Below are 57,671 nucleotides of genomic sequence, written 5' to 3'. Positions count from 1 at the left end.
CAAATTTTTAAATACGTTTTGAAGTTTCTCAGATAAACTTTCAAATGCCATAACATCCTCCTGAATCCGCCGCAGACACCGGCGATCTGTTACAAATCTTCCAGAATCCCGTTGGATACCTGCTCTATCTTTCTGATCTCTGTTTTCATCTGCTGCTGATCCACTGCATCTAAAATGCTCTTGGCCAGAAGATGAATCTCACTTACTTTTTCTTTCGTCCTCAAAAACTTTTCCACAAGGTGCAGCTTTCTCTCATATCCGGCGAGAATCTTATTGCAGCGCCTGATCATATCATAGGCAGCCTGTCTCGTAATTCCGTGTTCTCCTGCAATCTCGCTGGGAGACAAATCGTTCAGTACATGGTCTTCGTATATTTCCTTTTGATGTTCTGTCAGAAGCTCTCCATAAAAATCGTATAAGAGTGTCTGTTCTACAATCCGTTCCATGCTGCCTCTCCTGTAAAGTGTTTTTCCTTTACCGAGATATAGTGTATCGGATATCTTTCTGTTTGTCAAGTATTTTTCCTTGCACATTTTACTGTTCTGTGGAAATATCACTTGAAAAAGTTTCACTTTCCTGTAAAATAGAAAAAAGACGATCCCAAACGAATTTTAAATAAGAAAGGTTTATTTCCATGATACAAGCAATCAATGTGACACTGCGCCTTGGAAAACGCGCATTATTTGAAGATGTAAACATTAAATTTACAGAGGGCAACTGTTATGGCCTGATCGGAGCCAACGGAGCGGGCAAATCAACTTTTTTAAAAATCCTGTCCGGTGAACTGGAGCCGTCTCAGGGTGAAGTAGCCATCACAGACGGCCAGAGGCTGTCCGTATTAAAACAGGATCACTACCAGTATGATGAATACACGGTGCTGGATGCTGTGATGCTGGGGAATACCCGGCTTTATGAGATTATGAAAGAAAAAGATGCGATCTATGCCAAAGAGGATTTTACAGAGGAAGACGGCATCAAGGCCAGCGAACTGGAAGCTGAATTTGCCGATATGAACGGCTGGGAAGCCGAATCCGATGCTGCAACGCTCCTGAACGGACTCGGTATTGACAATGATCTCCACTATGCAAAGATGTCTGAGTTAAACGGTTCTCAGAAGGTTAAAGTACTCTTGGCCCAGGCTTTGTTCGGCAATCCGGACATCCTGCTGCTGGATGAGCCCACCAACCATTTGGATCTGGAAGCCATCCGCTGGCTGGAAGATTTCCTCATCGACTTTGACAACACCGTTATCGTTGTATCCCATGACCGCTACTTTTTAAATAAGGTATGTACCCATATCGCTGATATCGACTATGCAAAGATCCAGCTCTACACTGGAAACTATGATTTTTGGTATGAGTCCAGCCAGCTGATCTCCAAACAGATGAAAGATGCCAACAAGAAAAAAGAAGAAAAGATCAAAGAACTGCAGGATTTCATTGCAAGATTCAGTGCTAACGCTTCCAAATCCAAGCAGGCCACATCCAGAAAGAAAGCACTGGATAAGATCCAGCTGGACGAGATCAAGCCATCCAGCAGAAAATACCCTTATATCAATTTCAAACCAATCCGCGATATCGGAAACGATGCCCTCTCTGTAGAAGGACTTTCCAAGACAATCGATGGTGTGAAAGTCCTTGATAATGTCTCTTTCACTATGAATCCAGAGGATAAGATCGCTTTTGTAGGCCCGAATACACTGGCTACCACAACCTTCTTCCGTATTATTGCCGGGGAACTGGAGCCAGATAAGGGGACATATAAATGGGGTGTCACGACTTCCCAGTCCTATTTTCCTAAGGACAACACAAAGGATTTCAGTGAAGATATGTCCATCGCAGAGTGGCTCAGCCAGTACTCTGAGGACAAGGATGTCACCTTTGTCCGCGGTTTCCTCGGGCGTATGCTTTTCTCGGGTGAAGAAGCCTTAAAGAAAGTTTCTGTTTTATCCGGAGGAGAAAAGGTCCGCTGTATGCTGTCTAAACTCATGATCAGCGGAGCCAACATCCTCATTTTAGATGAGCCGACCAACCACCTGGATATGGAATCCATTACTGCCCTGAATGAAGGGCTCCACAAGTTTACCGGAGGGCTGTTGTTCAGTTCACAGGATCATCAGTTTGTACAGACCACGGCCAACCGTATCATTGAGTTCACGGACAGCGGCATGATCGACTTCCTCGGAACCTATGATGAATATCTGGAAAATGATGAGTCTGCAAGAAAACGCCAGGTCGCAAACTACGACGAAGAAAACTAAATAAATTCAGAAAGAGCAGGCATCCTTTATTGGTGCCTGCTCTTTTTCAGCGTTTCTGCTTCATCTCGGCCATGTCTCCGAAGATAGGTGTCGCTTTTCCGAATCCGCCGGATATATCCATGATCTGCCCGGTAGTGTAGGCAGACTCATCACCGGCAAAATACACAACTGCCGCAGCGATCTCCTCCGGTTTTCCCATTCTCCGGATCGGCGTGTGTTTTAAGAAGAATTCTCTGAACTCATCGCTCAGATGATCCTGCACTGCATCAGTCGCCGTCATGCCGGGCAGAACAGCATTGCAACGAATATTGTGCCTTGCCTCCTGGACCGCAATCAATTTGGTGAGATAATTGATCGCCGCTTTGCTGGTTCCATAGGCAACCTGAGAGATATCCGGTACCAATCCGCCTACGGAAGAAATATTGATGATACTGCCTCTCCCCTGTGCTTCCATGTGTTTTATGGCTGCCTGGGAAGCCGCAAACACACTGGTCAGATTCGTATTGACGATCTGAAGGAAGTCTATGCAGTCCGTATGGCCGATATCCATGTCTTTCTTCGGATCTGAAGTGCCGAAATTGTTTACAAGCACATCGATACGCCCTTCCTTATTGACCACTTCCTCAATCATACTGTCGTAAGTCTCCGGTTCATAGGCATCATTATACACATACCTTACTCGAAAGCCCTTCTGATTCAGCTCATCCGCTCTCTGCCCCGCTCGTTCCAGGTTTCTGGCCCCCATATATACAATGGCACCTTCTTCGGCACACGCTTTCGTTATCGCCAGACCAATCCCCCTCGTTGAAGCTGTAATCAAGATTACTTTATCTTTTAATCTCATACCTCTGATCTCCTTTCTTATTTATTAATTATTTCCTTCTTCCACAAAAAAATGCCGCAGGATAACTTTTCATAAAAGCTAGCCTGCGGTATAAATTCTTCTGCTTATGCGTACTGTACTTTCAGAGCAACATTCTCGTAGCTGATCTTAATAATATTTAATATGCTCATCACTACTGTGGTGCACACATCCACAATGTACTTGATATCATCTGCCACGCTGTGTTCACCGCGCATATATTCTGCATGGATGTTCTGAATGAATTCAGACAAACCTTTTGTAGAACTCAACGGAACAATCTTGTCTTTGCGCTCCATGGCTTCTTCTGTGGAGAGATACTCTTTGAGTCCGTGTTTTAAATCCCTCTCATAAATACAATGGTCTTTTACATTGCCCTCGTAAGTGCTGTTGTGGGGAAACGTAAAGTAATCAGCAATATAATGAATAATCACTCCCAACTTTGCACAGCGGCGCATGTTCATCCCCTTCAGGGTATCGTAGTCTGCTACAAAGTCATCAAGTTGATTCTCTATTTTATCATATGTTATGTCAAAAGTATGCGGTGTTGTCAAAAAGGATGGTCTGCAGTCCGGCCAGATACTCCCGACATAAAACGGTAACTTATAGTCAAAAACTTCTTCCAGTCTCAGTGAGTCCATAATTTGTCCAGCCAATGAAATGTGTGATTTTTTTCTCATTCGATCTCCTTAAAGAACTTGACATGTAACTCTGGTTCTAATCTTATTATATCCCGTTTTCTAGAAAAATCAACTGAATTACTCTTTATATTCCTTAAGAATTTCTAAAATGTCATGAATTGAAAATCCCTTTCTGGCAAAGAAAGCCAGATTCTTCTGGAAATTTTCCTCTGTTACCGGTCCTTTCTGCCGAATTCTTTTTTTTATCTGTGTTCTCAGAATATCTGACTCTGAGACAGCAGACTCTTCCCAAATTTGTTCAAACAGCTCCGGGCTTATCCCCTTCTTCAACAATTCCTGTCTGAGTTTCAGGCGGCTCTTTGAAAAACCCCGGTACCCGATATAATTCCTCACATAGGCTTCATCGTCTATATAGTGGTATCCTTCCACATAGGATACCGCTCCTTCTATACAGGATTCAGGCAGTTCCAGACGCCTGAGCCTCATCCTGATCTCTTCCTTTGTCCGGTCAGAGACTTTTAAAAGATTCATCGCCTTTAATTTGGCCCGGCTGAGGAGCATGCTGTCCAGTTCGTTCTTCTGTACTTCGGATAAGTCCATGTCTTCTTTCAGGCCAAGCCGCCTGGCCTCCCCCGCATATAAAAGACAATACCGCTCATCCTCCAGATAAAGTCTGATCTGCTTCTTTCCCACCGGCTCCAGCATCGTCACTCTCATATCCGACGCTTACTGCTGATTTGTATCCGGCTTTTCTTCTGCCGGTGCGGCGTCCTCTGTTCCTGCTTCCAGTCCGTATTCCCTGCGGACTGCGGACTCCACTTCCTGAGCTACTTCCGGATGTTCTTTTAAGTATGTCTTGGCATTCTCTCTTCCCTGTCCGATCTTTTCGCCCTGATATGCATACCATGCACCGCTCTTTTTGATCACATCCACGCCGGCTGCCAGATCCAGAATATCGCCTTCTTTGGAGATGCCTTCACCGAACATGATATCGAACTCTGCCTGTTTAAACGGCGGAGCAACCTTATTCTTTACTACTTTGATACGGGTACGGTTTCCTACCATGTCCCCGGCCTGCTTCAGTGTCTCGATACGCCGTACGTCCAGACGGATGGAAGAATAGAACTTCAGAGCACGGCCTCCGGTCGTTGTCTCGGGATTTCCGAACATGACTCCGACTTTTTCTCTCAGCTGGTTGATAAAGATCACGGTACAGTTGGACTTACTGATGATAGCCGTCAGTTTTCTCAGAGCCTGTGACATGAGTCTTGCCTGGAGGCCCACATGGGAATCTCCCATGTCTCCGTCGATCTCTGCCTTTGGCACCAATGCTGCGACAGAATCGACGATAATGATATCCACAGCGCCGGAACGCACCATAGTCTCGGCGATCTCAAGTCCCTGCTCTCCGGTATCCGGCTGAGAAATATAGAGGTTGTCCACATCCACTCCGATATTCTGCGCATAGACCGGGTCGAGAGCATGCTCTGCATCTATAAACCCTGCAATGCCGCCCCGCTTCTGCACTTCTGCCACCATATGTAATGCGACCGTTGTCTTACCGCTTGACTCCGGACCGTAAATCTCGATCACCCTTCCCCTCGGTATACCTCCGACTCCGAGAGCGATATCCAGGCTCAGAGATCCTGTCGGTGTAGTCTCAATGCTCATGTCTGCCTGGTATTCTCCAAGTTTCATCACGGCTCCTTTGCCGTAATCTTTCTCTATCTTCGTAAGAGCTGCATCCAATGCCTTTAACTTCTCTGTCTGTTGCATCTGTATTCTCCTTTTATCTTATTATGAACTGTTTTTGATTATATCATAGCACAAAGAGAAAAACAAGTGTTCGGCGAATATTTGTTCGTACTTGTTTTTCTCTTTTATTTTAACATATTTTTACATGTTTTACAATCACTCTGACAGCGCTTTCCGTATCATCGTCAGTGCCCTGCACACAGAAACTTCTCTGATCTTGGCGCGGTTTCCTCTCAGATCATACTTCTTCACAACAGTATTTCCCTTTCTGCTGACTCCGATATAGACCAGCCCCGGTTTCTTTGTTCCGGTCTCTCCTCCCGGACCGGCAAGTCCGGTAATCCCCACACCGATGTCGGCTCCTGAAGCTCTTAAGACGCCTTCCGCCATTTCCCGGGCAGTTTCTTCCGATACCGCCCCGTGGGCTTTCAGAGTGTCCTCTTTTACACCAAGATACTTCTTTTTAGCTTCATTGGAGTAAGTAATAAAACTTTCTTCCAGCACATTTGACGCCCCGGGAACATTGATCAGCCTTCCGGCCAGCAGGCCGCCGGTACAGGACTCGGCACAGGCGATCTTATCGCCCCTGCTCTCAAGCATCTTTACGACCACTTCCTCCAGTGTTTCGTCTTCCTCAATGGTATAAATCTTATCCCCAAATCTTGATTTCAGTTCTTCCACCATAGGCATGACAAGTTCCTTTGCCTCATCTTCAGAGTCAGCCTTGGCCGTCACCCTCAAATGCACTTCTCCTAATTTTGCATACGGTGCCACCGTCGGATTGCTCTGTTCATCGATCAGGTCCATGATCTGGGTTTCCACATAGCTTTCTCCCAGGCAGTCGATCTTGACAACCTTGGAATATAAGATACCAGGCTGAAGTCGGGAAAGAATCGGTTCTGCCTGCTCATGAAACATCGGGATCAGCTCACCTGGAGGTCCCGGCAGCAGGATAATCTTCTTGTCTTCCGGTGCGTTGATCACCATACCGGGCGCTGTGCCGTTTTTGTTGTATAAAACAGTACAGTCTTCCGGCACCATGGCCTGTTTTAAATTGTTTTCCGTCATCGGGCGTTTGATGCTCGTAAAGTAGGAAGTGAGCCGCTCCTTCGCCTCTGCATCTTCCACAAGTTCCTGTCCGCATGCTTTTGCCGCAATCTCTTTTGTCAGGTCATCCTTCGTAGGCCCGAGCCCCCCTGACAAGATCAAGATATCCGACCGTTTCATTCCTGTCCGAATCACTTCTTCCACACGCTTTGGATTGTCACCCACAGTGGTCTCAAAAAAAACGCTTATCCCAAGGGCGGCTAAGCGTTCTGACAGGTAGGCAGCATTGGTGTTGACAATGTTGCCTAATAATATTTCTGTTCCCACACAAATAATTTCTGCTGTCATAATTGTCTCCTTCTATTTCAAGACATTCTTGTTTTTTAATAAATAATCCAACAATGATATGATGGTCAACACAAGCGAAATGTATACTAAAATATTTTCAATAAGCACCGCTGTGCCGGTTCCCAGGTCGATGATCAGCATGATGATCATAAACATCTGAAAATTGGTTTTGAATTTGCCCCAATAGCTGGCTGCAATTACCACACCGTTGTCTGATGCAATCAGACGGAAACCGCTGATAATAAATTCTCTGGCAATAATAATGATTGCGATCCATGATGCCAGGCGGTTCATTCCCACGAGAGCAATCATGGCAGAGCAGACCAAAAGCTTATCTGCCAAAGGGTCCATAAATTTCCCAAAATTAGTCACAAGATTATACTTCCTCGCGATATGTCCGTCCAGAAAGTCCGTGAGGCTTGCAATGATAAAAATGGCCACGGCAATCCACTTGCTGATCTCACCAAACGGTTCCGCCAGCAGTACAAAAATAAAAATCGGTATCATCAATACTCTCAATATCGTTAGTTTATTGGGTAAATTCATAGTCCATCTCTCCTATCAAATCGTACTCATTTCCTTTGGTAATTTTCACATAAACATAGTCTCCGGTCAGCAGTTCTTCCGGTGAAGTCACAAAGACACATCCGTCCACTTTTGGTGCATCCATATAGCTGCGGCCCACATACACATCGTCCTCAAACAGATATCCTTCGATCAGTACCCTGATAGTTTTTCCAACCATCCCCTGAGTATGTTCGCAGGAAATCTGCTGCTGAAGGGCCATCAGTTCATCCCTTCTGGCTTCCTTCACCTCTTCTTCTATCTGCCCTTCAAATTCTGCTGCCTTTGTATCCTCCTCCGGAGAATAAGTAAAGACTCCCAGGCGCTCAAAGCGCTGCTGCCTCACAAACCCCTTCAGTTCTTCGTGCTGTTCTTCTGTCTCGCCTGGAAAACCGGTGATAAGCGTTGTACGAATCGCAATGTCCGGTATTTCATTCCTAAGCTTCGCGATGATCGTTTCGATGTCCTTCTTAGATGTCCTGCGGCCCATCCGCTTTAAAATCCCGTCACTGCAGTGCTGAATCGGCATATCAATATAGTTTGCAATCTTTTCTTCTTCCTTTATCGTCCGGATCAGCTCATCGGTGATCTCCTCGGGATAACAGTACAGCAGGCGTATCCATTTTATTCCCTCGATCTTACAAAGTTCTCTCAGCAGAACGGGAAGCTCCTTTTTACCGGTAAGATCGTTTCCGTACAGCGTCGTCTCCTGAGCTACCAGGACCAGCTCTGTCACACCGGATGCTGCCAGCTCCCGAGCGCTCTTTAACAGTTCCTTCATCGGAACACTCCGAAACCTCCCCCGGATCTTCGGAATGATACAGTAGCTGCACCTCTTGTCACATCCCTCGGCAATCTTTAAATAAGCCATATGGCTTCCGGTCGTGACCAGACGCCGGTGTCCGGAATTATCCGGAAGATAATTGATGCTCTCATAATGTACATAGTCATTGCCCGCAAGAGCCTCATCCACTGCCTCGACAATAGAATCGTAACTGGTAGTCCCGAGCACCGCATCAATTTCCGGAATCTCCTCCAGTATCTCGTCTTTATAGCGCTCAGACAGACATCCTGCGACCACGAGAGCTTTCAGATTCTGCTCTTTATAAGCTGCCATCTCAAGGATCGTATTAATGCTCTCTTCCTTGGCGTCATGAATGAAACAGCATGTGTTGATGACGATCACATCCGCCTCTTCCTCGTCGTTCGTCAAAGTGTGTCCTCTCTCTGTGAGCAGTCCCAGCATCACCTCACTGTCTACAAGATTTTTATCACATCCAAGAGAAATAAAAAGTATTTTCATCTGTTATTCTCCAAACAATTTTTTTGACTGTACACAGTTTTTCATCAGCATAGCGATCGTCATCGGTCCAACGCCGCCCGGCACCGGAGTGATCGCAGATGTCTTTTCCTTCACTGCGTCAAAATCCACGTCTCCGCACAGCTTGTTATTTTCATTTCTGTGAATACCCACATCGATAATGACAGCCCCTTCTTTGACATAAGATGCATCAATGAATTTAGGCCTTCCGACAGCTACTACCAGGATATCCGCGCGGCTGCATACTTCCCGCAGATTCCTCGTCCTGGAATGGCAGACGGTCACGGTACCGTTTTCTCTGAGCAGCAGCATGGACATAGGTTTGCCTACAATATTGCTTCTTCCCACGACGACACATTCTTTTCCGCCGATCTCCACACCGGACCGCTTCAGGAGTTCTATAATGCCGGCCGGAGTGCACGGAAGAAATCCGTCATTTCCAATCACCATATTTCCCACGCTGACCGGATGAAACCCATCTACGTCCTTTTTCGGATCAATGGCATGGATCACTGCGTCCTCATCCATATGCGGCGGCAGAGGAAGCTGGACTAAAATCCCGTTGATCTTTGGATCTTTGTTGCACTTTTCCACCAGGTCAAGCAGTTCCTGCTGGGTGGAATCTTCCGGTATCTCATAAGATACAGAAGTAATCCCAATATATTCGCATGCTTTTTTCTTATTCCTCACATAGACAGAGGATGCAGGATCTTCACCTACCTGGATCACTGCCAGAGCAATCTCTTTTCCCTCTGCTTTCATGGCTGCTACTTCCTGCTTTAACTCGTCTTTGATCTCCGCTGAGATCTTTTTTCCATCTATTATCTGTGTCATGTCTGTTTCCTCTCGTCACTCCTAGAATAAACCGGTGATCTCACCGTCTTCGTTTACGTCAATGCCTTCTGCCGCCGGCTTTTTCGGAAGCCCCGGCATGGTCATGATATCTCCGGTCAGCGCTACAACAAATCCGGCTCCTGCATTTACATAGATTTCGCGGATCGTAATATCAAAATTTTCCGGACGGCCAAGCTTTTTCGGGTCATCAGATAAAGAATACTGGTTTTTCGCCATGCAGACCGGAAGATTTCCGTAGCCAAGTTCCGTAAGCTGCTTTTTCTGTCTGGCTGCCGCCGGTGCATAGATTACATTGTCCGCACCATAAATCTTTGTGGCGATCGTCTCAATCTTCTCTTCAATGGAAGTATCCTCGTAAGAATACAGCGGGCGGTACTCGCTTTTTTTCGTCTCTAACGTCCTGAGAACTGCCTTTCCAAGCTCAATGCCGCCGTCTCCGCCTTTTTCCCATACCTCTGACAGGGCAAAATCACAGTCTCTCTCCTCGCAGAAATGTTTGATAAAGTCCAGCTCAGCCTCCGTGTCTGTGACAAACCGGTTCAGTGTGACAACCACAGGCACCCCATACTGCTTCAGGTTGGAAATATGCTTTTCCAGATTTACAATACCTCTGCTCAGGGCGTCGATATCTTCCCTCCCCAGATCTTCTTTGGAAACGCCGCCGTTATATTTAAGAGCCCTGACCGTTGCTACCAGGACAACCGCATCCGGAGAGAGTCCTGCCATCGGACATTTGATATCCAAAAACTTCTCGGCTCCAAGGTCCGCTCCGAATCCTGCTTCCGTGACAGTGATGTCGGAAAGCTTTAAAGCCATCTTCGTAGCCTGGACACTGTTGCAGCCATGAGCGATGTTTGCAAAAGGACCGCCGTGTACAAAGGCCGGCGTATGTTCCAGCGTCTGGATCAGGTTCGGCTTTAAGGCATCCTTTAAGAGGGCCGCCATGGCTCCCACAGCATTTAATTCCGCTGCTGTCACAGGTTCTTTATCCATATTATAGGCAACAATGATCTTGCCTAAACGTTTCTTCAGATCTTCCATGTCATTTGCAAGGCAGAGAATTGCCATAATCTCGGAGGCCACCGTGATCACAAAGTGATCTTCACGGACAACTCCGTCCACTTTTCTTCCCAATCCCACGACAATATTTCTCAGTGCCCTGTCATTCATATCCAGGCATCGTTTCCAGACGATGTCTCTCGTATCGATCCTCAGTGCATTTCCCTGCTGAATATGATTGTCAATCATGGCTGCCAAAAGATTATTTGCGGAAGTGATGGCATGAAAGTCACCGGTAAAGTGAAGATTTAAGTCTTCCATCGGCACCACCTGGGCATATCCGCCTCCGGCAGCACCTCCTTTGATCCCGAAGCACGGTCCGAGAGAAGGTTCTCTTAACGCAGCCACCGTTTTCTTCCCGAGCTTTGTGAGTCCCTGTGCGAGACCAATGCTGGTCGTAGTTTTTCCTTCTCCTGCCGGAGTCGGATTGATCGCCGTCACAAGTACAAGCTTCCCGTCCTCACGATCCTTGATTTCGTTCATGAATCCGGAAGACAGCTTCGCTTTATATTTGCCGTACAGCTCAAGATCGTCTTCACTGATCCCAAGAGACGCCGCTACTTCCCTGATTGGCTGTAACTCTGCTTCCTGTGCAATCTGAATGTCTGTTTTCATTGGTTGGATTCCTTTCTTCTATAAATATTCCTCTTTGTATTGTTCAAATTCTTCCTGGCTCATGAGAACCTTACGGGGCTTTGTACCTTCCTCTTCTCCGACGATCCCGGCTTCACAGAGCTGGTCCATCAGCCTTGCCGCCCTGTTGAATCCGATCTTAAAAATCCTCTGAAGGCTTGCAATGGATGCTTTGTCCTTATCTATGATAAATTTGGCCGCATCTTCAAAATATTCGTCTCTGTCTGCCGAAACCGATGCCTTCACACTGGCCGTCTCGATTTTTTCTTTGATCTCACTGCCGTAGTCATCTTCTATGTTCTGGCTCTTTAAGAAGTCTACGACACGTCCCACTTCCTCATCGCTGATAAATGCTCCCTGGACCCGGACCGGCTTCTGGTATCCTGCCGGATAAAAGAGCATATCTCCTTTTCCTAAGAGCTTCTCTGCTCCGTTCATGTCAATGATCGTGCGGGAATCCACCCCGGAGGACACAGAAAATGCGATCCTTGAAGGGACATTAGCCTTGATCAGTCCTGTGATGACATTGACAGACGGTCTCTGGGTGGCAATGATCAGATGGATGCCTGCCGCTCTGGCAAGCTGAGAAAGCCTTACGATCGCATCCTCTACCTCACCCGGCGCAACCATCATAAGGTCCGCAAGCTCATCCACAATAATGACGATCTGAGGCAGCGGCTGGAAGTCTTCACCTTCCATTCCCTTTTCCTTCATCTCTTTTACTTTTTCATTATATCCGGTCAGATTTCTTACATTGACGTCCGCAAACTTCTTATAGCGGTCTCCCATCTCCATAACTGCCCAGTTAAGCGCGCTGGATGCCTGCTTGGGATCTGTGACCACCGGGATGAGAAGATGCGGGATTCCCTGATATGTACTCAGTTCCACGACTTTGGGATCGATCATGATCAGCTTCACATCGTTGGGACTTGCTTTATATAAAATACTCATGATCAGCGTATTGATACACACTGATTTCCCGGAACCTGTGGCACCTGCAATCAAAAGGTGCGGCATCTTTGCAATGTCTGAGATAATCACCTTGCCAGCCAGATTCTTTCCTACCGCAAACGCGATATTGGAAGAGAAGCGTTTAAAGTCATTATTTTCAATCAGATCCCGGAACATGACCACCTGATTGGTCTTATTCGGCACTTCGATGCCCACTGCTGCCTTTCCCGGAATCGGAGCTTCGATCCGTATGTCCGGGGCCGCCAGATTCAGTTTAATATCATCGGAAAGCCCGACGATCTTGCTGACCTTTACTCCCTGCTCCGGCTGAAGTTCAAACCTGGTAACAGACGGCCCGCAGCTGATGTCCGTAATCGTCACATTGACGCCGAAGTTTCTCAGCGTCTGCTCCAGCTTCAGGGCTGTCTTTTTAAGTTCTGCCTGACTGTTTCCTCCGGCCTTCTTTCCCTTTTTCAGCAGAGTCACCGGCGGAAACACATAATCTCCCTCCTCCAGCGCAGAAGGATGTATGGAAATCTCCGGAATAGGTTCAGGCTCTGATTTCTCTCTGTTCACAAAAGATCTTTTGCCCGGCTTCAGCTCCGGCTCCTCCGGCAGTACTTCCTCATCGGGCTGTCCGATCATCTCGTCCAGATCAAACGGCTTGTCCGGTTCTTTTGCCGGCTCTTCCGGCATCAGAGTAAGGTCATCCAGTACCTTTGACTGTTTCTCTCTCATTTTCAGCTTTAAGTCTGGGAGCTTTGGAGTCTTGATTCCTGATGCCTGCCTGTCCTCTTTTTCTTTTGGCTTTCTCTTATCAGCTGTTTTGGTCTTCTTTCCTGAAGTCCGTTCGGGTGCAAAAAATGCTGCCACACGCTTTACAAAGGAGAGCAGTGATCTCTCGGTAATCAGTATCATAGAAATTGCTGTCAAAAAAAATACGACAACATAACTTCCTGCCAGTCCCAGCTCCTTATACAGAAAAGAAGCGATGACACCTCCGACCACTCCGCCTCCCGCATGATGTTCCGATCCGTACCGGTACAGCACTGCTGCATCAGACATACGGATGTCTGTCGCCATCTGCCATATCGCCGCAGTCATACACAGGAGCAGAACAATAAAAAAAGACTTCTTTACCGAGATGCTGCTGTACTGATTGGAGATCAGCAGAAGGATCATGATCAATATAACAATAGGAGCAGCATAGTGAACACCGCCCAGCACTCCGAACAGCGCAGAACTTACCGTGTTTCCCACTTTTCCGCAGAGTCTGAAATTACTCAAAAATAAAAAAAGACAAACTGCAAAACTTAACAGAACCGCAATTTCCTGATAGAAGCCTGCAAAGTCTTTTTGCTTTTTCTTCTTTCGTGCTGTGTTTCTTCTCTTTCTTTTTTTTGCTGCCATTCTTCTGGAATCTCTTTTCTTCTTATATTTAATGCTCAACAACCCTTTATCAAAAGAGTTATATGCCTATTTTACAATTAACCTAAATAAATGTAAAGAGCCTGGGCAGAACTCTTTGGTTCCGTTCAGACTCTTTTGTATCTCTGAAATATAATGAATATCAGTATTTTGCTGTCTCAGGCGGAATGAACTGCTCTGCTTCATTCACGAACTTTTTAACCTGTACACCCGCTTTGACTACCGGGATATTGGTTCCGGCTCCGGCAACGCACCCTCCCGGGCATCCCATTCCTTCGATCAGGTAGCCGTTCTTCTTGCCGGCTTTTGCCTGAAGGAGCATCTTCTTGCACTCTGCGAGTCCTTCCACGTGGTCAATCTTCACATCTACTCCCGGATGGTATTCTTTCACACATGCTTCGATAGCCGCGGCAACACCGCTTGCAACTGCATATCCGCGTCCTGCACCGAACGCATCGTTCATCTCGACTTCTTTGTCGTAAGTACTGAAATCAATATCCTTGGCGGTAAACATGCCGTCCAATTCTTCAAATGTAATGACGAAGTCCACTTCACTTCTGACAGATTTCCTGGAAGCTTCCAGTTTTTTAGCCACACAAGGGCCGACGAACACGATCTTTGCATTCTTGTTGGTCTGTCTTGCAGCTCTGGCTGTTGCCACCATCGGGGTGAGTGAATTTGATATCTGGTCGATCAGTTCAGGGAAGTACTTTTTCCCGAGCATAGACCAAGACGGACAGCAGGAGGTCAAAAGGAACGGCACCTCTCCTGTGACAACTCCATGTGCATAGTGATCCGCTTCTTCCAGAGCACCTGCATCCGCTCCCACTGCCACTTCCCATACATCGGCAAATCCGATGTCCAGCAGTGCGGCCTTCACCTTGGCAGGTGTTGCCTTCGGTCCAAACTGACCAACAAAAGCAGGGGCCAGGATGGCGATGACTTCGTTGCCCTCATTCATGGCTTTGATCAGCTGATAGATCTGTGACTTGTCTGCGATGGCTCCAAACGGACAGTTGACCATGCACATACCGCAGGATACACACTTGTCCGGATTGATGGTAGCGCGTCCGGCATAGTCGGTTTCGATCGCTCCCACGCCACAGGCAACTTCACACGGTCTTTTTCTCTCATGGATCGCACTGTATGGGCAAACCTTCTGGCACTGTCCGCACTTAATGCACTTTTCCTGATCGATGTAGGAATATCCGTCCACAAAGCTGATGGCATTTTTCGGACATACTTCCATACATGGATGTGCCATACATCCCTGACACTCTCCTCCTACGATGAATGCTCTGTCCTTGCAGGCGTTGCACGCTGCCGGGATCACCTGCAAAAGCGGCGGCTCGTAGTATTTTTCCGCAATGTTGCTCTGTTTGATTCCTTTTGTTATTCTTGCAGGCTTATCAGCAGGTCTTAAAGACATCCCCATGGCAAGACGGATTCTCTCTCCTACCACTGCCCTTTCACGATAAATACTGTCGCGGTATGTCGGCAGCTCACCTTTCACTAATTCGTACGGCAGATCCTCAATTTCTTCAAGGTCTCTTTGTTCATAGGCAAATTTAGCAATCTCTGTAAATACCTTTTTTCTGATCTCTCGGACCGGGGTCTCAATTCCTCTCATAGCTCCTCCTTTAATGTTCGTTAAAATAAAAACAATCTATTATCATTCTACACTACTTTTATCCGAAATTAAAGGATTTTTTTGCTTTTTTTGTACTTTATTCTGTACACCGAAACCCCCGGTTTTCTCTCAGTTTTCCGAGGTATTTTGTACGAGTTCCTGAAGCTTTGCAAAGGCTTCGCTCATGCCTCCGATTTCATTGATGAGACCCAGCTCCACCGCCTGTTCTCCCTCCAATATGGTCCCTGCGTCCTTCACCTGCTCTCCGATGTGGAGCATCAGCTCTTCTACCTTGTCTTTTGTGATATCAGAGTGGTCGCTGATAAACCTTGTAATGCGGTCCTGGATCTTCTCAATATTGCGGTAGCTCTGAAGCACACCGATAAAAGTACCGCCGGACCGCACTGGGTGGATCATCATTGTTGCACTTTTAACAATAAAAGAATAGTCGGAAGAGACTGCAAGGGGCACACCGATGGAATGGCTTCCTCCCAATACAAGAGTTACTGTGGGTTTGCTCAGAGAAGCGATCATCTCTGCGAGCGCCAGACCGCATTCCACATCGCCTCCGACCGTATTGATCAGGATCAGGATTCCTTTGATATCATCAGAATACTCTGCTCTTGCCAGCGCCGGGATCATATGCTCATATTTGGTTGTCTTGGAATTCTGGGCTGACAGCTGGTGCCCCTCGATCTCTCCAATGACCGTCATCACGTGGATACCGCCCAAATCCAATTCTCCGATATCTTTTATTTCATTTCTTTGATCTTCATTCATATCGACATCCTCACTTTGATTTAATAAAAAAAGGAAGAAGCGCAGTGCTTCTCCCTTTTATTGTCTGTCATAATGAGAAAGATTATTCTTCTTCGATTTCAAAAGATACAAGCAGATCTTCCTGATTAACCTGTTCGCCTTCTTTGACGTAGATCTTATCTACCTTGCCGTTGACCTTGGATACGACAGTTGTTTCCATCTTCATCGCTTCCACGGTAAGCAGCGGCATGTTCACAGTTACCGGATCTCCCTCTTTTACGAGGACTTTTCCGACGGTTCCCGGGATTGTTGAGCCTAAATGTGCCGAATTGCTCTTATCCGCCTTGATCCTGTGGTCTGCCTTGACTTCCAGGTTGCGGTCTAAGATCTTCACCTCACGCATGGAACCGTTGACCTCGAATTCCAGCAGACGGTATCCGTTCTCATCCGGTTCTGACATATCCACAAATTTGATGATCAGGTCTTTTCCTTCTCCGATGGTCAGTGTGGTCTCCTCACCCTTTCTCAGCCCGTAGAAATACACATGGCTTTCCAGCCTTGTGACATCATTGTATGCCTCAAAATGTCTGCAGTAATCCTCATATACTTTCGGATACATAGCATAACTGATGGCTTTGCGGTGGAGCGTCTTTTCGTCTTCCATTGTATCAACATAGAAGAACTCCTTGAGCCCTTTCTTGATCTGGTCGAAGTCTTCCGGAGGAATCAGGCTTCCCGGACGGACGGTGATCGGTTCTTTGCCTTTCAGCACAATATCCTGAAGTTCCTTCGGGAATCCGCCTTCCGGCTGTCCGATCATGCCTTCAAAATATTCGACCACTGAATCAGGATAAGATAAGCCTTTGCCCTCTGTCAGGATATTTTCTTTGGTCAGGCCGTTTTTAAACATAAAGATGGCAAAGTCTCCCACGACTTTAGAAGAAGGCGTAACCTTCACGATATTTCCAAGCAGATCATTGGCGTCTTTGTACAGACTCTTGATCTCTTCAAAATCCTCCGCGGCTCCCATCTCTTTTACCTGAGCCAGCAGGTTTGAGTACTGTCCTCCCGGAATCTCATACTTGTAGATCTCTGTATTCGGAGCGTCCATGCCGCTTTCAAACTGTTTATAAACCGGTCTCAGTCTCTCATAGTACTGGCTTAATTCTGTGAGTTCATCCGGAATTAATCCTGTATCCCTCTCGCTTCCCCTGAGAGCCTCTGCGAGAGAGTTCATAGACGGGTTGCTTGTCATGGAGCTCATAGAACCGATGGCACAGTCAACAATATCCACTCCCGCTTCCGCAGCTTTCAGCAGAGTACTGACTCCGTTTCCGGTAGAATCATGGGTGTGCAGGTTGACCGGTATGTTCAGTTCTTCTTTCAGCGTTCTGATCAGCTTTTCGGCCGCATACGGCTTCACAAGTCCGGCCATATCCTTGATGGTAAAGATGTGGCATCCCAGGCTTTCCAGTTCTTTCGCCTTTTTCACATAGTAGTCCAGCGTATATTTTGTCTCATCCGGATTCAGAATATCCCCGGTATAACAGATAGCTCCTTCCACGATCTTTCCGGTCTTTAATGCCGTCTCGATCGGAAGCTTCATATTCTCGACCCAGTTTAAGCTGTCAAAAATACGGAATACATCGACTCCGCGAGATGCTGCCTCTTCGATAAAAGTCGTCACTACATTGTCCGGATAATTCTTGTATCCGACCGCATTGGATGCCCGAAGAAGCATCTGGATCAGGGTATTCGGCATTCTTTCTCTTAAGAGTGCCAGCCTTACCCACGGAGATTCCTTTAAGAAGCGGTAAGAAGTATCGTATGTGGCTCCTCCCCACGCTTCCATGGAAAATGCGTTTGCCATGTACTGGTTGGACGCCTTGGCAGCACCTGCAAGATCCTTTGTTCTCATACGGGTTGCCATCAGAGACTGCTGGGCATCTCTCATCGTTGTATCAGTCACATAAAGTTTTTTATCGTTTAAGATCTTCTGAGTATAACCTTCGGCTCCGAGTTTTAAGAATTCATCGCGGGCGCCGTAAATCTCTTTCTTCTTGTCATATTTGGGAAGCACGCGGTCTTCGAAGAACGGTTTTTCTTCTGCCTTCTGTTCATTGACCATTTTATTTCCGAGGAACTCCAGGATCTTTGTGGCACGGTCCTGGGATGCGGCGAAAAGAAACAGCTCAGGAGTATCTTCTATAAATGTCGTATAGCACTCTCCTGATTTAAAGGTCTCATGGTTAAGGACATTAATCAGGAACGGGATATTTGTCTTGATGCCCCGGATTCTCGTCTCTTTCAGCACACGGGTAGACTTCATCACAGCCCCTAAGAACGTACGGTCATGAGAACATGCCTTTACAAGGAGGCTGTCATAATATGGAGTGATCTCTGCCCCTGCATAAGCATTTCCTCCGTCCAGACGGATTCCATTTCCTGCTCCGGAACGGTATACCGTGATCTTTCCTGTATCCGGCAGGAAGTTGTTTGACGGATCTTCGGTGGTAATACGTGTCTGAATAGCATAGCCCGTAGTTTCCACACTTTCCTGAGAAGGAATCTGGATCTCATCAGAGTCAAGGGTATACCCCTGAGCAACGAGGATCTGTGTCTGTACAATATCGATCCCTGTCACCATTTCTGTCACCGTGTGTTCTACCTGGATCCTCGGATTCATCTCGATGAAGTAAGGATTGTTGTCGGCGTCCACAAGGAACTCTAACGTTCCGGCGTTGCGGTACCCGACCGTCTTTGCCAGCCTTAAAGAACTGTCAAATATAACCTGCCTTGTCTCTTCCGGAATACTGAAGGCTGGTGCATACTCTACCACCTTCTGGTGACGCCGCTGCACAGAACAGTCACGGTCATACAGGTGGACTACATTACCGTAGTTATCTCCGATGATCTGTACTTCAATATGCTTCGGACTTTTAAGATACTTTTCAATAAAAATCTGGTCGTCTCCGAATGCCTTTTTGGATTCATCCCTTGCTTCCGCATATTCCTTCGGCATATCTTCTGCCGTGTGAACGATGCGCATGCCGCGTCCGCCGCCTCCGTTGGATGCTTTCAGCATCACAGGGTATCCGACCTTCTCTGCGATCTCAATGACTTCTTTTTCACTATGTACCGCATGGTCCACACCCGGAATGATCGGCACATCCGCTTGGATTGCCATCTGCTTGGAAGAGATTTTATCTCCCATCGCCCTCATAATGTCAGATGTCGGTCCAATAAAGGTAATACCGTGTCTCTCACAGGCATCTACAAATTCCGGATTTTCAGACAGGAATCCGTATCCCGGATGGATCGCATCAACATTTTTCTCTTTGGCAATCCGGATGATGGTCTTGATATCCAGATACGCATCGATCGGTCCTTTATCCGGATTCAGCTGATATGACTCATCCGCCTTGGAGCGGAACAATGCATAGCGGTCTTCTTTTGAAAATACGCCAACAGTGGTAATACCTAACTCATTGAGAGCACGGAATATACGGATCGCAATCTCACCGCGGTTGGCTACTAATACTTTTTTAAATTTCTTTATTTGCATTGGTAAACTACTCCTTATATAAAATTTGTCTTTCCTGGCAGGACAATGATCCGCCACAGCAAGACGTATTAGAAAACATTATAGCTTAAAATCAGCCATATTACAATAGCGGATTGACGGGAACCCCTGGCAGGTCAAAAAAAGACGGTTTCCTGCATCGGAAACCGCCCCGTCAATCTCTTATTCTGCATCATCTGCATTGTCAGTGATCAATGCTTTCATGCTCAAGCTGATCTTCTTTTCATCCTTTTTGAAGTCAACGACTTTGGCTGTGATTTCCTGTCCAACGGATAAAACATCAGATGGCTTGTCAATATGTTCCTTGGCAATCTGAGATACGTGAAGCAGAGCATCAATGCCTGATTCTAACTCAACAAATGCTCCGAAATCAGTCATACGCGCAACTTTTCCGTCCACAACGTTGCCAACTTTATATTTCTCTTCTGCCTTTAACCATGGATTCTCTTCAGGGAATTTCAGGCTTAACGCGATCTTCTCACCCTGGATATCCTTGATCAGTACCGTAACCTTATCTCCGATAGAAAATACCTTTTTAGGATTCTCTACACGTCCCCAGGACATCTCAGAGATATGAAGCAGTCCGTCTGCACCGCCTAAATCTATGAACGCACCGAAGTCTGTCACGTTCTTGACAACTCCGTCGATCTTCATTCCAGGCTCGATCTTTTCAAATAATTCTTTCTGTTTTTCTTTCTTTGCAGCCACTAACAACTGCTTGCGGTCTCCGATGACTCTTCTCTTTCTCGGGTTAAACTCACTGATGACAAACTCGATTTCCTGTCCGTCATATTTCTTTAAGTCTCTCTCGTAAGAATCAGATACAAGGCTTGCAGGGATGAAGACTCTCGCCTCATCGATAATCACACTTAAACCACCATCTAAAACCTGAGCCACAGGCGCTTTGAGCACTTCCTTGTTTTCGTAAGCTTCTTCCAGACGCTTGTTGCCTTTTTCTGCTGCCAGTCTCTTATATGTCAACAACACTTGTCCTTCTCCGTCGTTCACTTTAAGGACTTTTGTCTCCATCGTATCCCCTACTTTGGCGATCGTTGTTAAATCTAAGTTAGCCGCATCATTAGAGTACTCACTGCGTGTCAGAATACCGTCAGCTTTGTAACCGATGTTTAAGATGATCTCATCTGGTTTTACGTCAATGACTGTTCCTTCCACTACCTCTCCGTTACGAATCGTAACTAAACTTTCCTCTAATAATTGTTCAAAACTCTTTTCCGTCATGCTAGCATGAACCTCCTTGATAATTTTCTCTGGGGTGGATGCCCCCGCTGTAATACCTACCTTACCAGTCGATTCAAAAAGTTTCAAATCCAGGTCTTTAAGTGTCTGCACAAAAAAGGTGTTCCCACACTCTTTCTTGCTGATCTCATATAATTTCTGGCTGTTAGAACTTTGTCTGTCGCCAATGACAATCATTGCATCTACATCGTGTGCTATAGATTTTGCTTCCAGTTGACGCTCTTCTGTGGCATTACAAATTGTATTACATACTTCTATATGATAACTCTTTTCCTTGATAATTTCAACTATATCTTGAAATTTATTGTAATTAAATGTCGTCTGTGAAACAACGCAGGTCGGTTTGCAGCCGAGATCGATCTCCGAAAGCCCTTCTGCATCGGAGATCACATGGACATCTTTGCTGCACCAGCCCCTGATTCCTTCTACCTCGGGATGTTCCGCACTGCCGATGATCAGGATCTGTTTTCCCTCGGCACTGGCCTTCTCCACGATCCTGTGGATCTTTAAGACAAAGGGACAGGTGGCGTCTACCAGATGCAGCCCCTTCTGCCGGATCAGCTCATAAATGTCCTTTGCCACGCCGTGGGACCGGATGATCACAGTGCCCTCTGAAATCTTCTCCAGTTCTTCTCTGGAATGGAGAACTTTTATGCCTCTTTGTTCCAGATCGGAGACTACCTCCGAGTTGTGGATGATCGGTCCGTATGTATAGACCTGTTCTTTCCCTGCTTCCTCATAGACTTTATCCACCGCGCGTCTGACACCGAAACAAAATCCTGCAGTTTTCGCCAAGTTTACTTCCATCTCTTATTTCACCTTTTCAAATTCCCGGATCACCGTATCGACCACTTCTTCGATCGTCATCCCGGAAGAATCCACAAGAACCGCATCCTCCGCCTGTTTAAGCGGTGCGATATCTCTGGTCATATCCTGGTGATCCCTTTTCTTAATGTCTTCTTCAATGACAGCAAGATCTGCCTCCTGCCCTTTTTCGATCAGTTCATCATAGCGGCGCTTTGCCCTGACCTCCACGGAAGCCGTCAAATATATTTTTAAATCCGCATCCGGAAGCACATTGGTCCCGATATCCCTTCCGTCCATGAGGATATCCGCAGTCTTTGCAAGGTCTCTCTGGAGATCTAAAAGCGCAGCCCTCACAGACGGATATGCGGATGTCTTTGACGCCATATTCCCTACTTCTTCCGCCCGGATCTGGCCGGTAACATTCTCTCCGTTTAAAATAACCTGCTGCATCCCGTTCTCATAGGCAATGCTGACTTTGATATTTTTGCATGCAGCGTCGATGACCGCTTCATCCGTATCATCGATCTTGCTGCGGATGAAAAACAAAGCCATAGCCCGGTACATGGCCCCCGTATCCACATAGATAAACTCTAATTTTTTTGCGATGGTTTTTGCGATCGTGCTTTTTCCGGCTCCCGCCGGCCCGTCAATAGCAATGCTGTACATATGATATTTCCTCCTAATTCATTCCTGCCAGGTATCCTGTGGACCATGCGATCTGGAGATTGTATCCTCCGGTCAGCGCGTCCAAATCCAAAACTTCTCCTGCAAAATATAATCCCCGCACCTTCCTGGATTCCATGGTGCTCGGGTTAATCTCTTTTACGTCCACTCCGCCGTGGGTGATGATGGCTTCTTTAAAGCCTCTCGTGCCTGTGACAATAAGCGGCACGGCCTTCAGCAGCGCAGTAAGCTTCCTCCGCTCATTCTTTGTGATCTCATGGACCTTTTTTTCCTCCGGAATTCCCGATAGTTCTAGGATAACCGGGATCATTTTTTTTGGCAACAGCTTTCCGAGAGAATTTTTGAATTCTTTATTGATATTTTCCTGAAAATCTTTCAGAATTCTCTGATCCAGCTGTTCTTCCGACAATGCCGGCTTCAGATCGATACAAAATTTTAACTGTTTTCCTCTGTATCTCACTGCATAGCTGCTGGCGCTTATGATGATCGGTCCGCTGATGCCAAAATGAGTAAACAGCATCTCCCCGAACTCCTTATAAATACGTTTTCCGTCTGCATAAAGCGATGCTTCCACATTTTTAAGGGAAAGCCCCTGAAGCCTTGAACAGACTGTCCCGTCTATATTAAACGGAACCAGCGCCGGATCTAAATGCATCACCTTGTGTCCGGCTTTCTTTGCAAATCCATATCCGTCTCCTGTGGAACCCGTGGAAGGGTAGGACATGCCTCCGGTGGCAATGACCACCTTATCCGCTTTCAGGGTTCCTGAGCCTTTCAGTTCAACGCCGCTGGTTCTTCCGCCCTCTGTCAGGATACGGCGTACCTCCGTATTCAGTTCTACAGTGACCTTCTGTCTGCGAAGCTCTCTCTCCATAGCGCGGATCACATCTGAGGACTTGTCGGACACGGGGAATACGCGGTTTCCCCGCTCCACCTTTACCGGACATCCCCAATGCTCCATCCATTCCATCATCTGCTCATTGGTGAAGGAATAAAACGCACTGTATAAAAACTCCCGGTTTGTGACCACATGGCCCATCAGATCTTCGATATCACCGGCATTGGTCAGGTTACATCTTCCTTTTCCTGTGATAAAAAGCTTTTTCCCCAGCTTTTCATTTTTTTCTAATAAGACAACCTGATTGCCTTCTTTCGCGGAACAGATGGCAGCCATCATTCCTGCCGCCCCTCCTCCAACTACGATTACTTGACTCATAAAACTCCTTTATATCTTTAAGATTGTTTACATTCCAACAAAAGCCGTTTCTTTCGGCAGCCAAAATACATAAGCCCGAACACATCCGCTAAAGCCCATCCGATGGGAACCGCCCACCAGATCCCAATCAGGCCTATGGCAGGCACAGCTGACAAAGCGTAGGCTAACAGAACTCTGCTCCCCAGGGAGATGACCGTCAGCCAGATGGAAACCGCAGAACGGCCCAGGCCCCGGTAAAGTCCGTAGAGCAGAAATAAAATCCCGATGCCCGCATAAAAACAGCCGACGATATGAAGATACTTTACCCCGATGGCAATGATCTCCGTCTCCTGCGGTTTGATGAAGATCAGCATAAGCTGCCTGGCAAACGCCACCACAATCATAGATGCAGCGACACAAAAACAGACAGAGATCCCCACTGCCAAGCGGAGACCATTTTTGATACGGTCAGGTTTTCCCGCTCCATAATTCTGCGCAATGTACGTGGTAAACGCATTGCCGAAATCCTGTGCCGGCATATAGGCAAAGGCATCAATCTTTACTACTGCTGCAAAGGCTGCAGAGGTTAAGAATCCAAAGCTGTTGACCAATCCCTGCACCATCAAAATTCCAAGATTCATGATAGACTGTTGTATGGCTGTCAAAGTGGAGTTATTGATGATCATTCCCAAAAGCTCCCGGCTGTAGTACATATGACAGCGCTTGGGGCACAATTCCCCTTCTTTTACAAAAAAATAGACCGTAATCAGGGCTGCGGATACCCCCTGGGCAATGACGGTAGCCCATGCCGCCCCTGCAATCCCCATTCCGAATTTTAAGATAAATACCATGTCCAATATGATATTCAGGACTGCGGAAACAGCAAGAAACATCAGAGGCGCCACTGTATTTCCGATACCGCGCAGTACACTGCTAAAAAAGTTATAGATGCAGACAAAAAATATCCCGAAAAAGATAATAAACAAATATTCCCGGGTAAAAGGAGCCGCTTCCGGAGGAATATGAAGCCAAAGAATAATCTCATCCAGAAGCAGAAACGCAAGCCCCGTGATTACAGCGGCCACTGCAAAAATAAAGACAAAGGCATTGACCACCGCTGTCTTCATCCGGTCTTCCTCCCTGCGCCCGTACAACTGGGCAAATACCACCCCGCTGCCCATGCAGAGTCCCAAAAGGATCGACGTCAGCAGCACCATCAGCGCATAAGCCGATCCCACCGCTGACAGAGCCGCAGCCCCGATCGTCCTTCCGACAATGAGCGTATCGGCAACATTATACAGCTGCTGAAGCAGATTGCCCAGGATCATAGGAAGGCTGAATAAAATGATGGAACGGCCGATCCTGCCATTCGTCAAATCTACTCGCATTGATACCTCCATTATACACTGAATGCTGCCACATTTTCCTGAGATTTGTTTATAGATAATCTCTAAACAAGGCACAATTATAAATCTTATTTATACGTCCTGGCAGCCTTGTTTTATTATATAGTATCGGAATATTTTAAGCAATTGCATATCTTTAAATTCCTAACCTGAATTCCGTTCTCTTGAGGCATTGCCGGACTTTATCATTAATGCTATACTGTTTGAAAGAATTATAAGAAAGCAGGAGCATTTATGAAAACATCAGATTTTACGTTTGAACTGCCGGAGGAACTGATCGCACAGGATCCCCTGGCTGACCGTTCAAGCTCAAGATTATTAGTATTGGACAAAGAAACCGGGGAGATCATACATGAGGTCTTTAAAAACGTGGTCAGTTACCTGAAAAAAGGGGACTGTCTCGTATTAAATGACACCAAGGTCCTACCGGCCCGTCTGATCGGAGAAAAAGAGGGAACCGGAGCTAAAATCGAGGTCTTGCTGCTAAAACGAAGACAGGACAATGTCTGGGAAACTCTTGTAAAGCCGGGGCGAAAAGCGAAACCCGGAACCAGGATCTCGTTCGGCGGCGGAAGGCTTGTAGGCGAAGTCACTGACATTGTAGATGAAGGAAACCGGCTGGTTCGTTTTGAGTTTGAGGGAATCTTTGAAGAGGTGCTGGACGAGCTCGGACAGATGCCTCTCCCTCCATACATCACACATCAGCTTGAGGATAAAAACCGGTACCAGACGGTCTACGCCAAGCACGAGGGATCCGCGGCAGCACCTACAGCCGGCCTGCATTTTACTAAAGAACTTCTGAAAGAGATCGAAGAAAAAGGGGTAAGGCTTGCCTACGTCACCCTGCATGTGGGACTGGGCACATTCCGTCCGGTAAAGGTAGAAGACGTGACGGATCATCACATGCACTCAGAATTCTATTCTGTGGATGAAACAGCGGCCCAGGCGATCAACCAAACCCGGAAGGAAGGCGGACGGATCATCTCCGTTGGAACTACCAGCACCAGGACGCTAGAGTCCGTGGCGGATGTGGACGGGCATATCGAGCCCAAGAGTGGATGGACCGATATCTTTATCTATCCGGGGTATGAGTTTAAAGTGATTGATGCCCTGATCACCAACTTCCATCTTCCGGAATCTACACTTCTGATGCTTGTTTCTGCATTGGCAGGCAAAGAACATATTCTTGCCGCCTACGAAGAAGCCGTTAGAGAACGGTACCGCTTTTTCAGCTTTGGAGATGCCATGTTTATTCAATAGGAATTATATAAAATAGTAAAACAGGATATATCTTAGTTTTTGATACATCCTGTTTTTTATTCCTAGTCAATTCCATTCCTCAGCGGTTAGGAAATCCCGGATATTTTTATGGTTGATCCCATTCCGGCTCATGTTGAACTCGTCCATGGAAACCACATATTTAGGAAAATTGTCCCGGATACTGTCGTAAGCACCAAATTCTCTCTGGATCGTATCCTCAGAAGCCAAAAGATAGCATACCTGAACATAGAGTTTCTGTCCGCGCTTTTCACAGACAAAATCAATCTCTTTGTCTCCCGCCTTGCCAACTGTGGCTTTGTAACCGCGGCGCAGCAGCTCCATATAGACAATGTTCTCCAAAATCAGATTAATATCCCGCATATTTCCGCCAAAAACAGCCTCTCTGATACCATGGTCCGCGATATAGTATTTTTCGTTGGTGGACAGAATCTGTTTCCCCTGCAGGTCCTGCCGCTTCACTTGGTAAAAAAGATATGCGTCCACACAATATCTAATATAATTCAGAATAGTTTCTGCAGCGACAGTACGTTGCTCGTTTTTAAAAAACTTTACCAGCGAGGAGGCAGAGAAGGTGTTTCCCACATTTGCCATTATATAGGCGATGATGCGTTCCAGCAAGTCCACATCCCTCACCTTGTTCCGTTTCACTATGTCCTTGAGCTGGACAGAGTTAAATAAGTCCATCAGGTATTGGCGGGACGGCTCATCCTCGTAGCGAAGATTACTGAGATATGGCATCCCGCCGGATAGTAAATAATTCTGAAATCCCTGGGCAACAGAGTTCTCAGGCTTGACGGTACGATACAGTTCCATAAATTCAGAGAAAGAAAATGGATAAATGACAAATTCCACATACCGTCCTCCAAGATAAGTGGCAAGCTCGCCAGATAAAAGCTTTGCGTTAGAACCGGTGATATAAATGTCGCAGTCCAGCGCAACGCGGAATGAGTTAATGCACTTTTCCCAGTCCTTGACTTCTTGAATCTCATCAAAGAATAAATAGACTTTTCCGTCGATATCCTCCGTTCTTCTGATAATTTCATCGTGCAGGGTTTTTGCAGTCAGTAGATGAGTATACCGCAAATCTTCAAAGTTAATGGAGATGAATTGTTCCGGCTTTACGCCTGAAACCAGCAGCTCATGCTGAATTAATTCCAGCATAACCGACTTTCCACTGCGCCGCATACCAGTCATTACCTTAATGAGTTCACCACCAATAAAAGGCCTGATGCGACTCATATATAGTTCTCGTTTAATCATTATGGTTTTGCCCCCCTTCTTACTTTATTATGAATAGTATATTCTATTTATAACTAAAAAACAACTGGATTTAATTATTTATATTAGTTATAACTGAATCTTTATACTGCCATATGAAGTCGACAATTTAAAAGCCATTGCAAATACCACGAGACAAGAGTAAAATAAAGACAAAACCAGACGGAAGAGGAGGCTCCCATTATGAAAAAAGATGTATTAGATTTTGTTGTTGCAAAAACCCACGAACTGATTGATTCTCCTACCTGCAGCCCCGAAACCAGGGAGGCTGCCAATGCCTGGCTGAATGCTGTGGATACCGAAAATGAAGCCGAAGAGACAAAGAAATACATTGCCGAATTGGAAGAAGACATTATGCCCATTGACACTTTGATCGGTTTTGCAGAGTCCGAAGCAGGAGCTCAGGTTTTTGGGACAGACAAAGCGAAAGATGTTGCGGCACACGCCAAAGAGATCAAGTCAAACGGAGCTAAATACTGCGACTGCCCTGCCTGCGCAGCTGTAGCCGCCATCCTGGAAAAGAAAGACCAGCTCTAGGAAAACAAACCAAAATACATAACTCCAACAAAACCCGGATATGCAGCATAACCTCTGCATATCCGGGGTTTTCTTTTCATCTGTAGTTTTGTGTATATCTTAGTTTAGTCCCGGAATAAGTACCCCTCAAAATTATACTTCATCACTCTGTAGGAATACTTATCCGCATCGTAGCCAAAGGAATAGATCAGCTTTCCGTCCTTGTCATATTCCCCAAAGGTTTTGCTTGTTCCGCTTCCGAAAGAAATGTTGTTCTTCATGTGTTCCACGCTGCTGACGATTGGGGAGTAAGGGATCGCAAAGGACTGCACCAGCTTATACGTTCTTTTGTTTTCGTCCACAAGATACTTGTAGTACATAGACTTTTCCCCTTCCTTCATTGTTCCGGTCCCCGGAAACATACTCCAGTCAAAGCTTTTGATCGTTGCGGAATAACCATAGTTGTTATTGAACATATACAGGTAATACTGTCCTTTTGGAAGAGATTTATCATGCTCCACTGAAATGGTATGCTGCCCTGCCTGTCCCACAAAGCTACCTTCTTTTTTCAGCATGTATTTCTGGTAGTCCGTTCCATTGTAGACCGTACCTCCATGGATCAGATAATCTACTTCCGGTTTCTCAAACACATTTTTCATCTTAATGAGTGTGCTCTGCTCTCTGCTGCTGAATATCATGCTGTCGTCGTCGATCATATTCATGGAGTTTAAGTGGATCCAGTCCAGGCCTGTTCCGCCGTAAGTATTTTTCTTCGGACGGTAGGCCAGATTCCTCATGGTCTTAAAGTAATCCTCAAAGTCGATCAGCTCTTTTACCTCTCCTGTCCTTACATCTACGGACACTACAACATCCTCGATCGTATCCTGTTCCTTGTCGTTTACCAGACAGATGAATTTATTCTGCTTTTTCGCGTACAGAAAGTCATGATGAAATTCATATCTTTCACCCAGATCATAGGTTTTTGTGACCTTGCCCAGCCGATTCACCATGGCGATCTTGTTAAAATCATAGGAATATGCCATGTCATCTCCGACAAAGAGCAGACGGTCTGTACGATATTTATTCAAAGGCATCCGGCCCCGGTTCACTCCATTGTTGTCATAGAGATAAATATTGGCGTCTTGCGCCTTGTCATGCCCGAGCAGCGCAAACAGGCCGTCCTCCATCTTTTGTGCAGAACTTCCCCTGGTCTTTTTCAGAATTCTGGGTATCACATCATCTTCCGGGATATCCACATAAAAATATTGCTTTTCAATGGCTCTTTTGTCCTCATTAAAAAATTCCATGGTCACCTTATTTCTTGTGCCCGCTGAAAGTCCCACGATCTGGTACTCATGGGTTGTGCTGTATTTCTTTTTAGCTTTCAAAGTATGCTTGTACACGGCAGCCCCTGCATCGGGAGCCTCCACGGTGCACACGGCATAAGATGCGCGGTCCGTCTTTCCATAATAATATAGAGCTGTAGTGTTGGTCCCATAAGCATTCTGGACCACCAAAGGTTTTTGGATGGTATAATTTTTCTTCTTTTGTTGATCAATCTGTTCCTGTGATTCTTGTTGATAAGCTTCTGTAAACACATCCTTTTCCTTGTGTTCCAATACCTTCGGCGTAACCTTGATCTCTCTTAATTTTACACCCTTTAAAAATTGTTCTTCCTTATAATCTGCGTAGATACGGTATCCGAAGAACCCCGCTGCCATAAGAATCAGAATCGCCAGAATGCATATGATGATGTTTTTCTTTTTATTTTTTTTTGTCTCTGATTCCTGCATTTCTTCAATCATTCCTTTCAAATAGCTCATTTCTTTCTTATCCTCCTGTGACATTTTCAACGGTATTATATCATATCTTCACAATATATGTAACTATTTTGTAATATTTTTAACATAAATGAAAAGAAGAGTAGAAAAACTGCAGTAATCGCACTTCCTCTACTCCTCTTATTATTGCCCCTAGTGACTTACTTATGCCCTAAGCTCAATTCCCAATGTTTTTAATTCATCCAGAATCTTATCGACAATCTTGTTGACCTCCGCTTCCTCCAGTGTTCTGTCCTGGGCACGGAAGGTCAGCGAATATGCCACAGATTTATATCCCTTGTCAATCTGGTCGCCCTCATAGACGTCAAACAGTTCAAAGCCTTCCAGAAGCTTTCCGCCTTTCTCCCTGAAAATCTTCTCAATCTGTCCTACAAAGATTTCTTTTCTCACAACCATGCTGAGATCCCTCTTCATAGCCGGGAACTTGGCCACGCCTGTATATTTGCGGTCAAAGGTCGCCTTCTCACAAATCACCGGCATATCGATGACTGCCACATAGACTTCCCCCTTCATATCATAATTTTCAACAGCCTGAGGATGCATCTGTCCGATATATGCTGCTCTTTCCCCGCCGATCAGCACATCGGCCTGGCGTCCCGGATGCATAAATGGATGGTCTTTGACCGGAACATATTCAGCCTGTCCGCCAAGTCCCAGATCTCCAAACAAATCCTCCAGTGCCCCTTTCAGTGTAAAGAAGTCACAGTCTCCGTACATTCCTAGTGTAAGCTGCATCCGTTCCTCCGGAAGCTCAGTGAGCGGCAGTTCCTTCGGAAGATAGATATTCCCAAACTCATACAGGCGCACATTTTGATTTCTGTGGCTGTAATTGTTAGCCAAAGATGTCATCATACCGTTTAATGAAACTGTACGCATGATGCTGAAATCCTCTCCCAGCGGATTGGAAATCTTAATGGCTTTCCTCTCCCCAGCGTCTTCCGGCAGCAGAAGCAGATCAAAAACTTTTGGACTTTCAAAAGAATAGCACATACCGCCGCTGAATCCGTTTTTCTCTACAGAGTCGCGTGCAATATCCTCCACACGGATTTTAAACGGCTTTTTACCCGCGGTGGCCTCTCCTCTCGGAAGAGTGACCGGAATGTTATCATATCCGTAGAATCTTGCCACTTCCTCTGCCAGATCCGCCATGCAGTTTAAATCCTGGCGGAAAGACGGAATCAGCAGTTTGTTGGTATCCACATCATATTTCACGTCAATCCGTCTGAAGTACTCGATCATATCTTCCATGGAGATCTTTGTGCCAAGAAGGGCATTGATTTTGTCCGTCTCCAATGGAAGAGACACCGGCTGTTTTGGGTTTGGATATACGTCCACGGCTCCACCGATCACTTCTCCTGCTCCCAGTTCTTCGATCAGCTGGCATGCACGGTCCATAGCAGCCATGGCATTTTCCGGATCAAGCCCTTTTTCAAACTTGCTGGAAGCGTCCGTCCTAAGCCCGATTCTCTTGGAGGAAAGACGGATATTGGTGCCATTAAAGCAAGCAGCTTCAAATAATAATGTCTTGATATCATCCGTTACCATGGAATTCTCGCCTCCCATGATTCCGGCAAGTCCGACTTCCTTTTCCCCGTCGCAGATCATGAGTACATCGCTGTCCAGATTTCTCTCCTCACCGTCCAGGGTAGTAAACTTGTCACCGTCCTTGGCCCTGCGCACAATGATCTCATTTCCCGCTATGGTATCTAAGTCGTAGGCATGCATAGGCTGTCCATACTCTTCCATCACATAGTTCGTGATGTCCACCAGATTGTTGATCGGACGGATACCCATGGCCGCAAGCCTTCTCTGCATCCATTCCGGAGACGGTGCAAGCTTGATATTCTTTACGACTCTGGCTGTATATCTTGGACAAAGATCTGTATCGTTTACGGTCACTTTGATATAGTCATTGACGTCCTCATCGTTGCCTGTCTCTTTTACTACCGGCGGATGGAACTCTTTGTGAAATGTAGCTGCCACCTCTCTTGCCATGCCGATCATACTGAAGCAGTCCACACGGTTTGAGGTGATCTCAAATTCCACTACCTGGTCACGAAGACCCATGGCCTCCACAGCATCATCTCCCGGTTTTACATCCTTCTTAAATATATAAATGCCGTCTTCCGGTGCCTCCGGATACATATCTTTGGTTGTTCCCAGTTCTTCCACTGAACACATCATACCGAAAGATGCCACACCTCTTAATTTTCCTTTTTTGATCTTGATGCCATTTTCAGGGTTCGGGCTTCCATCGTGGCCTCCGGCCACTCTTCCTCCTACTAAAACCACTGGGACCAGATCACCCTCTGATACATTGCTGGCACCTGTGACGATCTGGATGGTCTCTGTTCCCACATCCACCTGGCAGACGATCAGCTTGTCTGCATCCGGATGCTTTTCAATGGAAAGAATTTTTCCTACCACGATCTTTTCCAGGTTTTTATCTAATTCCTCATAACATTCCACATTTGATCCGGAAAGTGTCATCTTGTCCACATACTCCTGAATCGTACAGTCAAGATCCGGCACATATGCCTTGATCCATGAAATTGGTGTATTCATTCTCTATTCTCCTTCAATCATTATAAGTTATTTACCACTATTTCCGTCACGCTTTTGAAATGCGCTCCTCCAATAGTGGTAAATAACTATCGAAAAGCAGCACATTTTTTTGACAGAGGCCCTTCTCCAGAAGACATTACGTTCATTTTCTATATGATTGGAGTGAAGCATTCTAAGAGCCGAACGGAAATTGCCGCTTTAGAACTGGCTTAAAAACCTCTTGTCATTTTCATAAAGCAGTCGCATATCATCAATCTCGTATTTCAGGAGCGCCACACGTTCCAGACCGATTCCAAAGGCAAAACCTGAGTAAATCTCTGGGTCGATCCCGCATGCCCTGAGCACATTTGGATGCACCATACCACAGCCTAAGATCTCGATCCAGCCGCTTCCCTTGCACATACGGCAGCCCTTTCCTCCACACTTAAAGCAGGTGATATCCACCTCCGCGCTTGGCTCTGTGAATGGGAAATGATGAGGGCGGAATTTGACTTTTGTCTCCGGTCCGAAAAATTCAGTGGCAAACTGTTCAAGTGTCCCTTTCAGATCCGCAAAGGTGATTCCTTTGTCCACGACCAGTCCTTCTACCTGATGGAAGGACGGAGAGTGGGTAGCATCCACTTCGTCTGAGCGGAATACCCTTCCAGGCGCAATCATACGGATTGGCATTTTACCAGTCTCCATCACACGGGCCTGTACCGGTGATGTCTGTGTTCTCAATAAGATATCTTTTGAGATAAAGAAGGTATCCTGTTCATCCTTCGCCGGATGATTCTCCGGGATATTAAGCATCTCAAAGTTATACTTATCGTATTCCACCTCGGGGCCTTCCACAACCTCATAGCCCATTCCGATAAATACCCTCTCCAGGTCTTCCAGGGCAATCTGGTTCGGATGGCGGTGGCCCTTTTCATGCACCTTTCCCGGAAGCGTTACGTCAATGACTTCCTTTTTGAGCTTTTCTTCCATGATCTTTTTCTTAAGAACAGACATTTCCTGCTCCAGTGCCTGTTCGATGACGGCACGTGTATCGTTGACCATTTGTCCTACGATAGGACGTTCTTCTTTGGCAACATCCTTCATGCCCTTTAATACCTGGGTCAATTCTCCCTTTTTGCCCAGAACCGCTACCCTGATATCATTCAGAGCGTCCATGGCATCTGCTGTGTTGATCTTCTCCAAGGCTTCTTTTTTAATCGCCTCAAGTTTCTCCTTCATAATCACTTCTCCTTGTTTTATGGAAATAAAAAAATCCCATCCCTTATATATAAGGGACGGGAATCATCTCGCGGTACCACCCTAATTCCAGGTACAAAAACAACCTGGCTCTTAGTATCCTGCGTAACGTGCAGATAACGTTATCCCCTACTGTTCTTTCAGGGATACGACTCCGGTGTGAAATTCGGGAAAGACTTCCTTACTGTGCACCTTCTCTGTCTTTATCATTCCTTATTTTATCACACAAAAGCGGAATGTCAAGACGGAAAACCGATTCTTTATCTCTCCCATCAGCCCTGCAGCGCACTGTGGAAAACAGCCTCATACAAAATCTGATAATCCTTCATGGTAAATGCAGATACATGAAAATCAGGCGAGGACAGCTCCTGTATCTTCTGCTGGATGACCTCTAAGACAGCATAATCAATATCCATGTGATCCATGACATTTTTAGAAAAATCAAAATCATGTTTCTTCTGAAATAAGATACAATTTGCATGAAAGAGGAATTCTAAGATCAGGCTGTTATTTAACTTAATATCAAGCTTCTTTGCAATTGCTCTCAGAGCACGGAAAAACAGTTCATTCGTTGTAAACGTATTGATTCCGGGGGTAAGCTTGGACGCAAACAAGAGATGTTTATCCGCGGATCTTAAAGTATAACTCTTTAACTGGTTGTCTTTTAATATCTTTATCTCATCATTCTGGCTTATTAACAGATTTGGGATGATGGAAATAATGCTGGCATTTTTCTTCACAGACAGCCTTAAAATCTCTTTCACCAGAATAAAGGAATGAAACTGGACATTATAAGACAATACCTTCGTCTTAGGAAAAAAGTAATTGGTAATGGTTTGTTTCATATCTGCGTCTGATAAGATCAGGACCCCCTGCCCCCGATTAATACTGACCGCAAATTCATATAAGTTCTCAAGGTTCGTTCGTGTCTCATTTCTTTTTCCGGATAAAACAGCAGGAAAGGTATGTATGATTCTCCGGTCAAAAAATAAATTGAAGATATTTGCGTAATTGCTTGCCAGCAAATGATATTTGGAGGTAATAATCACAGGTATATGGATATCACTCATGATGAAGTGGGCATATGTCAGTATAGATTGAATCATTTTTTCTTGGGTTTTTGACAGTTTGCAGTGGTTTGTCTGTGCTAATTGAAGCAGATTGTTGAACAGTGATTTCATCTGCGGTGTTTGAATATCCATAGAAGAGGTTTCCTTCACAATATCCAGACTTTTATCTTTCCGGAATACAGATAGGATCATATGTTCCACTTTTTCTTTTAAAAATGGGTCCTGGCAGAATACACTTTTATTGAATGCCTTTGTGATGCCCGAAATAAGCCTATCGCCGGAATAACTGTTCTCAGATACAACGCCAGTCACCCTGGAACAGATCAGCAGCTGCTTTGTAAAATAATCTGAAACTATATTTTTTGTTTCAGCCAAAGGCTCATGGGAGTTAAGAAACAATTTATTAAAATCAATTTCTCCGTTTGGTCTGATCTGTATCTTGTCAGGGATCTCTGCCTTTAGTTCAGGAATGGATTTTATAAAATCATCCCTTTCATTATCAAGCAGGACCGATGCATCTAACATAAGTTCATTGTTTTTGCCTGCAGTACTTGATGTATAGAGAATCCTTGAAATTGTATATAAAATCTCATTTTCTAATTGATGCAGGTTGCTGCACTTATGTAAAACCAGCTGAATGAACTGGGAAGATACCAACATTGTTTTATCTAAACGGTTGCTCTCTTTTTGGATCATACTCAATAGAATCGAAATCAACTCTGTTTGCGGCCGGTCTTTTGCGGAAGGAAAGTTCAGGATGACAGGACTGATGGAATGAAGCAGGTCCGACTGTAATTCTGATGCCCCAATAAAGGCGATCATCGGCGCGTCTTTTTTATTTTTATATTGAATTTCAAGAGAATGTACAAAACCGCTTAAGATTTCAAAGTCTACGTTTTTTTGAACAAACTCGATTGCCAGGATAAAAATATTATGATCCTTTTCCATCATCTCTATGCTCTGCCTTAGATTGACGTAGATATCGCTGAATTCAATATAATAAACCGATGATTCCCGGGCAGCCAATCCCAACGTTTTTGCACGGTTTAACATTTCTTCTAAGAAAAACTTCTTCCCCGTCCCAGCTTCCCCCTGCATAAAAAAGATCTTAAAGAAATATTTAGGGAGATAAAACACAGGCAGGATTCTGGTTACAGCTTCATATAAGGACCCATTTTGCTGACTTCCGACCATAGAAAACGACTGGACGATGGTCTGTTCTTTTGCAGGTACGTCATATCGGATGAAGTCTGAAATGGTTTCATTTTTATTCAATGTATCAGGGATGGATACAAAAGGAAAAGAGTTCCGGATGATCTCTCTTGAAATAAAAGTGGTGGGGCGTCCTGCCTTCTTGATTAATTTTCCTTCTTTGTGCAGATCATTTAGGATACGTGACACATTTGTCCTGTCAATATATAACTCCATCGACAGGATAAGCGCATTACATTTTTCAAAGGTAAAATTATGATGATTGATGCATTGCAAGGTTTCTTCTTTTAAATAGGATAAAATCTTCTCTTTGTTCGTAGACATGGCCATATCTCCTGCGTATATTTGGTGCTGATTACGGTGTTTCTATAACACACACAAATTGAATCAGCCGTAGTTAATATACACTTATCATACACGAAACTTAAAATTTATGCAAAATCCACAGTAAAAAACTCAAATAGAGTGTAAATCAAGTGTGTATATAAAAAATTTGCGTATATAAAGATTGTGGGTTAGGATATGCCCAAGTGATGTAAGCGCATACAGAACGAATTACCATTTAACGGATAAAGGAGGATGTAGATGACAGACATTATAGTGGCGACACACGGGGGACTTGCAGAAGGTATGATCGATGCATTGGAACTTATGATAGGGAAGCAGGAAAATATATGGTTTCTTGGATTGCGGCATGAGGATAGTATTGATACTTTTATCAAAAGGGTCGATTCTTTCGCCGCGGGCACAGATCACGATATCTTATTCATGACAGACTTATTAGGGGCCAGCCCATACAATGCCGCAGCCCAGGCGATTCATCATAACAGGGACAAACATGTTATCTGTGTGTCGGGAATTAATTTATCTATGCTGGTGGAAGCAGCTTTGAAAAGAAACGATATGAAACTGGATGAGCTGGCAGATTATCTTGTTGAGACCGGAAAACAGGGAATTGCTAAATTATCATTAAATATGGAGAGAGGAGGGACATTATGAGCAAAATAGTATTATCACGGATTGATGACCGTTTGATTCACGGTCAAGTCATGACAGCATGGGTCCAGCATGTGGGAGGGAATGAAATTGTGATCGTCGACGACAAAGTCGCAAAGGATCCATTTTTAAGCGCAGTCATTACAGGTGCAGTACCAAAGCACCTAAACGCTCAGGCAATGACTATTGACGACGCCGCAGAGTATTTAGAAAAGATAAAAGATGAGGATAAAAACATTATTATTTTAGCAAAGGGACCCAAGGTTTTTCTGGATTTGCTTGAAAAAGGTGTCCAAGTAAAAGAAATCAATTTAGGCGGAATGGGTTCTACTCAAGAACGAAAAAAATTATATAAAAATATTTCAGCAAGTGATGAAGAAAGAGATATGTTGAAGCAATTGTCAGCACAGCATGTACATGTCTATATTCAGGTCGTGCCAAATATGGAAACTGTAGAGATAAATAAAATACTTTAATCGGAGGGAGAATCATGCATATTTCAATTTTACAGGCAGTTTTGATTGGCCTGGTCTACTATTTGGGAGCAAATGGGACACCATGGCTTACTGTTAACATGAGCTGGGCGTTGAGAAGGCCTTTAATATCCGGGATCCTGGTTGGTCTTATCTTAGGCGATCCTGTCAAAGGCTGTATGGTCGGTGCGGCGATCAATGTAACCTATCTTGCACAGATTACGGCAGGCGGCGCCCAGACCATGGATGAGGGCCTGGCGGGAACTGTCGGAACAGCACTGGCAATCATTTCAAATGCGTCTACAGGAGTCGCAGTGACACTTGCAGTACCGATTTCCTTACTGGGCAACTTATTATGGATGATTTATATGACAGGGGATATTTTCATTGTCCATAGAACCGATAAAATCGCGGAGACAGGAGATGTAAAGAAAATCATTTTCTATAACATCGTTCCTTCCCAGATTTTTAAGTGCATCATTTATACCATTCCGGTGGCAATTGCCGTATACAGTGGGTCAGGTGTTATTACAAGCATGCTGCAGGCATTAAAGGGAACACCGGTGATTGATGTATTGACTACGATCGGGACAATTCTTCCTGCCCTTGGTATTGCAATGAATTTTAAAGCTATCTTATCGAACGCTGGGGCAAAAGCATACTTATATCTGCTGTTAGGTTTTATTTTATCTATTTATATCAACCTGCCACTGGTGGTCATCGGTATTTTAGCAGTGATTATAGCACTTTTACAGAACAGCGAAAGTTCAGCTTTAAGTTAGGGAGGAATCAACATGGAAACCATAGAAAAAAAGAGATTAAGTAAAAAAGATATCATCAAGTCCTATCTGATCTGGACATTCTTCAGCCATTCAACCTACAACTATGAACGAATGCAGGCCTCCGGGGTGCTGCATACCCTGGCGCCGAGCCTGGAAAAATTATACGGAAAAGAGACACAGGAATTAAAAGACGCATGCAAACGGCACATGGAGTTCTTTAATACAGAACCTAATGTAGGAGGCTGTATCTTAGGGATTACTCTTGCCTTAGAAGAGCAAAAAGCAAACGGTGAAGATGTAGACGAAGAAATGATTTCAAGCATCAAAACAGGTTTGATGGGACCTCTGGCAGGCATCGGCGACACAATCTGGCAGGGAACGTTATCCCCCATAGCATTGGGTATTATCCTTGGAATGGCAAAGGCCGGAAACTTCTTAGGACCGATCATCTACCTGATAATCATTGGCGTTGTGTTATTCGGCCTTGGTTACTTATCCTATACCAAAGGTTACTATATGGGACGCGAAGGAATCGGAAAGATCATCGGAAGCGGTTTATTAAACAAAGTAACCGAAAAAGCAACCATCGTCGGGGCAACGGTACTGGGAGGACTGGTGGCATCCTATGTAACTGTATCCTGCGGATTAAAGTTAAATTTAAGCACAGGTACACTGGACGTACAGACTGCGGTATTTGACAGTATCTTAAAAGGTATCCTGCCGTTGGGAATCACTCTATTAACTGTATTTATGTTGAGAAAAAAAGTTAATGTCAACATCATATTGCTCGTGCTGATCCTAATTGGCACAGTGGGAACACTGATCGGATTCTTTTAGAGGATAAACCATGAAGATTATACTAAATGCTGACGATTTTGGATTGACTCATGAAGCAAATCTGGGAATCGCAAAAGCCTTCGATGAAGGTTTCTGCTCCCAGGCTTCTGTGGTGACCAACACGAATTATTTTGATGAGGCAGTGTCCCTGGCAGAAAAAAATGACTTTAAGCACAAGGTCGGCTTACATATCAATCTGTTCGATGGGACCCCGTTAACCGCCGGGATCAAGAAACTGAAACAATATGCCAGATCAGATCTGTTTGATTTTCACCCCGATTTTCTGCACCGGGTTACACCAATGTACGCAGATGTCATCGCAGAGGAAATAGAAGCACAGATCCAAAAGTATTTAAGCGGAGGTTTTTCTCTAATGAATATAGACTCCCACCACTGTGCATTTTATGATATTCCGGTTCTTTACGGATTGATACCCTTGTTAAAAAAATACAAATTTGAATCTGTCCGTTACATTGGAAACAGTTTTTTTAACGGGAGTAAATGGCGGCATTTCTACGGCACCCAGTGGAAGAAAAAAATGGATCAGCTGCACCTTCGTCATACAGACTATTCCAGCAGTGTGGCCACCTTTGATAAAAACCGCAAAAGCCGGAATCCTCAGCTTATGAAGGCAAAGAAGGCAGAGGTATACGTTCATCCTGTCTTAGTTGAGGGATATTTTATTGATAACTACACAGGCGGTACGCATCTTAAGGATAGTTTCAAAAAGACCAAATTAGACAAAATGAAATTTATTACATCCAGAGACTTATAAAGAAAGAAGAGATAAGAATGAAAAAGGAAGAAATTATTTTAGGAATCAAAAAAACCGGCTTAATGGCAATCGTCCGGGTAGAAACCGTGGAACGTGGTTATGAGATTGCCCAGGGATGCCTGGATGGCGGAGTCAACGTGCTTGAAATCAGCTATACCAACAACAACGCCGGAGAAGTGATCTCTGCTTTAAAAAAGAAATATAAGGAGGATCTGCTGGTCGGCGCGGGCACCGTCCTGGACGGAACAACGGCCCGCCTTGCAATTATGAGCGGGGCACAATTTATCATTGCCCCTTGTTATGACGAAGGTGTCGCGCAAATTTGCAACTTATACCAGATTCCATATGCGCCGGGATGTACTTCTTATACTGAAATGTTGACGGCACTAAAGGCAGGCGCATCCTTTATAAAGGCATTTCCAATCTCCAATTACTACGGCCCCAGCTTAGCTAAAGTGGTAAAAGTGCCATGCCCCCAGGTGCCGGTCATGGCGTCGGGCGGAGCTGACTTCGACAACCTTGCAGAGTGGTTTGAAAACGGAGCTGACTGCGTTGGCCTGGGCGGATTACTTACCAAAGGTTCCACAGAGGAAATTGCGGCAAACGCAAAAAAGCTACGTGATATTGTAACAGACGTAAGAAAAGGATGAGCCTATGAAAACGATTCTAGTAACACCGAGAGGGTATGCAAAATACGGCAGTAAAGCAGGAAAACGTTTAGAAGCACTTGGCTATGAAATGGACGTCAATCATACAGGCAGACCACTTCCAAAAGACGTGTTTGCAGAAAAAGCAAAGCGGGCGTCCGGGATCATCGCGGGTGTTGACGAACTGAATGAAGAACTCCTCCGGGAATGCAGGCACCTGAAAGCCATTGTGAAATTCGGGGTTGGGACCGATAATATTGATCTTTCTGTCTGTGAAGAACTAGGGATTAAAGTCGGCCGCTGTATTGGAACGAATTCCAATGCAGTCGCAGAACTCACCATCGGAATGATGTTTGCGGCTGCAAGGCATATTGTGAGTAATGCTATAAATGTCAAAAGTCACGGTTGGAACAAACCAACAGGACTGGAACTCTTTCATAAGAAAATTGGTATTATCGGGTTTGGTAATATCGGAAAACATGTTGCAAGAATAGCAAATGGGATCGGAATGGAAGTTCTGATCTATGATATGTTTGACGCTGCCCAAGATGTACTGGCTGAATACAACGCAAAACAAACATCTGTGGAACAAATCCTGAAGGAATGTGATTTTATCTCCATCCACGTGCCGCTTACACAAGAGACAAAGGACATGATCTCAATCAAAGAATTTAAAATGATGAAGGACACGGCTGTTTTAGTAAATGCAGCCCGGGGCGGAATTGTAAACGAATATGCACTTTACGAAGCATTAAAAAGCAAGGAGATCTACGCCTGTGCATCCGACGTCTTCACCTCAGAACCTCCCCAGAGGGAACCTTGGATTGATGAGCTGCTCAAGATGGATCACTTTATCCAGACAGCCCACATCGCATCCCGTTCAGTAGAGTCTGAAATCAATACTGTGAATGCAGCAACTGATACGATGATCCAGCTTTTACAGGATCAAAGTAAATAATTCTCCAGAAAAAAGATCTTCCTGCAGACATTTGCAGAAAGATCTTTTTTACATATAAGTTCTATTTCTATTTTTTTAATGTCAGCACTTTTGTTCCGGCTTCCAGGTGCCCGGTATTTTCTATGGTGATGCTTGTATACTCTTCACTGTTGCTCACCACCACCGGTGTTGTGACAAAGTAACCCTCCTGTTTGATCTCTTCAAGATCAAACTCAGCGATCCGGTCCCCTTTTCTCACTCTCATGCCTGGCTCTACCTTCACATGATGATATTTCCCGGCAAGTTTCACCGTATCAATTCCCATATGGACCAGGACCTCAGCACCGCCGCCGGACGTGATGCAGATGGCGTGCTTTGTATTAAACACCGCAGTGACCGTGCCGTCTACAGGCGAAATCAGGTTTCCGTCAGAAGGTCTTACGGCAAATCCCTGCCCGAGCATCGCTTCTGCAAAGACCTCATCTTCCACTTCATCCAGTTCTACTACTTCTCCATTGATCGGCATACAGACAGTTTCCACTGCCACCTCCGGCACCTCTTCTGCCACAGGGACTCTCGGTGCTTCCGCCGCTCTGTCAGACAAGCTGCTTGCCAGATAATCTTCCAGATTGGACTTTATCACAGTGACCATCGGTCCATAAATGATCTGAACCCCGTCGCCTTTCTTTACGATGCCCCGGGAGCCGCTTTCTCTCAAGATTCTGTCGTTTACCCTGCCAGGATCCGAGATCGTACACCTAAGACGCGTCACACAGCAGTCCACATCTTTCACATTTGATTTACCGCCCAGGCCGGCAACGATCAGAGCCGATATATCAGACCCGTCAATTTCAGGGCTGCCCTCCAAAGGTTTCTCAGCCACATCAGCTCTGGTATATAATTTTATATTCTGGTCTTCCTTTTCCCGCCCCGGAGTCTTCAGATCCAGCTTCCTGATCAGAAAACTGAATAAAAAATAATATACTGTAAAATATACAATCCCCACCGGAATGAACATGAGCCAGTTTGTCTTCGACTGACCCTGCAGGGTACCGAACAGGAACATATCAATGATGCCTCCGGAAAATGTCAGGCCCACACAGATCTTCAGCATATGCATGAGCATATATGCAGCTCCCGCGAAAACGCAGTGGATCGCATACAATCCAGGCGCCACAAATAAAAAGGTAAACTCAAGGGGTTCCGTGATGCCTGTGAGCATCGACGTCAGCGCCGCAGAGGCCAGCAGGCCGGCCACCGCTTTTCTTTTATCCGGCCTTGCACACCTGTACATCGCAAATGCGGCACCCGGCAGTCCAAAGATCATCAGCGGAAATTTGCCCGTCATAAATCGCGTGGCGGACACTGCAAAATGGATAGTTCCAGGATCGGCCAGCTGGGCAAAAAAGATATTCTGGGCGCCTTCGACCATCTTTCCGCCGATCTCCATTGTACCTCCTAACGAAGTCTGCCAGAATGGCAGATAAAATACATGGTGCAGGCCGAACGGGATCAGTGCCCGCTCCATGACCCCGTAGATAAACGTACCGAAATACCCGGAAGCGCTGACCATGCCCCCTGCCGCGTACATTGCATCCTGAATGGGAGGCCAGATAAAATACATCAGGATTCCCACAAATACAAATACGACCGTACAGATCACAGGCACAAATCTTGTCCCACCGAAAAAGGACAATACTTCCGGAAGCTTGATTTTATAAAATCTATTATGCAGCGCAGAAACTCCAAGTCCAACGATAATACCGCCGAACACTCCCATCTGCAGGGAGGTAATCCCCAGAACAGAAGCCGTTGCACCCTCACGCATGGCTTCTGCTCCTCCGTTTAAAGAAATCATAGCCGATATGGCTGTGTGCATGATAAAAAACGCGATAGCTCCTGCCAGTGCAGCTACTTCTTTTTCAGCTCTTGCCATACCCACGGCTACCCCAATGGCAAAGATCAGCGGCAGGTTCCCAAACACAGCATTTCCACAGTCCCCGCAGACTTTCAAGATTGCGTACGGAATCGTATCTGGTCCCATAACCCCCATCAGGCCATAGGCATTGAGCATCGTTTCATTTGTCAGTGATTGTCCGATTCCCAGCAGCAGCCCGGCCACAGGCAGGATTGCGATCGGAAGCATGAAGGACCGTCCCACACGCTGTAATACCCCGAATATTTTGTCTTTCACATTTTCCCTCCTAAAATACCTCATATCAAAGACATACCTGATTTTTCGGCTTTATAATTCAGGTCACAGCGTTGCGATCATAACATCCATTGTCCCGCCGAAAACAGTTTCCTTCTGATCCGAACAGATAAGGAAATGATCTCCCTTTTTAACACTCTGTCCATCGATCATCCCTTCTCCTTCTATCACGCTGACCATCTGGAACGGCGCATCGTTTTCTACTGTATTTTTACCGTTTAACCGATAGCAGTCCACTTTAAAAAATTCGCTCTCAACATATCTTACTTTCGTTCCGTTTTCCAGCTGAGTTTCACGGAAGGATTTGCTGCTGCCAATCTGTGCAGGCACATTGGTAACGTCTATGGACTGCTGTACATGCAGCTGTCTTTCGTTGCCGTCCTGATCCTTGCGGTGATAATCATAAACGCGGTAAGTGATATCGGAGGACTGCTGGGCTTCATAGATCAGAGATCCGCTGCAGATGGCATGCAGTGTCCCGGAAGGGATGTAAAAGAAATCCCCCTTCTCGATGGCAAAGGAATTCAGGAGATTGTCATAGTCGTCTTCCTCGATTGCTTTGATAAACTCATCCTTTGTTTTCGCGTGATGGCCCATGACCATCTTAGTGCCCTCATCTGCCTGAAGCACATACCAGCATTCTGTCTTTCCCAGAGAGTCTTCGTGAACCCTTGCATACTCATCGTTGGGATGAACCTGCACGGATAAGTCATCTCTGGCGTCAATGATCTTTACCAGCAGAGGGAATTCCTCTCCCTCTATATTGCCGAACAGTTCCCGGTGGTGTTCAAAAAGCCATGACAGTGTCTTGCCGGCAAACTCACTGTTTTCAATCGTACAGTCACCGTTTTTATGGGCAGAAACTGCCCAGCACTCCCCCGTATGGTCGCTGGGGATCTCGTATCCATACACATCCTTAAGCTTATGTCCGCCCCAGATCATCTCTTTAAACACTGGTTTCATTTTTAAAATATGTCCCATAATCTTATCCCTCCTAAGACTTATTTGTTAAACTTGGCTTTTAACTTCTTTTTGATCACTCCAAAAAAGCTTAAAGAGCGGACCATATGGTCTGGCGCAACATACTTGCTGACCGCACGCAGCACTTTCTTCGGCTCTTTTGAGGCAAAAGAATAGGTTCCGTTTTCTTTTGTCTGGATCGCATAGCGCGGAATGTGTTTTCCCTTAAACATGACTGAGGCAATCACGTAGTCAACTTCCTTCCATGGAATCTGAATATAATCATTTACATTCCGGTCATTATAAAATTCAAATCCTTTATCGCCGATCATGATCTTTCCATAACTGTTCAGACCGTGATAAGAAGTTCCGCTGATCACCAAATCTACTTTTGTATTTATTGACTGAGCCATAGCAACTCTCCATTTCTAATTTATTCTTATACAGTATCCTAAACATTATATCACGATATTGTTCAGTAAACAAAGTGGGAAAGTCCACTTCAAAGAATAAAAAAAGTTCGGATTGCTCCGAACTTTTTTCATTAGCTTATAACAATCCGATAAGGTGTCCGCCAATACCAACTAAGAATAATGCGATGATAATGATGATCGGTGAAACATTTTTCTTCAGCAGCCACATACAGAATAATGTTAATAATAATGGAACTAATCCAGGAATCAAAGAATCCAGGTTGTTCTGTAAAGTTGTGATCTTGGTAGGGGTCAGTGACAGGCCTGATGCATACTGCTCAAATGCCTGCTGGATCCCCTTTGCTCCCTCAGGAAGCTTGCCCCAGTCAATGTACGCTCCCTCACTTAATGTAACTTTAGATACTACCGGCTGGAAACTGATGGATACCCATCGCTGAACCAGTGATCCAAGGATAAACATACCGAGGATAGATGCACCTTTTGTGACTTTCTGCAGTAATCCGCCGGAAAGGTCTTCTGTGATCTTTGCGCCGGCTTTGTATCCGAATTCCTGTGTGTACCACATGAACCCCCAACGGATCACGTTCCACAGTACGAAGAATAAGATCGGTCCTAAGATGTTTCCTGTCATTGCGAGGGATGCACCGAGAGCTCCGAGGATCGGACGTACGGTAAACCAGAATACCGGATCTCCGACACCGGCCAAAGGTCCCATCATACCGACTTTCACACCCTGGATCGCTGCGTCATCGACCTCTGCCCCATTTGCACGCTCTTCCTCTAATGCCAGTGTAACACCGATAACCGGAGAAGCAACATACGGATGCGTGTTGAAGAATTCCAAGTGACGTTTTAATGCCGCTGAGCGTTCTTCTTCTGTTTTATATAACTTTTTGATCGCCGGGATAATTGAAAATGCCCAGCCACCGTTCTGCATACGTTCATAGTTCCAAGAACCCTGAAGGAAGGTAGAGCGCAATGCAACGGACAATCGTTCCTTCTTACTTAATGTAACTTTTTCTGCCATTTTTCATACCTCCTTCAATTAATAATTATTCAGAATATCGCCGAGCGGATCACCTGTATTGCTTCCTCCGCCGCCTGAAGAACCGCCGCTCTCAGACAGTGTAAGGTAAATCAATGCCAGAGATACACCGATAGCTCCCAATGCGATCAATGTCAGATCTGAAAGTGCAGCAACACAGAAACCGATTGCAAAGAACGGCCAAACTTCTTTTGTTGCCATCATGTTGATAACCATCGCATAACCAACGGCTACGACCATTCCACCGCCGATTGCCATACCGTCTGTAAGCCATGCCGGCATAGATGTCAGGAATTTCTGAACGGTTGTTGCCGGGATAAACAGAAGCGCTCCCGCCGGAATCGCAATACGGAGTCCCTGCATAGCGATGGCAATGATATGCCACAGTTCAACACCTTTGAAATTTGCTTTTTCAGCAGCTGCATCCATACGGTGAACACATGCCACGGAAAGTGTACGTACAACCATTGTTAAGAATAAACCTGCAACTGCCAAAGGAATCGCAACTGCGATGGCAGTGCTGACACCTGAGGTGCCCTGTCCTCCAAGGACTAAGATGATAGCGGAAGCTACAGAAGCTAACGCGGCATCCGGTGCAACAGCGGCGCCGATGTTTGCCCATCCCAAAGCGATCATCTGTAATGTACCGCCCAAAATAATACCTGCTTCTAACTGACCGGTCACAAGTCCAATTAATGTACACGCAACCAACGGCTGATGGAACTGGAATTCATCCAGAACTCCTTCCATACCAGCTAGAAAGGCAACTATAATAACTAAAACGATTGAAATTGCTGACATTATAATTCCTCCTCTATTTTCTGAATGTGTGAAGCCTAAGATAACTCGGCTTCTGCTTTTTTAATGATCTCATCCATGTTTTCTTTAGAATCGCTCGGCACCTTACGGACATCAAAGCCGATTCCATGTTCCTTTAATTTTGCAAAAGTCTTGATGTCTTCTTTTCCGAGAGATACAACTTTGCTCACGGCTACTTTTCCGACAGAATGAGCCATGGAGCCGATGTTGAGTTCCTTGATGTCCACTCCGCCTTCGATGGCACGGAGAGCATCCTGAGGCGTCTCAAAAAGCAGCAGTGCTTTTGTGTTTCCAAAGCGGGGGTCTTTTGAGACCTCGATCATTTTGTTCACAGGAACAACATTGGCGCGTACCCCTGGAGGTGCAGCCTCCTGAATCAGTTTTTTACGCAGATCGTCATGCGCTACCGAATCGGATACGACGATGATCCTGTTCGGCTGTGTTGTCTTTGTCCATGCAGTTGCCACCTGTCCGTGAAGCAGACGGGAATCAATGCGGGCAAGCACAAATTTGATATGTCCGTCTCCTAATACGGTTCCTTCCGGGATTGCTCCCTGAGGCTGTGCTTCTGCCTGCTGTCCGGCTGCCGGTTCCTCCTTCGGTTCCAGAGACTCCGGATAAATGCGCACCCCTTCTTTTCCGCTTCCGGCGATCTGAACCGCAACTTCGTGAGCTGTCTCCATCGTCATACGTGAGCCATAGGCATCGATCAGCATCGGCAAGTTTAAGCCGGCTACAATCGCCCATTTGTCCTCATGTTCTGATACAAGTCCGTTTGCCTGATTGAATGGAGTTCCTCCCCAAAGATCGACTAAGAATAATACTTCGTCCTGACTTTCAAAAGAAGCGATTGCATCTTCCATCTTCTTTCTGATGTCATTTGGCCCTTCGCTCGGCTGCAGTGTTACAGCTGCCACATCGGGCTGGTCACCGAAGATCATGGATCCGGACTGCATAATACCATCCGCAAATCCGCCATGCGTAGCAAGAATAATTCCTACCATTTAAACATTCCTCCTTTTCTAATTATCTTTCGGAATCTTTATTCTTTTATATTAACCAAGAATTCAGGTTCCTATTTATAAAATCCCCCGCTGGGGGTGATTTTACGTGAAACATTAATGAAATAAAAAAACCTGACTCAAACACCGGATCTTTTCAATCCACACAGCTCAACAAATTTTGCAAAACATATGAATTCAAAAATCCTTCGGTTTGAATCAGGTTTAGCCTGCATTACCAGTAACAATCCTTATTCTAAATCAATATGAACTTTTATCTTGTAATCACTCTCTTGATATGGACGGTGAGATACATCATTTCCTCATCCGTTATATCATGGTTGCATGTATTCTTTATATAAATTCTGATCTTTTCCACACAGTCAAGACATTCCTGATACTTGTTTCGGATAATCTCCTGGAACTCTGTGTCGTCACTCTCCACTTCATTGCCCGTAAAGATCCTCTGTGCAAAAAACTTCAAGTGGGTGATAAACCTTTCGTAAAAAACGGATTCTTTATCCATCTGGTCAGGAAAACACTCCTCAACAATCTTTAAGATATTCTGCGTAAGCTTGGTCATGGAAACCATCTCCGTCATATCCAGATCCAGTTCTGCATTGACAATATGCAGTGCGATAAACGCCGCTTCATCCTGCGGCAGAGTGACCTTTAGCTTCCGCTCGATCATGCGGATGGCAGCCTGCCCGATCAGATATTCCTGGTAGTAGAACTTCTTAATCTCCCATAAAAAGGGATTCTGGAAGGGAACACCCATCTCTACCCGTTCAATGGCAAAATTAATATGGTCTGTGAGAGAAATATAAATATTGTCATTGATATTCTTTTGCAAAGTGTCTTTTGCATATTGAATAATTTCATTACATATTTCCAATCGTTCTATGGGGATGTCTGCTACCATCTGCTGAAAGCGATGTGTCATCCCATGGTCTTTCATTATGTAAGTCTTCTCGACTTTATCTGAGTCGATCACATCTCCGGGATGTCTCCGAAAGCCCAGTCCTCTTCCCATTAGCACCACTTCACGATGGCTGTTATCTTCTGAAATTACAATATTATTATTTATAATTCTTGTAATTTGCACAGTTCCACTCCGTATTGTAAAATATTCAGTTAAGAAAAAAAATAAACCACACCTATCGAAATCTATCTGTATAAATCTCATAAGTTGGTTTAGCCTGCATTACCAGTAACAATCCTTCTTTCGTATTCCTTAACTTATTTCCAATTTTATCAAACCCTGCCCCCTATGTCAACCACTTTCTTTATAATTTGTTTATAAATTTTTAAGATTTATTCTATATAAAACAAAGCTTCCTCTCCTGCTGTCCCGGTATTCCTATGGCGTTCAGCTTTTTCTTGAGTATTTCAAACGCTTATGATAGAATATATAAACTATTTGTATAAAATTTTGCTATATTAATATGATCTGAGAGGTATTTATATGTTAAAGTTAATCGCCCTTCTGAATTCCGTGATCGCGAAAGCTCAGAAGGATCATATCACTGCCTTTTCCGCTCAGGCAGCATTCTTTACGGTGCTTTCTTTTTTCCCGTTCCTGATCGTTGTGCTGAGCCTGATGCGCTTTGTTCCCGTGACGCCGAAAGACCTGATCGACCTTGTAAACTACTATCTGCCGGAACAGTACAGTGTCAGCCTGGTTGCCGTCATCAATTCTTTATATGGAAAAATCACGACAACCTACATGTCATTCACGATCATCACACTGCTGTGGTCCGCATCAAAAGGTATCCTTTCCATGATGACCGGTCTAAACACGATCCACGAGATCCCGGAAAAACGGAATTACTTTGTGCTCCGGTTTATCTCCACTATGTATATTGCGTTCATCGCGGTAGCTGTCCTGATCGGGATTATTGTGCTCTTATTCGGAAACACACTGCTGAACCAGCTGTATCAGTTTTATCCGTTTCTGTCCAACCAGCATATTATATTTTTGCTGATCCGTTTCGGCATTGCATTTTTTATATTTTTCCTGGTATTTTTCATCATGTACCGCTTTCTTCCAAGTGAACACTTCAAAGCCAAGCAAGTCATGCCGGGAGTGATATTCAGCTCAGCGGGATGGATCATTTTATCCTCCCTGTTTTCAATCTATTTTGATAACTTTAAATTTTTCAGCATTATGTACGGAGGGCTTACCGGTATTCTGCTCACCCTGTTCTGGCTGTATTTTTGTATGATGATTCTGTTCATCGGAGCCGAACTAAACCAATATATTATGAAAAACCGCAAATAAAAAAGAGGAACTTTTCTTCCAGGACACTGACAGAAAAGTTCCTCTTTTTTCGCTACTAGAACAAAGTGGGCAGGCCCACTTCAACGCCCCAACCCCTCACTCTTTGAGGGGCTTTTAAACTTTGCGTGCCAGATGCAATTTGCCGCAGGCAAATAATTTCCTTACGCATCTGTGCACAACCCGCGGAGCGTTTTTATTTCATAGGGAAGGTCGTAGAACTTTCCTATGAAATAAGAAATTCCTACGGAATCCCCTAGAGAATGAAATGTTCCGGGACTCCGTCTTTATACGGAATCCGCACTTCCCCCTGAATCAGAGGTCTTAAATAATCCACCAGCTCCTCCGTGATGTCGTGTCCGTCCTCTGTAATCCATTCAAGAGGCACTGTCTTTTCAACATTTGCAATCTTGGACAGATCGGCCAGTACGATCTCCACCTGGTAGTTATCTCCCGGCATCCGTTTTAAAGCGGACATCTTGCCGGTCTCGCCCCGGATGGCGCTGACGGCGGCAAAGGCCCCCAGATTTCTGGATTCGATGATGTCTGTTTCACTCAGCATGTATCCGGCGCAGCGCTGAAGGATATTGAGTTCCACAGAGCGGACCTTGCAGCCAATCTTATCCGTTATCACCTGCTCCAGGTATTTTCCGATGCCCGACAGGTATTTATGTCCAAAAGCATCTTCTTTCCCGGACTTCATTTCTTCTCCGACGTAATTTCCCCGGGCATCCTTTAATCCTTCGCTGACTGCAATGATGATGTTATTTTCCCGATCCAGCGCTTCCTTTACATCTTTCACAAAACGTTCCGTATCAAACGCCCTCTCACACAGGTAGATCAGCTGGGGCACATTTCTTTCTTCATTTCTTGCGAGGGCCGCACTGGCCGTCAGCCATCCTGCATTGCGCCCCATGACTTCCACAACCGTCACAGACGGAATATCATAGACATAGCAGTCGCATGCAATCTCTGTAAAAGCGGTGGCAATGAATTTGGCCGCAGAGCCAAAACCCGGACAATGGTCTGTCTCTCCAAGATCGTTGTCGATGGTCTTCGGAGCTCCCATGATCTTGATATCATCCACTCCGTGTTCCCGACAGTACACGGAAAGCTTATAGACGGTATCCATAGAATCGTTTCCGCCGGTGTAAATAAAATATCCGATATTATTTTTCCTTAAGATCCGGATGATCTCCTCAAACTCTCTCTTATCTTCTTCCGGATTTTTCAGCTTCCAGCGGCAGGACCCCAGCGCAGCTGCCGGAGTCATGGCCAGCAGATCTCTTGTTTCAGTTTTTTTGCATATGTCATCCAGTATCACAAAATTCTCGTTTAATACTCCTTTGATCCCATTCAGTGCACCGTATACATGTTCTACCCGGCTGCTCGCAAGCCCTGCGTCGATCACGCCGGTAATGGTGGCATTGATCGCCGCCGACGGTCCTCCTGACTGTGCCACTAGCATGTTTTTCATCCTTAATGTCCTCCTCATTCAGCTGCAAAATTTCTGCACATATTCTAAAATTCTATTTTTTATTATATCGTGTTATAATAAAAACCACAACAATAAAAGGAGGTTCTGAATTATGACTACACCGCTGGCTAGACTTCAGAAATCTATGATTGAAAAGAATCTTACGTATTATTTGATTCCCAGTGAAGATCCCCATCAGTCCGAATATGTGGACGATCACTATAAGTGCCGCCAATTCATCTCCGGATTTACCGGATCATCCGGAGCAGTCCTGGCAGAGCAGGCCGAAAGCCGGCTCTGGACGGATGGGAGATATTTTACCCAGGCGGAAGCACAGATCGATCCTGAACAAATGAAGCTGATGAAGATGGGTGTTTCCGGCGTTCCGACTATACTTGAATATCTCACAGAGCATCTCAGTGAGGGCGATGTCCTCAGCTTAAACGGCCGTATGATCAATACCGCTTACGGAAGAAAACTGTCCAGGCTGGCCGCTTCAAAAAAAGCAGTCCTGGAAACAGATCATACTCTCGCAGAGGATCTCTGGACCGGCCGCCCGGATGCCGCAGCATCCCCGATTTTTATCCATGAAGATATTTATGCCGGGGAATCTGTGCCGTCGAAGCTCAAAAGAATCCGCAGCTGTATGGAGACAGTTTCCGCAAGGGCTCATTTTATCGCCTCTCTGCCGGATATCGCATGGATCTTCAATCTGCGCGGCAATGACATGCCCTGCACGCCTCTGTTTTACAGCTATGTATGGATCACACAGGAAAGCTGCTGCCTATTTGTGAGGGAAACCTGTCTTTCAGAAGAAGTAAGACGCCGTCTGGAACAGGATAAGATAACGATTCTGCCTTATGAACAGATCGATTCTTTCTTAAAAAAACAGGAGGGAAGCATACTGATAGATCCGGATACCGTAAACTACAAGCTTTACCTGGAACTCGAAAAAAACCAGATCATTTTTGGCGAAAACCCTTCTTCCGGCATGAAAGCGGTGAAAAATGAGACACAGATCAAGGGGCTTAAAGAATGTCACTTGTCTGACGGCATTGCCATGACCAGGTTCATGTTTTGGCTGAAGCAAAACATCGGTTCTGTTCCTATGACTGAACGTTCCGTCCAGGACCGTCTGGAAGAGGAGCGCAGAAAGCTGCCTCTGTATCAGGGACCGAGCTTTGATACCATCTGCGCCTACAAAGACCACGCGGCTATGATGCACTACTCTTCCACTGAAGAATCCGATGTCTGCCTGGAACCGGAAGGAATGCTTCTGATCGACTCGGGCGGCCAGTATCTGACCGGAACGACGGATGTCACCCGCACTTTTATCTTAGGTGATATCTCCGAAGAAGAGAGACGGAACTTTACGCTCGTATTAAAAAGTATGCTGTCCCTTTCCGATGCCAAATTTCTTCTTGGATGCCGGGGAAGCAGCCTGGACATCTTGGCCAGAGGCCCCCTCTGGGAAGAAGGAATCGACTACCGGTGCGGAACCGGACACGGTGTCGGACATTTTCTCGGAGTCCACGAAGGCCCCAACGCCTTCCGCTGGCAGATCAGAGATAATCAGCTGGATGCAGTCCTGGTGCCCGGCATGGTTACAACCGATGAGCCGGGAGTGTATATCCCGGGAAAATACGGAATCCGTACAGAAAACATGCTCCTGTGCAGAAAGCAGCGGCAGAATGAATACGGCAGCTTTTTAGAATTCGAGCACCTGACGTTGGTTCCTATTGATATGGACGGGGTTGATGAGGCGCTGCTCAATGATAAAGAAATCCGTCTCCTCTATGCCTATCACCGGCTTGTCTTCGACAGTCTCTCTCCTCATCTCACTGATGAAGAGGCCAGCTGGCTGTATCATTTTCTGAAAATCCAAAACAGCTGATTTTTATGCCGAATTCAAAAATCCCATGGTTCTTTTGACAGAATGAACCATGGGATTTTCTATTTTAAGGGGTTAGGGAGATGAGGTGTGGGCTTGCCCACTTTGTCCTTTATGAAAAGAATTTTTCTCCGAGGGAGATCATGAACGGCAGCGTGGCAACCGCTGCGATGGTGGAAACTGCAAATAATTCTGCCGCGTAACCCACATCCTTCTTAAACTTCACCGCAAACATGGTCGTGATCGCCGCAGTCGATGCGGATGAGGCAAGCAGCGACAATATTTTAAGATCCTTGGATACCGGTACGAAAAGAAGGATCAAAAACATGACCATAGGCACGAGAAGGAGCCTCAATGCCGTCATAACATAAATCCTGGGTCTTGTCAGTGTCTTCAAAAGATTTGTCTGCGCGATGGCAGTTCCGGATATGATCATCGCCAGGGGTGTATTCATATCAGCGATAGCCTTCAGTGGATTGTAGACCAGAACAGGGAATTGAATCTGAAGAAGGTAACAGAAAAGTCCTGCAAATGTTGCGATCATAACAGGTGCTTTGAATAATTCTTTGACCGATCCCAGGTTAAATGTCCCCTGCATACTGGCAGCTCCGTGGGACCAGATAAACAGATTCTGTGCGGCAATAAACGCTGTTATGTAAATAACCCCCTTCGGACCCAGCACCGCCTGGGCCAGAGGTATCCCCATAAAACCACAGTTCGGGTACACAATGCTGAACCGTTCCAGAACTGTCCGATCATTATCCTTTCCTCGGATCAGCAGATAGGACAAAACGATCGCTGCCGCATGTGCCGCAATTCCTAAAACAAAGGTAACCAGAATTCCATGAAATATGTCTGCATCAAACTCAATCTGAAAAGAAGTGAGCACCACAAATGGAATGACTAAGTAAAGGGTGATATTGGAAAGATCCGTGCTTCCCCGTTCAGTTATGAGGCCCGCCTTATAGGCGGCTGCCCCCACAGCCATCATACAAAACATCATGACGATCTGTCCGAATACAATTGAAACAATATTCATGAATTTCCCTCTTAATCTTCGTCTTCCGATCCAATCCACTCGTTCTTAATGTTTTGGTAGGTGCCCTCTGTGTTCAATACCTGAAGCGTCACATTAAACTTGCCGATAGAAGGATCTTTCTTCCGGAACATAATCCCATAGTTGCTCTCTGCTGAGTTAAGCTTCTCATCGAGGTCGGAGATTTTGTCTCCTTTATAATTTGCCATAAAATAATCCACGCCTGTTGCATCATAGACCGTAGCATCGATCTTTCCTTTTTCAAGATCTTTGAATACCTTGTCCATGGATGGATAAACCTTAATCTTATTCTCCTCAGAAAGGTTAGTCTGTGCATATTCTTCGTTAGAGGTTCCCTCCTCCACCCCTATGGCTTTTCCGACCAGTTCTTTTCTGTCTGTTATATTTTTATCTGTATTGACCATAACTTTTAATGTATTTTCAAAATAGACATCGGAGAACTGAAACTCCTTTTGGCGGCTGTCCGTAATACAAATGCCGGAGATAGCAAGATCGATCTTCTTCTCCCTGAGCAGATCCGTAAGCTTCCTCATCGGAGCGACGCGAAGCTTGTACTCAAAGCCCAGATACTGGCTGATCCCCTTTATCAGATCGATGTCAAAACCTTTCATCTCCCTGGTTTTTTCATCTCTTACTGAAAACGGCGCCATACCGTCGGACACACCGATAATCAGCTGTCTTCCCTTCATGGAATCTTTTACTTCTGATGCTGTTATATTTTCTTTTTTGACATTTTTATCTTCTGTCTTTTCCTTGTCCCAGGGAAAATTGCAGCCCCCCAAACAAAAAACAAGACATATCATCATACAAATTAGCAGTAATTTTTTCATGATATGATTCCTCATTTCTATATTTTCTTCTTATCATAATATCATTGGTAAATATGGGTGTCAAACGGTCTGGCAATTTTTTCATCGTATAAATCCATTTTGATTGGTGAATGATTTTAATATATCGTTCGCAAGAACAATTTACAAATGGAGGAATTATCATGGCACTTAATAAAGTTGAAATCTGCGGAGTCAATACTGCTTCTCTTCCTTTACTCACCAATGAAGAAAAAGAAGAACTGTTCATAAGGATCGAACAGGGTGACCAGGAAGCAAGGGAACAATACATCAAGGGCAATTTAAGGTTAGTTTTAAGTGTCATTCAACGTTTTTCCGGCAGCAATGAGAATGCCGACGATCTGTTTCAAGTTGGATGTATCGGGCTTATGAAAGCCATCGACAATTTTGACCGCTCCCTGAACGTTAAATTTTCCACCTATGCGGTTCCGATGATCATCGGAGAAGTGCGGCGTTACCTGCGTGATAATAATTCCATGAGAGTCAGTCGTTCACTCAGGGATATTGCCTACAAAGCCATCACGGCAAAGGAGGCCCTCACGAAAAAATTCAACAAAGAGCCTACCATCGAAGCCATTGCTGAGGAAATCGAAATGAAAAAAGAGGATGTACTCTTCGCCCTGGATGCCATCGCCACACCTCTTTCTCTTTATGAGCCGGTGTATCAGGACGGCGGAGATACTCTGTTTTTAATGGATCAGGTAAAAGACAAGAAAAACAAAGAAGAATTATGGGTAGAATCCATCGCTTTAAAAGATGCCATGGAACATCTCCCTGAACGGGAATACAACATCATCAAGCTCCGCTTCTTTGACGGCAAGACGCAGACCGAAGTAGCCGATGAGATCAGTATCTCACAGGCTCAGGTCAGCCGGCTGGAAAAGAATGCGCTGAAACATATGAAGCACTATCTGGATTAAAACAGCACAGGGACATTTCTCAATCAAACGAAATGTCCCCCTTTCTTTCCCATATTTTGCAAAATCATAACGGCTGTGCTCATTTTTTCCCCTGAAAATAAATACAGCATATCGGCCCGGCGGCAGTTCAAAGAATGGCTTGTTAAAAACCAATGTCGTGATGTCTGTATGGAATCTGCTGGAAAATATTAGATTCCTGTATTTAACCTTTTATATTCCCTGTAAACCGATACGTATCCTGCGTAAATTTACAAGATACATCTGCTGCTTTTTGATACAGATCAGCATTGACGATTACAGTTTCCTATCACAAATAGCCAGAATTCATATTCATCAAGCTTTACATAATATTCAAGGAATAGGTCATACCATCACAAAGTTGCAGAATTCCTGAAGCTGTTCCTTGGAATAGAGGTCAAACGGAAGTTCAAATAGTTTCTTTTCTACTGTTTCTCTGATGTAGGGCAAATCTTAAATATATGCACATTCCGTTTCAATTTTCATGTCCTCAAAAATATCTCTTTCCATAAAATTTCTCACAGTCTTTATCTGCTTTTGCGTAATTTCCTTACTGTGAATATGCCAGCCAACAGACCAAGAGATACGAACATGAGTGCAAGCCATGTTGTCATATTTGTGCTGTCGCCAGTTTTAGGGCTGTTAGACGTTGTCTGTTTATCTGTACTAATTGGTTTCTTATCTGTATCCGTTGCAGACGGTTTCTCGTTATCGTCTGTCGTTGGCTTCTGCGTGTCTTTTGCCTTGACAGTAACGGTAATCGTCTTTGTTGCGGAAGCGCCCATACTATCCATTACTTTGTAAGTAACTTGGTATGTTCCTGCTTTTGATGTATCTACATTACTGCGCAATACCTCAATTTTCGCTGTAAGATCGCCATCTTCGGTATCTGAAGCAGTAACATCTTTCAGAGGGTCAAAGGTATCGCCTACAGTCAAAGTCTTATCCTCTGCCATGATTGCAGGAACTGCATTCAAAGGCTCCATCTTCTTCAACCATTTTGCATACAGTGTTATGTGTCTTGTAACAGGAGCGGAAAAATCATACTCGCTTTCATCGCTGTAATTACTGTCTGTGTACCAGCCGCCAAATACATATCCTTCCTTTTCAGGAGCACTCGGTTCATTGGCCTTTTCACGCAAAGGTACATTTTCTATATATTTTCCATCCTGCTCAGAATAAATGTCCCTTGTTTCTGTCCACTCTCCCTCCTGCAGTTC

General features: G+C 45.2%; 48 protein-coding genes and 1 other annotated feature (2 of these 49 running past the window's edge). Of the genes, 13 read left to right on the top strand and 35 right to left on the bottom strand.

Annotation, left to right across the window (positions count from 1 at the left end; translation table 11 throughout):
• On the bottom strand, nucleotides 1-51 hold the 5' portion of the coding sequence (gene ffh / locus CI597_RS04135; protein ID WP_095142880.1) for a signal recognition particle protein. Its footprint begins 1,290 nt before the window's first position; the window shows 51 of its 1,341 coding nt (coding positions 1-51); its start codon is at nucleotides 49-51; its stop codon lies beyond the left edge, outside the window.
• Between the two features lie 38 nt (nucleotides 52-89).
• Nucleotides 90-446 (bottom strand): YlxM family DNA-binding protein, encoded by a 357-nt coding sequence (gene ylxM / locus CI597_RS04130; RefSeq protein WP_024727963.1) that lies wholly within the window; start codon nucleotides 444-446, stop codon nucleotides 90-92.
• A 188-nt stretch (nucleotides 447-634) separates the two neighbouring features.
• Here ylxM and CI597_RS04125 point away from each other — a divergent pair, with 188 nt between their 5' ends.
• Nucleotides 635-2,260, top strand: a complete 1,626-nt coding sequence (locus CI597_RS04125; protein WP_024727964.1) for an ABC-F family ATP-binding cassette domain-containing protein — start codon at nucleotides 635-637, stop codon at nucleotides 2,258-2,260.
• 46 nt (nucleotides 2,261-2,306) lie between these two features.
• Here CI597_RS04125 and CI597_RS04120 read toward each other — a convergent pair whose 3' ends face one another.
• The 17 genes from CI597_RS04120 to CI597_RS04040 form a co-directional block, all read right to left on the bottom strand.
• On the bottom strand, nucleotides 2,307-3,104 hold the full coding sequence (locus CI597_RS04120; RefSeq protein ID WP_024727965.1) for an SDR family NAD(P)-dependent oxidoreductase: 798 nt from the start codon (nucleotides 3,102-3,104) through the stop codon (nucleotides 2,307-2,309).
• 104 nt (nucleotides 3,105-3,208) lie between these two features.
• Nucleotides 3,209-3,802 (bottom strand): zinc dependent phospholipase C family protein, encoded by a 594-nt coding sequence (locus tag CI597_RS04115; protein ID WP_024727966.1) that lies wholly within the window; start codon nucleotides 3,800-3,802, stop codon nucleotides 3,209-3,211.
• 78 nt (nucleotides 3,803-3,880) lie between these two features.
• Nucleotides 3,881-4,480, bottom strand: coding sequence for a regulatory protein RecX (locus CI597_RS04110; RefSeq protein ID WP_024727967.1), 600 nt, complete (start codon nucleotides 4,478-4,480; stop codon nucleotides 3,881-3,883).
• 9 nt (nucleotides 4,481-4,489) lie between these two features.
• The gene (recA, locus tag CI597_RS04105) at nucleotides 4,490-5,539 is read right to left on the bottom strand and encodes a recombinase RecA (RefSeq protein WP_006568920.1); all 1,050 of its coding nucleotides are present in this window, start codon (nucleotides 5,537-5,539) and stop codon (nucleotides 4,490-4,492) included.
• Between the two features lie 135 nt (nucleotides 5,540-5,674).
• Nucleotides 5,675-6,913: a competence/damage-inducible protein A gene (locus tag CI597_RS04100; protein WP_024727968.1), complete on the bottom strand. Its 1,239-nt coding sequence runs from the start codon at nucleotides 6,911-6,913 to the stop codon at nucleotides 5,675-5,677.
• A gap of 12 nt (nucleotides 6,914-6,925) precedes the next feature.
• The gene (pgsA, locus tag CI597_RS04095) at nucleotides 6,926-7,459 is read right to left on the bottom strand and encodes a CDP-diacylglycerol--glycerol-3-phosphate 3-phosphatidyltransferase (protein WP_009288713.1); all 534 of its coding nucleotides are present in this window, start codon (nucleotides 7,457-7,459) and stop codon (nucleotides 6,926-6,928) included.
• Nucleotides 7,443-8,780: a 30S ribosomal protein S12 methylthiotransferase RimO gene (rimO, locus tag CI597_RS04090; protein ID WP_024727969.1), complete on the bottom strand. Its 1,338-nt coding sequence runs from the start codon at nucleotides 8,778-8,780 to the stop codon at nucleotides 7,443-7,445. Before rimO ends, pgsA begins: the two co-directional genes overlap by 17 nt.
• Before the next feature lie 3 nt (nucleotides 8,781-8,783).
• Entirely contained in the window at nucleotides 8,784-9,632 is an 849-nt protein-coding gene (gene folD, locus CI597_RS04085) for a bifunctional methylenetetrahydrofolate dehydrogenase/methenyltetrahydrofolate cyclohydrolase FolD (RefSeq protein WP_006568916.1), read from the bottom strand.
• Between the two features lie 21 nt (nucleotides 9,633-9,653).
• Nucleotides 9,654-11,327 carry a formate--tetrahydrofolate ligase gene (locus tag CI597_RS04080; RefSeq protein ID WP_024727970.1) on the bottom strand — a complete coding sequence of 558 codons (1,674 nt, stop codon included), beginning with the start codon at nucleotides 11,325-11,327 and terminating at the stop codon, nucleotides 9,654-9,656.
• 18 nt (nucleotides 11,328-11,345) lie between these two features.
• Nucleotides 11,346-13,706, bottom strand: coding sequence for a DNA translocase FtsK (locus tag CI597_RS04075; protein ID WP_024727971.1), 2,361 nt, complete (start codon nucleotides 13,704-13,706; stop codon nucleotides 11,346-11,348).
• A 160-nt stretch (nucleotides 13,707-13,866) separates the two neighbouring features.
• Complete coding sequence (locus CI597_RS04070; RefSeq protein WP_024727972.1) at nucleotides 13,867-15,354, bottom strand: 4Fe-4S dicluster domain-containing protein; 1,488 nt, start codon at nucleotides 15,352-15,354, stop codon at nucleotides 13,867-13,869.
• 129 nt (nucleotides 15,355-15,483) lie between these two features.
• Nucleotides 15,484-16,134 carry a ClpP family protease gene (locus CI597_RS04065; protein ID WP_024727973.1) on the bottom strand — a complete coding sequence of 217 codons (651 nt, stop codon included), beginning with the start codon at nucleotides 16,132-16,134 and terminating at the stop codon, nucleotides 15,484-15,486.
• Between the two features lie 82 nt (nucleotides 16,135-16,216).
• Nucleotides 16,217-19,678 carry a pyruvate carboxylase gene (locus CI597_RS04060; RefSeq protein WP_024727974.1) on the bottom strand — a complete coding sequence of 1,154 codons (3,462 nt, stop codon included), beginning with the start codon at nucleotides 19,676-19,678 and terminating at the stop codon, nucleotides 16,217-16,219.
• Between the two features lie 180 nt (nucleotides 19,679-19,858).
• The gene (locus CI597_RS04055; RefSeq protein ID WP_024727975.1) at nucleotides 19,859-21,760 is read right to left on the bottom strand and encodes a bifunctional 4-hydroxy-3-methylbut-2-enyl diphosphate reductase/30S ribosomal protein S1; all 1,902 of its coding nucleotides are present in this window, start codon (nucleotides 21,758-21,760) and stop codon (nucleotides 19,859-19,861) included.
• A 3-nt stretch (nucleotides 21,761-21,763) separates the two neighbouring features.
• Entirely contained in the window at nucleotides 21,764-22,426 is a 663-nt protein-coding gene (cmk, locus tag CI597_RS04050) for a (d)CMP kinase (RefSeq protein WP_024727976.1), read from the bottom strand.
• 13 nt (nucleotides 22,427-22,439) lie between these two features.
• The gene (locus CI597_RS04045) at nucleotides 22,440-23,660 is read right to left on the bottom strand and encodes an NAD(P)/FAD-dependent oxidoreductase (protein ID WP_024727977.1); all 1,221 of its coding nucleotides are present in this window, start codon (nucleotides 23,658-23,660) and stop codon (nucleotides 22,440-22,442) included.
• Between the two features lie 17 nt (nucleotides 23,661-23,677).
• Nucleotides 23,678-25,027: an MATE family efflux transporter gene (locus CI597_RS04040; RefSeq protein ID WP_024727978.1), complete on the bottom strand. Its 1,350-nt coding sequence runs from the start codon at nucleotides 25,025-25,027 to the stop codon at nucleotides 23,678-23,680.
• 252 nt (nucleotides 25,028-25,279) lie between these two features.
• On the opposite strand from CI597_RS04040, the gene queA reads away from it, so the two are divergent.
• Nucleotides 25,280-26,305, top strand: coding sequence for a tRNA preQ1(34) S-adenosylmethionine ribosyltransferase-isomerase QueA (queA, locus tag CI597_RS04035; RefSeq protein ID WP_024727979.1), 1,026 nt, complete (start codon nucleotides 25,280-25,282; stop codon nucleotides 26,303-26,305).
• A 66-nt stretch (nucleotides 26,306-26,371) separates the two neighbouring features.
• Here queA and CI597_RS04030 read toward each other — a convergent pair whose 3' ends face one another.
• A complete protein-coding gene (locus tag CI597_RS04030) occupies nucleotides 26,372-27,586 on the bottom strand; it encodes an ATP-binding protein (protein ID WP_024727980.1) in 1,215 nt (404 codons plus the stop codon).
• 201 nt (nucleotides 27,587-27,787) lie between these two features.
• On the opposite strand from CI597_RS04030, the gene CI597_RS04025 reads away from it, so the two are divergent.
• Complete coding sequence (locus tag CI597_RS04025) at nucleotides 27,788-28,141, top strand: hypothetical protein (protein ID WP_024727981.1); 354 nt, start codon at nucleotides 27,788-27,790, stop codon at nucleotides 28,139-28,141.
• 104 nt (nucleotides 28,142-28,245) lie between these two features.
• On the opposite strand, the gene CI597_RS04020 is transcribed toward CI597_RS04025, so the two are convergent.
• The 4 genes from CI597_RS04020 to CI597_RS04005 form a co-directional block, all read right to left on the bottom strand.
• Nucleotides 28,246-29,943, bottom strand: coding sequence for an aryl-sulfate sulfotransferase (locus tag CI597_RS04020; protein ID WP_024727982.1), 1,698 nt, complete (start codon nucleotides 29,941-29,943; stop codon nucleotides 28,246-28,248).
• A gap of 162 nt (nucleotides 29,944-30,105) precedes the next feature.
• Nucleotides 30,106-32,526, bottom strand: a complete 2,421-nt coding sequence (gene pheT, locus CI597_RS04015) for a phenylalanine--tRNA ligase subunit beta (RefSeq protein ID WP_095142879.1) — start codon at nucleotides 32,524-32,526, stop codon at nucleotides 30,106-30,108.
• A gap of 198 nt (nucleotides 32,527-32,724) precedes the next feature.
• Nucleotides 32,725-33,744 (bottom strand): phenylalanine--tRNA ligase subunit alpha, encoded by a 1,020-nt coding sequence (gene pheS, locus CI597_RS04010; protein ID WP_024727983.1) that lies wholly within the window; start codon nucleotides 33,742-33,744, stop codon nucleotides 32,725-32,727.
• 49 nt (nucleotides 33,745-33,793) lie between these two features.
• Nucleotides 33,794-33,969 (bottom strand) — a binding site (T-box leader).
• Nucleotides 33,970-34,034: 65 nt separating this feature from the next.
• Nucleotides 34,035-36,368, bottom strand: a complete 2,334-nt coding sequence (locus CI597_RS04005; RefSeq protein ID WP_024727984.1) for a hypothetical protein — start codon at nucleotides 36,366-36,368, stop codon at nucleotides 34,035-34,037.
• 261 nt (nucleotides 36,369-36,629) lie between these two features.
• Here CI597_RS04005 and CI597_RS04000 point away from each other — a divergent pair, with 261 nt between their 5' ends.
• The 7 genes from CI597_RS04000 to CI597_RS03970 are packed head-to-tail and all read left to right on the top strand — an operon-like array spanning nucleotide 36,630 to nucleotide 41,512.
• On the top strand, nucleotides 36,630-37,043 hold the full coding sequence (locus CI597_RS04000; RefSeq protein ID WP_024727985.1) for a PTS sugar transporter subunit IIA: 414 nt from the start codon (nucleotides 36,630-36,632) through the stop codon (nucleotides 37,041-37,043).
• Nucleotides 37,040-37,516 carry a PTS sugar transporter subunit IIB gene (locus tag CI597_RS03995; RefSeq protein ID WP_024727986.1) on the top strand — a complete coding sequence of 159 codons (477 nt, stop codon included), beginning with the start codon at nucleotides 37,040-37,042 and terminating at the stop codon, nucleotides 37,514-37,516. Before CI597_RS04000 ends, CI597_RS03995 begins: the two co-directional genes overlap by 4 nt.
• A gap of 14 nt (nucleotides 37,517-37,530) precedes the next feature.
• Nucleotides 37,531-38,295 carry a PTS mannose/fructose/sorbose/N-acetylgalactosamine transporter subunit IIC gene (locus tag CI597_RS03990; RefSeq protein ID WP_006568889.1) on the top strand — a complete coding sequence of 255 codons (765 nt, stop codon included), beginning with the start codon at nucleotides 37,531-37,533 and terminating at the stop codon, nucleotides 38,293-38,295.
• 12 nt (nucleotides 38,296-38,307) lie between these two features.
• Nucleotides 38,308-39,132, top strand: a complete 825-nt coding sequence (locus tag CI597_RS03985) for a PTS system mannose/fructose/sorbose family transporter subunit IID (RefSeq protein WP_024727987.1) — start codon at nucleotides 38,308-38,310, stop codon at nucleotides 39,130-39,132.
• A 10-nt stretch (nucleotides 39,133-39,142) separates the two neighbouring features.
• Nucleotides 39,143-39,907 (top strand): ChbG/HpnK family deacetylase, encoded by a 765-nt coding sequence (locus tag CI597_RS03980; protein WP_024727988.1) that lies wholly within the window; start codon nucleotides 39,143-39,145, stop codon nucleotides 39,905-39,907.
• Nucleotides 39,908-39,924: 17 nt separating this feature from the next.
• Entirely contained in the window at nucleotides 39,925-40,557 is a 633-nt protein-coding gene (locus CI597_RS03975) for a ketohydroxyglutarate aldolase (RefSeq protein ID WP_024727989.1), read from the top strand.
• Between the two features lie 4 nt (nucleotides 40,558-40,561).
• Nucleotides 40,562-41,512 (top strand): phosphoglycerate dehydrogenase, encoded by a 951-nt coding sequence (locus CI597_RS03970; RefSeq protein ID WP_024727990.1) that lies wholly within the window; start codon nucleotides 40,562-40,564, stop codon nucleotides 41,510-41,512.
• 67 nt (nucleotides 41,513-41,579) lie between these two features.
• Here CI597_RS03970 and CI597_RS03965 read toward each other — a convergent pair whose 3' ends face one another.
• The 7 genes from CI597_RS03965 to licT form a co-directional block, all read right to left on the bottom strand.
• Nucleotides 41,580-43,685 carry a PTS transporter subunit IIABC gene (locus CI597_RS03965; protein WP_024727991.1) on the bottom strand — a complete coding sequence of 702 codons (2,106 nt, stop codon included), beginning with the start codon at nucleotides 43,683-43,685 and terminating at the stop codon, nucleotides 41,580-41,582.
• A 63-nt stretch (nucleotides 43,686-43,748) separates the two neighbouring features.
• Nucleotides 43,749-44,684, bottom strand: coding sequence for a type I phosphomannose isomerase catalytic subunit (locus CI597_RS03960; RefSeq protein WP_024727992.1), 936 nt, complete (start codon nucleotides 44,682-44,684; stop codon nucleotides 43,749-43,751).
• A gap of 20 nt (nucleotides 44,685-44,704) precedes the next feature.
• Nucleotides 44,705-45,076 carry a DUF956 family protein gene (locus CI597_RS03955; RefSeq protein ID WP_024727993.1) on the bottom strand — a complete coding sequence of 124 codons (372 nt, stop codon included), beginning with the start codon at nucleotides 45,074-45,076 and terminating at the stop codon, nucleotides 44,705-44,707.
• A gap of 136 nt (nucleotides 45,077-45,212) precedes the next feature.
• Nucleotides 45,213-46,124, bottom strand: a complete 912-nt coding sequence (locus CI597_RS03950) for a PTS system mannose/fructose/sorbose family transporter subunit IID (RefSeq protein ID WP_024727994.1) — start codon at nucleotides 46,122-46,124, stop codon at nucleotides 45,213-45,215.
• 18 nt (nucleotides 46,125-46,142) lie between these two features.
• On the bottom strand, nucleotides 46,143-46,943 hold the full coding sequence (locus CI597_RS03945) for a PTS mannose/fructose/sorbose transporter subunit IIC (RefSeq protein WP_024727995.1): 801 nt from the start codon (nucleotides 46,941-46,943) through the stop codon (nucleotides 46,143-46,145).
• A gap of 35 nt (nucleotides 46,944-46,978) precedes the next feature.
• Entirely contained in the window at nucleotides 46,979-47,965 is a 987-nt protein-coding gene (locus tag CI597_RS03940) for a mannose/fructose/sorbose PTS transporter subunit IIB (protein WP_024727996.1), read from the bottom strand.
• 271 nt (nucleotides 47,966-48,236) lie between these two features.
• On the bottom strand, nucleotides 48,237-49,067 hold the full coding sequence (gene licT / locus CI597_RS03935; RefSeq protein WP_024727997.1) for a BglG family transcription antiterminator LicT: 831 nt from the start codon (nucleotides 49,065-49,067) through the stop codon (nucleotides 48,237-48,239).
• A gap of 360 nt (nucleotides 49,068-49,427) precedes the next feature.
• Here licT and CI597_RS03930 point away from each other — a divergent pair, with 360 nt between their 5' ends.
• The gene (locus CI597_RS03930) at nucleotides 49,428-50,243 is read left to right on the top strand and encodes a YihY/virulence factor BrkB family protein (protein WP_024727998.1); all 816 of its coding nucleotides are present in this window, start codon (nucleotides 49,428-49,430) and stop codon (nucleotides 50,241-50,243) included.
• Between the two features lie 253 nt (nucleotides 50,244-50,496).
• Here CI597_RS03930 and CI597_RS03925 read toward each other — a convergent pair whose 3' ends face one another.
• The gene (locus CI597_RS03925) at nucleotides 50,497-51,717 is read right to left on the bottom strand and encodes a 6-phosphofructokinase (RefSeq protein WP_024727999.1); all 1,221 of its coding nucleotides are present in this window, start codon (nucleotides 51,715-51,717) and stop codon (nucleotides 50,497-50,499) included.
• Between the two features lie 112 nt (nucleotides 51,718-51,829).
• Here CI597_RS03925 and CI597_RS03920 point away from each other — a divergent pair, with 112 nt between their 5' ends.
• Complete coding sequence (locus tag CI597_RS03920; protein ID WP_024728000.1) at nucleotides 51,830-53,611, top strand: aminopeptidase P family protein; 1,782 nt, start codon at nucleotides 51,830-51,832, stop codon at nucleotides 53,609-53,611.
• A 109-nt stretch (nucleotides 53,612-53,720) separates the two neighbouring features.
• Here CI597_RS03920 and CI597_RS03915 read toward each other — a convergent pair whose 3' ends face one another.
• Entirely contained in the window at nucleotides 53,721-54,647 is a 927-nt protein-coding gene (locus CI597_RS03915) for an AEC family transporter (RefSeq protein WP_024728001.1), read from the bottom strand.
• Between the two features lie 11 nt (nucleotides 54,648-54,658).
• On the bottom strand, nucleotides 54,659-55,495 hold the full coding sequence (locus CI597_RS03910) for a substrate-binding periplasmic protein (RefSeq protein WP_024728002.1): 837 nt from the start codon (nucleotides 55,493-55,495) through the stop codon (nucleotides 54,659-54,661).
• 161 nt (nucleotides 55,496-55,656) lie between these two features.
• Between CI597_RS03910 and sigG the strand changes: the two genes are divergently transcribed.
• Nucleotides 55,657-56,433, top strand: a complete 777-nt coding sequence (gene sigG, locus CI597_RS03905) for an RNA polymerase sporulation sigma factor SigG (RefSeq protein ID WP_024728003.1) — start codon at nucleotides 55,657-55,659, stop codon at nucleotides 56,431-56,433.
• A gap of 545 nt (nucleotides 56,434-56,978) precedes the next feature.
• Here sigG and CI597_RS03895 read toward each other — a convergent pair.
• A protein-coding gene (locus tag CI597_RS03895) for an immunoglobulin-like domain-containing protein (protein ID WP_024728004.1) crosses the window boundary here: on the bottom strand, nucleotides 56,979-57,671 show its end. 1,545 nt of this gene lie beyond the right edge of the window; only the last 693 of its 2,238 coding nucleotides appear in the window; its start codon lies beyond the right edge, outside the window — the gene reads right to left on this strand; its stop codon occupies nucleotides 56,979-56,981.

Source organism: Anaerostipes hominis (ex Lee et al. 2021), assembly GCF_002270485.1.
In the GTDB taxonomy this organism is placed as follows: domain Bacteria; phylum Bacillota; class Clostridia; order Lachnospirales; family Lachnospiraceae; genus Anaerostipes; species Anaerostipes hominis.
This window is presented reverse-complemented; position numbering and strand designations above follow the sequence as displayed.

Bases quoted from the DNA above. Each gene is read 5' to 3' on its own strand.
- ylxM (WP_024727963.1), bottom strand. From the start codon at position 446: ATGGAACGGATTGTAGAACAGACACTCTTATACGATTTTTATGGAGAG.
- CI597_RS04125 (WP_024727964.1), top strand. From the start codon at position 635: ATGATACAAGCAATCAATGTGACACTGCGCCTTGGAAAACGCGCATTA.
- CI597_RS04120 (WP_024727965.1), bottom strand. From the start codon at position 3,104: ATGAGATTAAAAGATAAAGTAATCTTGATTACAGCTTCAACGAGGGGG.
- CI597_RS04115 (WP_024727966.1), bottom strand. From the start codon at position 3,802: ATGAGAAAAAAATCACACATTTCATTGGCTGGACAAATTATGGACTCA.
- CI597_RS04110 (WP_024727967.1), bottom strand. From the start codon at position 4,480: ATGAGAGTGACGATGCTGGAGCCGGTGGGAAAGAAGCAGATCAGACTT.
- recA (WP_006568920.1), bottom strand. From the start codon at position 5,539: ATGCAACAGACAGAGAAGTTAAAGGCATTGGATGCAGCTCTTACGAAG.
- CI597_RS04100 (WP_024727968.1), bottom strand. From the start codon at position 6,913: ATGACAGCAGAAATTATTTGTGTGGGAACAGAAATATTATTAGGCAAC.
- pgsA (WP_009288713.1), bottom strand. From the start codon at position 7,459: ATGAATTTACCCAATAAACTAACGATATTGAGAGTATTGATGATACCG.
- rimO (WP_024727969.1), bottom strand. From the start codon at position 8,780: ATGAAAATACTTTTTATTTCTCTTGGATGTGATAAAAATCTTGTAGAC.
- folD (WP_006568916.1), bottom strand. From the start codon at position 9,632: ATGACACAGATAATAGATGGAAAAAAGATCTCAGCGGAGATCAAAGAC.
- CI597_RS04080 (WP_024727970.1), bottom strand. From the start codon at position 11,327: ATGAAAACAGACATTCAGATTGCACAGGAAGCAGAGTTACAGCCAATC.
- CI597_RS04075 (WP_024727971.1), bottom strand. From the start codon at position 13,706: ATGGCAGCAAAAAAAAGAAAGAGAAGAAACACAGCACGAAAGAAGAAA.
- CI597_RS04070 (WP_024727972.1), bottom strand. From the start codon at position 15,354: ATGAGAGGAATTGAGACCCCGGTCCGAGAGATCAGAAAAAAGGTATTT.
- CI597_RS04065 (WP_024727973.1), bottom strand. From the start codon at position 16,134: ATGAATGAAGATCAAAGAAATGAAATAAAAGATATCGGAGAATTGGAT.
- CI597_RS04060 (WP_024727974.1), bottom strand. From the start codon at position 19,678: ATGCAAATAAAGAAATTTAAAAAAGTATTAGTAGCCAACCGCGGTGAG.
- CI597_RS04055 (WP_024727975.1), bottom strand. From the start codon at position 21,760: ATGGAAGTAAACTTGGCGAAAACTGCAGGATTTTGTTTCGGTGTCAGA.
- cmk (WP_024727976.1), bottom strand. From the start codon at position 22,426: ATGTACAGCATTGCTATTGACGGGCCGGCGGGAGCCGGAAAAAGCACG.
- CI597_RS04045 (WP_024727977.1), bottom strand. From the start codon at position 23,660: ATGAGTCAAGTAATCGTAGTTGGAGGAGGGGCGGCAGGAATGATGGCT.
- CI597_RS04040 (WP_024727978.1), bottom strand. From the start codon at position 25,027: ATGCGAGTAGATTTGACGAATGGCAGGATCGGCCGTTCCATCATTTTA.
- queA (WP_024727979.1), top strand. From the start codon at position 25,280: ATGAAAACATCAGATTTTACGTTTGAACTGCCGGAGGAACTGATCGCA.
- CI597_RS04030 (WP_024727980.1), bottom strand. From the start codon at position 27,586: ATGATTAAACGAGAACTATATATGAGTCGCATCAGGCCTTTTATTGGT.
- CI597_RS04025 (WP_024727981.1), top strand. From the start codon at position 27,788: ATGAAAAAAGATGTATTAGATTTTGTTGTTGCAAAAACCCACGAACTG.
- CI597_RS04020 (WP_024727982.1), bottom strand. From the start codon at position 29,943: ATGAGCTATTTGAAAGGAATGATTGAAGAAATGCAGGAATCAGAGACA.
- pheT (WP_095142879.1), bottom strand. From the start codon at position 32,526: ATGAATACACCAATTTCATGGATCAAGGCATATGTGCCGGATCTTGAC.
- pheS (WP_024727983.1), bottom strand. From the start codon at position 33,744: ATGAAGGAGAAACTTGAGGCGATTAAAAAAGAAGCCTTGGAGAAGATC.
- CI597_RS04005 (WP_024727984.1), bottom strand. From the start codon at position 36,368: ATGTCTACGAACAAAGAGAAGATTTTATCCTATTTAAAAGAAGAAACC.
- CI597_RS04000 (WP_024727985.1), top strand. From the start codon at position 36,630: ATGACAGACATTATAGTGGCGACACACGGGGGACTTGCAGAAGGTATG.
- CI597_RS03995 (WP_024727986.1), top strand. From the start codon at position 37,040: ATGAGCAAAATAGTATTATCACGGATTGATGACCGTTTGATTCACGGT.
- CI597_RS03990 (WP_006568889.1), top strand. From the start codon at position 37,531: ATGCATATTTCAATTTTACAGGCAGTTTTGATTGGCCTGGTCTACTAT.
- CI597_RS03985 (WP_024727987.1), top strand. From the start codon at position 38,308: ATGGAAACCATAGAAAAAAAGAGATTAAGTAAAAAAGATATCATCAAG.
- CI597_RS03980 (WP_024727988.1), top strand. From the start codon at position 39,143: ATGAAGATTATACTAAATGCTGACGATTTTGGATTGACTCATGAAGCA.
- CI597_RS03975 (WP_024727989.1), top strand. From the start codon at position 39,925: ATGAAAAAGGAAGAAATTATTTTAGGAATCAAAAAAACCGGCTTAATG.
- CI597_RS03970 (WP_024727990.1), top strand. From the start codon at position 40,562: ATGAAAACGATTCTAGTAACACCGAGAGGGTATGCAAAATACGGCAGT.
- CI597_RS03960 (WP_024727992.1), bottom strand. From the start codon at position 44,684: ATGGGACATATTTTAAAAATGAAACCAGTGTTTAAAGAGATGATCTGG.
- CI597_RS03955 (WP_024727993.1), bottom strand. From the start codon at position 45,076: ATGGCTCAGTCAATAAATACAAAAGTAGATTTGGTGATCAGCGGAACT.
- CI597_RS03950 (WP_024727994.1), bottom strand. From the start codon at position 46,124: ATGGCAGAAAAAGTTACATTAAGTAAGAAGGAACGATTGTCCGTTGCA.
- CI597_RS03945 (WP_024727995.1), bottom strand. From the start codon at position 46,943: ATGTCAGCAATTTCAATCGTTTTAGTTATTATAGTTGCCTTTCTAGCT.
- CI597_RS03940 (WP_024727996.1), bottom strand. From the start codon at position 47,965: ATGGTAGGAATTATTCTTGCTACGCATGGCGGATTTGCGGATGGTATT.
- CI597_RS03930 (WP_024727998.1), top strand. From the start codon at position 49,428: ATGTTAAAGTTAATCGCCCTTCTGAATTCCGTGATCGCGAAAGCTCAG.
- CI597_RS03925 (WP_024727999.1), bottom strand. From the start codon at position 51,717: ATGAAAAACATGCTAGTGGCACAGTCAGGAGGACCGTCGGCGGCGATC.
- CI597_RS03920 (WP_024728000.1), top strand. From the start codon at position 51,830: ATGACTACACCGCTGGCTAGACTTCAGAAATCTATGATTGAAAAGAAT.
- CI597_RS03915 (WP_024728001.1), bottom strand. From the start codon at position 54,647: ATGAATATTGTTTCAATTGTATTCGGACAGATCGTCATGATGTTTTGT.
- CI597_RS03910 (WP_024728002.1), bottom strand. From the start codon at position 55,495: ATGAAAAAATTACTGCTAATTTGTATGATGATATGTCTTGTTTTTTGT.
- sigG (WP_024728003.1), top strand. From the start codon at position 55,657: ATGGCACTTAATAAAGTTGAAATCTGCGGAGTCAATACTGCTTCTCTT.